This is a genomic window from Pantoea sp. ICBG 985 (assembly GCF_002928365.1).
Lineage (GTDB): Bacteria > Pseudomonadota > Gammaproteobacteria > Enterobacterales > Enterobacteriaceae > Pantoea > Pantoea dispersa.
Window position 1 is genome coordinate 402675 of record NZ_POWM01000004.1, and the last position, 55979, is coordinate 458653.

Sequence of the window (55979 nt, forward strand, 5' to 3'; positions counted from 1 at the left end):
ATTCAGTTAAGCAACCTTCCGAGGTGGCTTTTTTGTTTTCATCTCCACAAGTGTCGCAAAAGTGTCGCGCTAGGTTTTACATGTGCTCGACCGGTCTAATTGAGTTTGTTCGCTCCAATAAGTTTTCAGATAGCTTTAGAGCTAAACTCGTAAGTCCGAACTAGTGCGCCCTGTATTTTTTTAATGCCATTTTCATAATGATGATTTACAGTGGATTGTCATTACTCTGTGATGTTGGTGTATTGAATTTGCAAGACAAACTCAGTGGTTTAACTCTATTTACAACAATAATTCCGCTTTCAAAACTGTAAGTTGTAGTTTTTATTATAATCAAATAAGGAAATAAAAAATGAACAGACAGCAAAGAGATCAGGTCCTACAACAACTAGACAGTTTTGATGAAACTAACTTTAAAGAATTAGTTGCTGACCTTTATAAGGATAGTGGGAATTTAAATGAAATAGCGTTAGGTGACATCCCCCTAAATGATTACATTACTTTAGTTCTAAAAATATATGATCATTTCAAGCAAGAAATGGAGAATTCAAATTACATTACTCTTCCCTTTAATTATTCTTATGGGGGGGAATTAGGTAACGGTAATTTGCAAAGTGACTTAGCGAATTTAGCATCATATATTTCAAATAAAAACTTTACTAGCACATTGCCATTCTTAATGCGCTTAGCTCATTATCAGAGACAAAATGGTTTCTGGGAGTTCAATACAAGAAGATTGTTCAAAAAAAATGAAAGAAGAATTTCCCAAGATAATGATTTGCTCGATGCTAAAAGGTTAATAATTGAAAAAAGAGCAGATGAACTTGATTTACTTGTTGCTAAAGTAGCAGAAATTGAAATTAACGTTTCAAACTTCCTCGAAGAAAGCAGTTCAAGAGTTAAAATGCTTGAATCATCTCTCCAAAATATTATAAGTCAAAATGACAATATAAATAATATGTTTACTAATGCCTCCAGTGTAGTTGAAAAAATAAACTCACAACTTTCATTAGGCGAAAGTAAAAGAAAAGATCTGGATACTCTGCATGATGAATCTAAGAAAGAACTTTCAGAAATAAAAGTCAACCTGTCAAAATTTAAAGAAGAAATCCTTGAAAACCAAAATACATTCAATAAATTAGAGCAATCTTTTGACGAAAAACTCACCTTTGTTGAAGAGAAGCACTCCTACTTCGATGAAAGAAATAGTTATTTAGATGACTTAATCGGCAGGGAAGTAGGCGCATCTCTTTTTGAAACATTCAAACAACGAAAGATTGAGCTATCACCGTCTGTAACTTTTTGGAAGTGGGCAGTCCCGGCTTTGGCTACTTTATGTTTAGTTTGGGTTTTTCTTCTATTCCATTGGAGTGCTTCCCAGGAAATGGATTATAAATTATTAATTATTAATTCTCTTAAAGCACTCCCCGCAATTGGCCTTTTGCTTTTTGGAATCGCACAGTATGGCAAAGAGCGAAACTTCCAGGAGGAGTATGCCTTTAAATCTGCCGTTGCTTTAACACTAAATTCTTATGCAGACCAACTTTTGGTTTCTGAAAATAAAGATGCTCTTATCCTTGCTTCTGTATCATCAATTTATAAATCTCCAATTCATCAGTCTAAAATTAAGATCGAAGATGGTAAAAGTGCTATCGATTCATTATCAGATCTGATATCCAAGATTAAGGAGATAAAGCCGAAGGAAAAGGATTGAAATAGATAAGGGAGTGGTTTCAACCACTCCTTTATTTGAAGGGCAAAGCTATTATTTAAATATATTGAACTCAAATTTAAATACATTTTCACGAAATTCTTTCGCTTCCCAACGTAAGTAGGCTACTTGCCACGCGCCACCTCCATTATCAAATGTGTTATCTGCAATAGGAACTCAATGAAGTTTCCCACTCTCAACTCTCTTGAATCTTACATCCCAGTAATCGCCGCGTGGCCACAGTACATATCTGTAATGTGGTCCCCAGCTGTCATTCCAGATCGCGTCATAGGTCAGCTTTTCACCCCGTTCCATGAAGATAAAAAGTGCGCTGTTAAGTGAGTACCTCACATTTTGTAGCCCTCTGCAAATTCTAATACTGTATATAATTACAGCATTTTGGGTTTCATACTTTTCAGTTTCGATTTGTCCCCCTGACTAGCTCGCAAGCCTTGCCCTGACTGGTTTTACATGCCGCCCGTTTTCACCAACTGAGATCCAAGCGAGATCCAGCCGCATGACATAATTCACAAAATATCTTTATTTTTTAAGTGGTTGCCATTTTCGTTAGATCCTCAATCGATCCCCAAAACTGAAAAACACTGAAATTCTTTTCACTGTTTTCAGTTGGCGAACTCCGGCAGAAAGCCAGCAGCGGCGCGGGCTGGCGTGGCGGTTTGTAGAAAACTGAAACTGAAAAATTTTCCTGATGCAAAACTCGCAGGCGGGTGCGGTGTAGCGCCGATTTTGTCTGCGAAGCATTTATTTTGCCGGGGCTGTGGCGCAGCCAGCGCCACGCTGTGCTTACGATCTCTTTGCGGTATGGTCGTGCAATGGATGCGCCTGAGCGTGGCGCTGCGTGCGCCCTGTGCGGTCTGGTGAAGGGCAATAAAAAACCCGCTGCGGTAGCGGGTTCGGGATGGCGGCTTACTGGCCGATAACAGGGGAATATTTGGTATTAAGCGCGGCGGCCTGCTGTCCGCTCTGGGCAATGGCGGCGCTGTTTGTCGGCTGTCCGGTGTCCGGGTGCGTATGGCTGGCCAGTTGATTAGCAAGCTGCTCAACAAGCGCCACGGTATCGAGCATCAGCTGGGCTACGTTGATTTGTGCCGACCCAATCCACACCACCGGCGCGATAATCTCCTGACGCGTTCCAGCTATGCTCTGGCGCAACTGGCCAATCTTTTCTGTCAGCGCCTGACCGACGGTGATCGCCGCGGTGCCGGTGATATCGGTCTCTGCACTACCGCCCACTGTAATCAGCTGATCGCCCTGCGCGGCCATGCTGTAACTGCCGGTCGTGACCTGCTGAACGGCACCGGCCATCAGCGAAGCCGTACCGAGCACCGTCGTCTTATCCGTCGCTTTGATGGTCGTTGTGCGGCTGACCAGCTCGCGGGTTTCGCTGTCGGCTTTGACCTCGCGCGCCATTGAGGTTTCACGGATAGCCTGATCGGTTTTACGCTCCCAGTCGCCGGCCTGCGTAACGCGCTGTGACACTTCCTCGCGCTGCTGTTGCAGCTGCTCGCCGGGCTTCACGTCCGGCAGGCTGGTCCCTTCCGGCATGGTCTGACGCACAAACGGCTTGTCCGGCCGGCCGCCGGTAAAACCGACTTCAACCAGCGTTCCCTCTGGCGGAAACTGAAACATCCCCGAATCGTTACCGGCCATCGGCACCGGCAGCGGCACCGCCGGATAAACCGGCGTGCTGCCGTCTGGCTTACCGTCCGCGTCCAGCAGCTGCACATCTACGGCGTAACGCGGCCTGAACGGGTCGGCAAAGTTACCGCTGCTGACCGCTTCACTGGATGCCACCACCCGCGCCATCTTTGGCAGGTGCAGGCCGCTGGCCATTTCCGGATACTGGCTTTCAATCTGGCGCTGCAGCGATGTTTTCTGTAATGGCTGGCCGGTAGTGCGATTTCGCGGCGTCCAGGTGATTGTCATGGTGTCGCCGGCCAGCTGGACTTTCGTCACGCGCTGGCCGTTCAGCTCGACGCCCGGTCGCATAGACTGAATCACCGGGATCGTCATTGAGTTGCCGCCGGCAGCGCCCAGACTGAACTCCGGCGGGATATCAACCGGCCTGCCCGCAAACAGCGACTTTCCAGCCCCGCCGACATACATGCCGCCATCAGGCAGCTGATACCAGACGTAATCACTGATGCCGAACGCGCGCCCGAGGTTTCCCAACAGCTGGAACCCGGTGCCGCTGTGCGTAAAGTGCGGGATCGGCTTATCGCTATAATCCGCTGCCGGCACGCTGAAGGTAAGCCCGCTGTTTTCTTCCAGCCAGGCGGTAATCTGGCGCAGCGTCGGATGCTGAAAAGAGCACGGCCAGCTGCGGTCAAACACCCCGGACAGCTCCCGCACAAAAAGTCGCTGATATCCGGTTTCAGCGGGCTGCGATCGCTCAACGTAGCCGGTAAACCAGCGCAGCACGCGGTCAGCGTAGCCGGTATCGATGCGGACCATTTTGCCGGTGTAATCGGTCTGGGTCCGGGCGGTGATAAAGCCCCGGCCACAGCTGTTAAGCTCCAGCACAAGGCTGGCATCAGCCAGGTGGATTTCATCGGTTGAGAGGTAAAGGCGCGTTACAGGTTTCATCGCTATTCCAGTGCGTCGTTAACAGGTTTAAGCACGCGGCGCTCAAACCACGTCATTTGTTCGTCGCTTTCGGCAGCTGCTCCGCTGCCGTTCCCGGTCTGTTTCGTGGCCGTGGCTTTGCCGCTGGCGCGCGCCTCGCGCTTCTCCTGCACGCTGACGTGCTCGGTCAGCGTGAACGTAATCAGCCAGGCCATTTTTCCTTCCTGCTGCGGGGCGTCAACGTTGCCGGTAAACGTCGCTTCGCGGAAGCTCACCGCGCGCGCCACCTCGTGCGCAACGCGGTATTTCAGGCGCTGCCCTTTTGCATCGGTCGCCGATGCCAGCTCAAAGATGCGCTTCAGCACGGCGATTTCACTGAACCCGATTTCACCGCTGATGCGCAGCTCCTTCCCCTTGATGCCCTGTTCCGCTTTGGCCGTCGAACTGGTCTGCCCGGACTGGTCCTTGTCCTGAAACGCCATTGAGAGCGTGGCCCGCATGTTCTTTAGCGGGATGCCCTCGCCGTTAAGCGCCAGCGTCGGATTCGATTTCATGGATCATCCCCCTGATTCCTTCAAGATTGTCGCCAACCAGCATCATTGCCGCCGTATACACGGCAGACGGCTGCGGAATGTCTTTCACCAGCTGCGTCAGCGTGGTGACCACATCACCGCTGCCGGTAAAGACCCACGCGCGCGCGCTTTTGCCCTGCAGATCGGCAAGCCCCTCCGCGACCTCAGCCAGCAGCGAATTACGCAGTTCGCCAAACGCGGCCAGCTGCGCTTTCAGCGCCTCCATTCCTGCGCCAGCGCCTGATTCACTCTGCGCCTGCTTCACCGCTGCCGCTGCCAGTGCGACCCGGCTCGTAGGCACGGAAAGCGGCACGGATGGCGGCAGGCTGACGCCGCGCGCGGGGATTTGCATTTTCTCCGTGGCCAGCGCGGCGGCGGACTGCGCCAGCCGCCTTGCCTGCACAAAAGCCGGCGCGGGAAACACATCGGCCAGCTGGTTCAGGGCAGACATAAAAAGGGTATGCGACTCGCTGGCCACCATGAAAACAGCCACCTCAGCCGTGCCGCCAATGCCGGCGAGTTTTCCGGCCAGATATTCCGCCGCGTTGACCGGGCTGAGATACGCGCCGTTATCCGTCTGCTGCCCCAGACCGTACACCCACGGATGCGCGGGGATAACGCTGCAGCTCAGTGACGCCACCGAATCCGTAAATGCCAGTCGCGCTTCACGCCACACCTTCAGGCACCTCCGGCCAGACGATAGCGGCAGGCGCATCGCAGTTGATATTCAGCAGGTCAACGCGGTAATTCCGGCAGGCCAGCAGCAGCGCGTTTTGCTCGTCGCTCGCCCGGCCCAGTTCAGCCGCATCGCTGAGTGAATCAATCACCAGGGTAATTGCCTGCAAACGGGCCTGCCTTTCCTGCTTCGCCGCTGCCACAAGCTGCGCCTGCGTCAGCTCCACGCGGCTGATTTTCCCTTTTGAAAACTTCCAGCTGCCGTCAACGTCCAGCCCGGCAGGCTGAGACGACGCCTTTAATTCGCGGACGCTTAGACCCTCCGGCATGATGGTAGACACGTCCAGCGAGAACTGACGGATCAGGCCGTTTTCATCAATGGCAATTTTCAGCGTGTCGGCGCTGAATTTTTTCTGGCTCTCGTACCAGTCGGTCCCGTTCTCATCCCGGAGAAAAATCACCGGCATCCCTGTCATGCTGAATACGTCAGCAGCCAGCGCGGCGTTTTCAGTGCCCGCGTCGCTCATAGCTTCTGGCGTGTAACGTTTTAAATTATTCAGTACCTGCATCATGCGACCCCTACGTTGTACCAGTTGCCATTCACTAAAATCTGCGGGTAGCGATACCGCACCGCCGTCCAGTTCCCCTTCTGCTGAATAGCCACAACCACCGTGCCATCGGGTGCAACTGCGTAGGCGTTATCATTGTTGCCGTTGTTGGCCTCGCCCAGCCCGGCCAGCCTGAAGCTCTGCACACGGTTTACCTGACCGTCATTCGCCTTGTTCCAGGCGTCGTTAGCGCGGTTTTGCACGCCCGCAATAAAATCACCCAGCCAGCCGCCCCATTTGTTACCCCAGACGTTGCCGTCAGAAACGAGCCTGGCGCCTGCGGTTCCAACATTCAGCTGACCGCGAACAGATGCATTGCCGCCAAACTCAACCGACCCGTCTGTATAGCTGACCCTGATAGGGCGCAGATCGTTAAACGTGCCGTAAGGGTCGTTATCTTTGGTAAACAGCAGATACCAGTTAGCGCCATCAAAACGCGTGAATGCGCCTCGGTTGCTGTAAGCGATACGGAAACCATTCACCGCCTGCGTCTGAACCTCGCCCAGACTGCGAAAGGTCAGGTCGCAGTAAGCCATCGCTGAACTCTTATCCCAGCGGAAAACACGCGTATTTTTTGCGTAGACATCCAGCACCCCATCACCCGCATAAACCAGCCCCGTATCCGCGCCGCCGACGTTGACTGTAGCCATGTTCGGATCGGCAAAGACGCCCGATGGCGCTGCGGAGATGGAAAGCGTGTGCACGATTTTTACCGCGCCGCTGACGGTGCCACCGTCTTTTTTGCTCAGGTACAAATCATCCGTGTCCTTGCGGCTCAGCACCTTCAGATTATCCCGCGCCCGCGCCTGCGCTTCCTCACCGCGTGCGGCGATTTCGGCCAGATCGGCATCGATACGCAGAAAGGATTTCGCCCCCACCTGGTCGGCCAGAGAGCCTTTCGGGCGCAGGTCGGTGATCGCACCGTCCGCATCGATGCTGGCCAGCGCAAACACGTAGTGCTTTACGCCGTTCTGCTCATAGCCGGCATGGTCAGCGGCCACGGTGATTTTGCTGTGTACGCCCCAGACGCTGGCAAGCGTCCCGGTCCAGCACACGTCAAGCCAGACCTTTACGGGCTTAGCGCTGACGCTGATATCCTGATTTGCATCCAGCTGCGCGCGCAGCCCGGCCACGTATCCCGCGCCACGGGTGACGAAATACTGCGACCCGGTTTTAGCAACCAGCCAGCCATCACCGAAAAACGCCCCTGCGCCGTAGATATCCACGTTTTCAAGCCGCTGGCGCTCGTCCATCGCCGCCATGCGCGCGGTGAAATCAATCTGCCACGTCTCCGCTGGCGTGGTGATGCCGGTTTCCTGCTGTGCGCCGCTGTATTCCATGAGAAATGAGCGGGTCAGCACGTTGCCCTGCTGGCCGTCTTTGGTTTTAAGCTTCTGCTGTGCCGGCGCGTGTACGATCATGGCCAGCACGCCGCTGGCTTTATTAACGAGGCCAATCCAGTTAAACGAGAAGTCGCCCACGTCCGCGCCCAGCACCACTGAATGCACAACGGCATTTTCGTTAACCACGCCCTTACGCGTGATCGCCTGACGGTGAACAATCTGCGCATCCGGCGGGATGCCCTCGCTGCGGTCAACCGGCTTTGACGGATCGAGGCCCGGCACGCTGGCGAAAATGAATTCATCCAGCAGCACCGGCTCACCGGATTCCCCCTGGCGGGCTTTCCACTCTTCAAACGCTTTGGTAATCGCTGTCTGTGACATAATTTTTCCCTTAAATCCCTGCGCTGAACGTCGCGCTGGCCACGTCTTCACCGGCCATCTTTGCCGGGTAAACCACATAATCGCCCTGGTCCCAGCCGGCGCGGATGGTGAACGGCTGCGAGGTGATCACCTCAAACTGATAGCGGCGGCACGTCCTGCCGTACTGCCGGATTATCTGAAGCAAAAGCTCAGCGTTATCCGCAATCTGACTGTCCGACACGCGGACCAGGATCACGTCCCAGTCAATCTCCGGCTGGCGCTCCAGCAGCTCCACGTATCCGATGCCGAGGCGCTCGAAGATACTGATAAACCCGGCAACCGAACCGGCGTCACGCGCGTTGATGAAGGCGTACGCCACGCGCTTACGAAACAGCGTGAGCGGCTCGCCGTTAAACCGCGTGATATCCCGGTCATACGCCATCAGCCTGAGAAGCGGCTCTGAACAGGTCAGCGGGTCAAACTGCCCGACCGGCCACGTCACCCAGCCGTAAACCAGCGCCCAGAACTTACGCGCGGCTTTCAGCAGCTTTTCCGGCTCGCCCCGGCGCATCCACGTCGGCAGGCTCAGCCCTGCCAGCTTTTTACTGAAATCAGTCATGCTCAATGCTCACCGTCAGGCTGTTGAGGCGCGGCACGCTCAGCTCGCTCACGATATCGGCGAGCGAAAACGTAATGGAATCCACCTCCGGAAACGCCCGGTGCAGCTCGCGCCCGAGGCTGGAAAACGAAAACCGCGCGTATGGCCATGTTTTTTTCACATCAAAATCCGTGTTTTCCCGGAAGGCGCAGCGGATAAGGTTTGCCGCGTTTTTCTTCAGCAGCGCCTGACTCTCTGCGGTCATGTTGTCCGGGTCTTTGACGAACAGCACCACGTCCAGATCGTGCCGCGTTTCCGGCATACCGAAGCACTGCAGATCGTCGCCGTGGCCGTGGTGGCCCTGCGAATTGATGTAGTCATTGACCGCCGCGATAAACGGCTCAGACACCACGCCGGAATCCAGCAGCAGGTAAGCGTTAGCCGTACCCGGCCCGCGCGGCGCGTCGTGCAGAAAGAAAATCCGGTCAATGCTCAGCCCGACCACCCCGGCGATCATTGAGCGGTACACCGCGTCGGTGTGGTAGTTGCCCACCAGGTTAAACTGATTGCGGCAGCGCTCGCGCAGCTCGTCGTCACTTTCTTCATTCGCCCCCGGCACGGTCAGCCAGTCTTCCTCACTTTCCACGCGGCTGATGCCGGTCACTGCCACCGGCAGGATGCGGTAATAGCCCGGCGCAAGGTTAAAAGCCGCACCGGCCTCCGCTGCACGCACGGGGATCAGCGCGCTGGCCTCGCCCGCTGCAATCGTGAAATCGGCCACCGTGGCCAGCTCGTAAACCACGCCGTTAATGCGCTCGGTGATAATGCGCGTGCCGGCCTGAACCGTGACCTCTGCGCCGGCGTTCTCCTTCCAGAAGCGGATCACGCCCTCTGCCCGGCTTGCCGGTTTGGCCGTAACGTTGACCGCCCACGCCAGCAGGCGCAGCATCTTCCCGCTGGCCGTGGCGACAAACATATTGGCCAGCACCGTGTTTACCATCACGTCAGCCAGCCACAGCACCGGCGCGGTGATGATGGCGGTGACGAGCCGCCAGAACGGCGACATGCGCGAGGTGTTCGTGATTAACCCCTCCTGCGCCGCGATGGCGGTAAACTTCGCCTTAAGCTCTGCCTCCGTTACCGGCATTCCGCTCGCCTTCACGACCTCCGTGAAATCAACCTGCGGCTTTTCCGTCATATATCCACTCCGTAGGCAATCGCGCCAAAATCATACGTTCCCGCCGTGACCCACAGCCGGGACAGGCTTTCTTCTGTCAGCTCAATCGTGCCCGGAATAATCCGGTCGTCGTCTTCTATCAGTAATTCCAGCCGGGTCAGAATATCCGCGCGCAGCGTGGGGCTGCGTTCGGCAATTAATTCCGTCAGCAGACCGGACTCTAAAATTGCGTGCGCAATATCCTGCTGAATACTTTTCCGGTTATTGCAGGTTACTGGCTCGTTACCGGTATTTAATACAAAGTTGCCGTTTTCAATCAGCAGGTCGATATAAAGTAATTCACTCATCCAGCCAGCTCCTGCCATTCCATTAGCTGCTGTGGCGTCATGCCGCCACCCGTATTAATTTCCACCTTATCGATGCGGCGGCTGTTATCCGTCACGCTACGGTTGCTGTTGCTGATGGTTTTATTAATGCCGCCCGCTTCAATGCCTTTTAGCTGGCCGCCGGTTGTCAGATTACTTTCCACGCGCGGCGGTGGCGGTGCAGGTTCGCCAAATTCCGCAATATCCACGCCGGGAATTTTATTCAGCTTTGCAATAATCCAGTTGAGCGAACTCAGCGCGGTCCTTTTGATGTTGTCCCACAGGTTCGCGAACAGGTTCATAATCCCGCTGGCCATGTTGCCCAGCGTGTCCGTAACCGAAAACCCGGCCAGCAGCGCGACAAAGCTGCTCCAGCCGTCGCTGATAAACGCCCAGGCATTCCCAAATACGCCGGCAACCCCCGCCACCGCCGCCGATACCGCCTCGAAAGCGCCGGTGTTCATTACGGCGGCTTTGATGGCGTCCCAGTGCTTAACCAGCAGATAACAGCCGGCGGCCAGCAGCGCCACCGCACCAATAATCAGCAGGATCGGCCAGCTCATAAAATTAATGGCAAGCCCGGTCGTCATTGCCGCAATGCGCACTGCCAGAAGCACGCCGCGCAGGGTACGCATCACAAGGGCGTAGGCTTTCACCGCTGCGCCAGCCAGCCACACCGCACCGGTGTACAGGCGCGTCACCATCAGAAGCCCGGTCAGGATGCTGCGCAGCCCGGCCATCACAAACGTGGCCACGCCAATCACGATATTCATCACCGCGCCCGCGCCGGCAAAACTCAGCACGGCCAGCGCCACGTATCCAATCAGGCGCGCGATATTGGGAAACATCTGCATCCACCGTGCGAAAGTCTGCCCCATATCCGCCAGGCGGTTCAGCAGCGGATAAATCACCGGGATAAGCGTAAGCCCGATAACGCGCCGGATGGCCTCAAGGATCTGGATAAACCGGTCCCACGGCTTCACCATCTTCGCGGCCATTTCCTGCGTGCGCTTCAGCCCGTCATTGCCGCCCAGCTCGGTGATGTTGCGCTGCAGCGCGGTGACGTTCCCCCACAGCTGTTTGACCACCGCCGAACTGTCACCGAACGCGTCATCAAGCGCCTTCTGCGCCGTGACGTTGCCGGCAATGCTGTCGCCGTATTTCGCCTGCAGCTTTGTAAGGATTTCCGGCATTGACAGCATCTGGCCAGCCGCGTTTTTAAAGCTCAGCCCGAGTTTTTTAGCGCCATCCTGCGCGCCGGTCAGAAAGCCTTCGTACGAACTGGACGCCTCAGTCCCGAGCGTGCGCTGCAGCTCACCCATAACGGCAAGCTGCTCATTGAGACCGATGCCGTAGTTTGTGCCGACGCCGCGCGCGCCCTCCATGAGGTCTTTAACCACGCCCATTTCCACGCCGAAGCGCTGGCGCATAAACGCCATCTTGTCGGCCAGCTGTTCAGCAAACTGCACCTTGCCGACGCGCTCCGCTTCCTCCCGGAAGTTGCCGAACATCTGCCCCATGAATTCAGCCGACTCCGCGGCTGTGCTGCCCATAGCGGCGGCCATCAGGTTAGCCGTGCGGGTGACCTTCGGCAGCTCAACGCTGGTCAGCCCGCCGATGGCCGCATTAATGCTGGCCGTTGACTGCACAAACTCAACGGCGCTTTTGCCGTAGGTCATCGAAAAAATGTTGGCATCTTTCTCAACCTGCTTCAGCGCGCCGGTATCGATGCCGCGCGCGGTCTGTTCCTGAAGTGCGTCATACATTTCAATGGCCGGACCCAGCGCGCCCTTAATGGCCTGCCCGACGCCCCACAGCGCCGCGCCGCCGATGCCGATACGCTGAAACGACGCGCGCGACTTATCGGCAAACTCGGTAACGCCCGTTTGCGCCTGCCGCAGCGGCCGCGTGAGTTTGTCGATCAGCGATAGCGTAAATTCCAGCTGTTTCATTCACTTCCCTTAAATGCCAGCGCAATACCGTTCGCGATGGCGATGCGCTGGTTTTCCCAGTAGCGGTTATCAAGCCACAGCGCGGCGGCGAGGTTATCCGCGCTGTCGTCCTCACCGGGCAACCAGCGCCGGCGCAGAATTAAATATTGTTCGAGTCCGTTCGCGTCGATATTACGGACCCGCTCACTTAGTTTTTTACGATGATTTCCAGCTCTGGCGTATATTCTTCCAGCACCTTACCGGTAATCTGCAAAGCCGCGCCCGGCTGTTTCAGCAGTTCCTGCAGCGCTTCTTTGGTTTCAGGCGTCACGATGCGCGTAAGGAAGTTATGCGCCGGGGAAACTTTATTTCCCATCGTGATTTCGTTGATATATTTGTGATAGGCGGTGACGTTTGGTGCAAAAGAAACATCTTTACCCGCAATCGTCATATCAATGTTTTTATCAGACATATTATTTACTCTCTCTTAATATAATTTCGTCAACAAGCTGGTTATGGCGCGCCGCGCAGACGGAATAAATATCAATCCACTGATTTAATGATTCCGCTGCGGCTCTGCCGTTGGTTCCTGTTAATCGGGGAAGATTAACGGGGCATTTCGTTTTCAGATTTTCCTGAAAGGGTACGCTCTGCATTTTCAGCGGCGGCGTTGTACAGCCGGAAATAATCACCAGACAGGCAATCATTGCTGAATACAGGATTATCCAGTTCAGCGCGTAAACCTGCCGGTATCGCACCTTTTAATTCCTCCAGTTTATCCTCAAGCTGCCGGGCCGACTGACTGGCAACGCCCTGCAGCTGATCGCGCGCCCTGTCGGCGGCAAGCCCGGCGGCGCGTTCCGCGACCAGCTCCACGCTGTCGCGCTTCCACTCCGCGCCGGTCCATCCCGCCAGAAACGCCAGCCCCAGACCGGCCAGCACAAACAGCACGTCTCTGGCCATCAGCGCACCCCGTTGTGCTCAAGGCTGAAGTGATTGCCGTCCGGATTGGACTTAAAGCGCCCGCCCCAGCTGCCGCCCAGCGATTCCCAGTACTCACCCAACGCGCGGTAATCCTCGGTTCGGGTCTTGTACTCGCCGTTGATGAACAGGTTAAAGTCCACCGCCAGCCGCTGCGTGTGCAGGCTGTTGCTGATGCCGCTGCCCTTTCTCGCATTCAGCGCAGCCTGCTCCGGCGTGCGGAAAGCCTCGCCGAAGGTCAGCCGCATCCCGTGGTCATTTGCCCAGATGATCAGCTGCGCAACCAGCACGGTAAACAGCTGCTGTTTTTCTGATAGCGTCACTGCATTTTCTCCTTATCGTCGCCACCCAGCCGTCGACGTAACCACACCTCACAGAACTGGTAACCCAGAATCCCCAGCCCCGAACCCAGCCCGTTGATCGCAAGCGGCGACATATCCGGGAACTGCACCAGCGCCGCGCCTGCGGCCACCGAAATAGCCGACCCGAGAATGACGCGCCCGGCAACCAGTCGCGCGGTGATTTTTTCATTGCTGGTCAGCACCTTGCCCAGCGCGATGATCGCGCCGATGCAAAGCAGCTGCAGCAGCGTTTTTTCATGGTCCTGCATTGCCTTTCCCTTAGCTGATCAGGCTTTCCGTTGCCGCCGCTTCCAGATACGGCACGCCGTTGATGTTCACGAACTTCGGACTGGTCACGAAGTATTTCACCTTGTGCGTGCTCAGCGCGCCGCCCTTCGGATCGATATCGAGGATGTTGCTCAGGACCAGCTTGCAGCCGAACGCCTCCACCTTCGTTTCCTCCGTGCCGACCTTCGCATAAAACAGGAAGTCCAGCGCATCGATACCGCGCCACGACCCCGCCGCGCGCGCTTTGGCCGTCAGCTGCTGAAACGTCTTGCTGCTGAGTTCAATTTCCCCCTCTGCCGTCACGTCGCCTGCGGTGTAGCCGTCCGGCACGCCACGGGTTGAGGCTGCTGCGGTGTTGTCGGTGATATCGAGCGAGATTTTTTCTACGTGAAGCAGTTCGCCATCAATGTTTACATCGAATGACTGACCGCTGATGCGCTGGCTCATGCCGCCCCCTCATTGCTGTCCAGGCTGGTATCGAGCACCAGACCCACGGTGATTTCCTTTGGCGATTCAACCGGACGCATCACGATATAAATCTCCACCTTTGTAGCCGTTTTCCAGCTAACCGATACGTCACCGTCGCGCGGCGTCTTGACCTCACCGGGAAAGCGGATGCCGTTAATCTGGCTGGACTGCGACATTTCACGCAGCGGCTTCGCAAAATTCTGCTCAGTCGCGGCAATGCTGCCGGGCGTGCTGTTCATGGCGCGGTCAGCGATGCGGGCAATGGCCAGCAGGCGAACGCGGCGCGCGATTTTGTCCGCAATGCGCAGGTATTCGATAACCTGATAATCACCGCCCTCCACGTCCAGCGTGCGCCCGTCCGCCCAGTAAAGCCCGTCATAGTCCGGATACCACATCGGCACGCTGTAGCGCAGTTTTTCCAGCGCCTGCAGCGTGGCCAGATCGAGCACCGCGCCCGTACCATCTTCAGGCAGCTCGTCGCGGCCCATGCTCAGCAGCGCGCCGGTTTTCACCCGCGCCGGGCTGTCGGCAATGGTCACGCTGCGGTTACACAGACGCCCGGCCAGCACGCCCGGCTCGTTCCCCCACAGGCGCGGCACCAGCTGCACCGCTGAGGCAGAAATACCGCTTTGCAGCGTGCTCAGGCGCGTCAGGTAGTCCGCCCAGCTTTCCTCACCCGCTGGCCCGCCAACAGACAGCATGAACCAGACCCAGCGCCCGTATTTCGCCAGCAGCGTGTTACGAAGCGTGGCGGCGGCGTTAATCACCGCCTTTTCATCGATATCCACGCACAGCACGACGCCCTCAACCGAGGCCACGCGCTGCGCCTGTAAGACCGCATCGACCCAGCCGGACGCCTCCGTATCCTCTGCCAGCACGTGCACATATGCGGACCAGTTCTGGCCGGCGTTATCCAGCGCGGCTTTTACCTGGCTTTTCAGCACGGTATCTGCCGCGCCCAGCTGCGTGTCAAAATCGGTCTGGGTATTGACCGCCAGCGTTTTACCGGCGTTGGTCGCGCCCGTTCCCACAAAGAGCACAACGCGCTCAATGTCCTTTGTTTCACCCTGCAGCTGATTAAGCTGATTGATCGTGACCGTTGGCCAACTCATATACTTCCCCTGATATCCTGCGCTTTGACGTCCCAGCCGTAGCCAATGGCCTGCAGCTGGCGCGCCAGTGCCTTGTTGAAATCCTCGCTGCTCATCCCGACAAACGGACGGGACGGCAAATCGACTGACCACACCGATTTAGCTGCTTTGCCGCTCAGTTTGCGGATCAGCAGACCGGCCTGCGCATAGCTCATGGTTTCGGTGATTTCCTTAAACGGCGGCTTGCGCCAGCGCTTGCCGCGCTTCACCCGATACCCCAGCTTTCGCAGCCTTTTCGCCTGCGCCAGCGTGGCCATTTTCCCCGGCGGTGCGGGCTTGCCGGCGCTGCGCGCCCGGACGCTGGTTTTCATCCCCTCCTGCTGTGCGTACCCGACCGTTCCCGCCGGCACGGGCTTATCCCCGTTGCGGTAGCCGCCACCCTGCAGATACAGGCGCACCGCCTCAATCTCTGGCATTTCGCGGATGTGCAGCAGGTTCGGCAGATTGCGCAGCATCTTCCCCCGGCGGCGCGTTTTGCGCGCCTGCCACGGCGTGCCGTCCGGTGACTGCTGATTGCGAACGTTGCGCTTTGCCGCCGGGATCACGCCGTATTTCGCCATTCGCCAGATAAGCCGCTGGCGCTTTTTCTGCGGCAGCTCCAGCTTTGCGATTTCGCGGCGCATCTCGCGCAGCTGCGCGGCGTTGATTTCAGCCCCGAAAATCACTCTGTCGCCCCCGGCGTGTCGCTGCCCGGCGCATAGACCAGCGCGCTCAGCGCCGTCCAGATTTCCGCCTCTGCCAGCCGGTAGCGCCCGCCCTGATAGGGGATTTCCCCCTCATCGTCCGGCACTATCACAAGCCGTTCCGCCATTGGCACCGTTACGGTAACGATGGCGGTTTCCTCGTCGATCAGTTCAATGTCCCAGTCCGGATCGGCGTTGGTAATGCCGACCTGGCTGAACAGCTCGCGGTCCGCGATATCCATCGCAAGCCAGACCTCAAGCAGCGCCATCAGCAGGCGCGGATCGCACTCGCGGTACGGGAACCGCTCCCACATCAGCTCGGCGTCATAGCGGATGACGGCAAGCTGCACCTGCCCCATGCCCATATCCCGCGCGGCGGGTACTGTCTTCAGCCCGGTCATTTCACTGGTGAACGACTGCATGGCACGCGCAGGCATAACCGTCTGAATAAAGCTGGTCAGTGATTCCAGCTGGCTCTGTTTATTCATACCTGCCTCACCGTGGCGCGTTTCAGCCCTTTAATCAGGCGGATCGTGACTGACGCCTCCGCAAGCAGTCCCTTGCGCGTTTCATCGCTCTCCTGTCCCGGATGCGACTCGCGGCGGCCAACTGACGCAAACTCGCCCATCAGGTCCGCTTTCGCCCTGGCATACACCGCTTTTTTATACTGCGCTGCCAGCTGACTGGTGCCGCCCATGCTTACGCCCGGCACGTCAGCGGCGGTCTGATACCCTGCCGCCCGCTGCTTTTGCTGCACACTGGCAAGCGCGCTGTTCACCTCCGCCGCTGCGGTCAGCAGCGCATTGGCCACCGTTTCCGCATCCACGTCCGCCGGAATGCTGCGGCTGCGCTGGAAGTCCGACAGGTTCATATCCGGCCAGAATCCATCGTTGGTCAGCGGGTTGTCCTGGTAGTCAATCGGCTTGCCACTGAACATAAAATTTCCCGTTAAAAAGGTGGGCTGACCGGAATCCGCGGCGCATTACATTGCTGTTCTGCCCTCATCCGCGCCCACCCGGCTTGCGGTAGTCGTTATTCAGGCGTCAGCGCCCGGATGCGCGCCGCAATCGTCCTGCGCATCGTGCTCACGCCTGCTTTGTGATACTTCGCCTCGGCGGCCGCCAGCAGCCGGTCAGCGGCTGACAGCGTTTCAACGCTGTCAATCGCTGCCGCCCGCGCCTGTCCCTGTTCATCGCGCAGCATCAGCAGCCCCGCGAATTTGAACCATTTGGCGGTAATTTCCTCGTGCAGCCGCCAGCGCTGCGTAACGTTCTCAAACGTGCGCGAGAAATACGGCTCTAAGTCCTCACCCGCCTGGCTTGCCTGCTCTGCCCAGTTCATCATCTGATCGGCCACGAAAGCCGGGAATTTTGATTTGATGTTCTCCGGCGTGGCCTGCCCCTGCTCAATGGCAATGTCGGCCCAGTCCAGCGCCTGATCGAACTGACCTACGTCAAACAGCCAGACGACGCAGTACGCGAACACCGGATTGGCGTACACGCGGCCCAGTTCGAGATAGCTCTCAACCGTGGGCAACCACTTCGGCAGCAGCACATCACGCTTCATTTCCACGCGATCAGCCGTGGTAGCGAGGCTGCGTAATACCTCCACGTCTGCGGTGATTTCCTGCATCTGCAGGTGAAGGCTGGCCGTGGTGTTCACTTCCTCAAGCCGCGCCTGCTGCTGCTGCATGGTCACGCGCTGGCTGTGTCGCTGTGCGGGTGAAAGACTCATGTTTAGCCCTCGACCGGTTCGGTCACCTTGCCGATAGTCACGGCATTTTCATCAATGGCCGCGTACAGCTCCGGCACCTCAACTGCGTAACCCTCATTGCGCAGGTACTTGTTTTCGTACTGCTTGCGGTCGTCCACAAACTCCGCCTTGCGCTGGCGCGTGCCGCGCTGCGTGTAGATGTGCAGGTTTGACAGCGGCGTGACCACCATGCGCTTACCCGGCATAAACGGCGGGATAATCGCGGTGCGCCCGGCAATGGTGCTGCCCAGCATCTGCGCAGCGATTTTCTCTGTTGGCTTGTCCGCCTTCTGATACAGACGGTACTGCTCCGCCGCCACCAGATCGGCACCAACCAGCACCACCAGACGCGGGTCGTTGCGGAACTGCGCGGGGATTTTGGCGTTAATCAGATCAGAGGCCATCGCATCCAGCGAGTGATAATCACCGGCATCGTCCAGGGTGACCGGGTCGGTCATAATCTGGAAGCCGTCTTTAAAGTCGTGCATGCGCTGATGCCAGCCAATGTTGACGTCTTCGCCGTTCGGGTTTTGCTCCGGATCGGTGCTTGCGGCAACTTCCTTGCCGTTAAAGCCAATGCGCAACATGTCCAGCGCAAACGCCTGATTAGAGAAGGTCTGCACCAGCTGGAAAAACTCATCTTCGCTCCCGGCGTTGGCCCAGATGGAAAGCAAATCCCACTTGAGCGCCGCACAGGAATCGGTCTCGACCAGCTTGTAATCATTGCCATCCACGCCAACGCGGCGCATAAAGCGGCCGTCCGCCTTACGCCCTGTGTGCAGCGCAGATGCGCCAACGGAAACAACCTGCCCGCTCAGCTGGTCCACGTCCGCGACGGTGATCATGTCGAGGAACTCAACTGACTCCAGCAGCGCAGCGCGAAGGCTGGTTTCCTGCGGATCGGTTAATTTGAATGCACGGGACAGGTCATTAACGCTGTAATGCTGCGCAAGTCCGGCAGCATACGCGTCAATAAACTGCGCCGCTTTCTGGTTTAACTGCATAAATAATCCTCTCGCGATAATTGCGAATTAATATTTTTCCCCGGCAGGCGGAAGATTAAATAAATTTAAACTCGCGGCTTTGTGGCTTGCTGCCGCGATCATGCTTAGGCAGCTGCGTAATTTTATTATCCAGCTTGGCGAAGTTTTTAATCACCGAACCGATGTTTTCACGCAGCGTGGCGAATTCCTGCGTATCTACCACTTCCGCAATGGTATCTACATCTTCCTGCGTGCTTTCCAGTTTGGATTCCAGCGAAGCCACACGGCCTTCCAGATTATTCAGGGCTTCCGCCAGCGCCTGCAATTTATCATCGGCTGCCGGTACATCCGCACCTTCCTCGCCATCTGCAAATTTTTTCGGGTTAATGCCGAACAATTTTTGCCAGTTTTTCATATCTGTTTCCTGTTCCACTTTTCCATTCCGGTCAAACTTATAGCGATAGCTGCCGGGTTTGATTTTTTTGCGCCGGCTAAAGCGCATCCGTGAAGTGCCCACGCTGGCAGGCGAGTCCGTAGCCGCCAGCCCTTCGAGATAGCTGCGCCCAGTGCCGCGAAAGTTTCCGTCCTCGGTCAGTTCAACCGAAAAATAAAGAAGCTGATCGCGCTTATTGGCTTCAATCAGGCTCATGTTCGGGCTGATTTTTGCGTACAGCCTTACCAGCCCGTCATTACCTTCCTGCCACATCAACTCTTTTACGCTGCCACCATTTCCGTAATAGCGCTCATGCTCCGGCCAAATAAGTGCAGCGTATAATTCAGGGTCGTATGTTTCAGCAGCATCGATTAACCATTCCCGCTTTAACTCCCGGCGGTCAACCGTATCCCCCTCGGTGGCAATACACAGCCAGTCAGTGCATAACTGTGACATATTTTTTCCTGCCCTCCGTAACAGCAGGGCCATTATTAATGAATTACACCCCCGCCGCACGCTGACAAATTCCAGTACGTTCGGATATAAACGTTTATCCGCACTGATACGAACAGAAGCGGGGTTTTTATTTAATCCGGGACTGCATAATATCCATCAGACAAATAAAGGAATGATATTTACTGATGGCTAAATACAGCGAAGAATTACGCGGCGTTGCGCGCGCCCTGTATTTAAGGCGAAATACGCCGAAGGAAATCGCCAGTGAACTGAATCTGCCTAACGCGCGGATTATTTATTACTGGGCGGAAAAGGAAAGCTGGGCGGACCTGCTGAGTCACGAAAGCACGGAAGACGCCATCGAGCGCCGCATCCAGCTGCTGACCAGCCGCGACGGCAAAACCGAGCTGGAGCTTAAGGAGCTGGACCAGCTGATCGCGCACTCGGTGAAGCTGCGCGCGCAGCAGAACAAGCACAAAGAGAAGCTGGCCGCCGCACGTCAGGAATCAAACAGTGGCGGCAGCGGCGAAAGCTATGCCATTCACGAACAGGGCGATCAGCCGCGCGGTAAGCGCAAATACAACAAAAATGACGTGTCCGGGCTGACGGAAGATGATCTGAACGCATGGGCAGAGGAACATCTTTTCGGCTATCAGAAGCATCTGCGCCTGAACATCGGGCAGCAGGTGCGCAACATCCTCAAGAGCCGCCAAATCGGGGCGACCTGGTACTTTGCCTTTGAGGCGTTTGAAAACGCCGTGCTGACCGGTGACCCGCAGATTTTCCTGTCCGCGTCACGGGCGCAGGCAGAGGTATTCCGCTCGTACATCGTGAATATCTCTCAGGAGTATTTCGGCATCACGCTGACCGGCAACCCTATCCGGCTCAGCAACGGCGCAGAGCTGCGTTTCCTCTCCACAAACAAAAATACGGCGCAGTCGTACAGCGGACACCTCTACTGTGACGAATATTTCTGGGTGCCTAACTTCGCGAAGCTGAACGAAGTCGCCTCAGCGATGGCCACGCACGATAAATGGCGCACCACCTACTTTTCCACGCCGTCCGCGAAAACGCACCAGGCTTATCCGTTCTGGACCGGCGAGGAATGGAAGAAAGGCAGCAAAAAACGCGCCGCCGTGGTGTTCCCGACGTTCGACGCCATGCGCGACGGCGGGCGCCTCTGCCCCGATGGCCAGTGGCGCTACGTCATCACCATGGAAGATGCGATCGCTAACGGCTTCAATCTGGCCAGCATCGACAAGCTGCGAAACCGCTACAGCAAAGACACGTTTAACATGCTGTACATGTGCGTGTTCGTTGACAGCAAAGATGCGGTTTTCAGCTTCAGCGACCTCGAAAAGTGCGGTGTTGACGTGGCTTTCTGGCAGGACCACGACCCCAAAGCGCGCCGGCCTTTTGGTGATCGCGCCGTATGGGGCGGCTATGACCCTGCCCGTTCTGGCGACCTGTCCACCTTCGTGATTCTGGCACCACCGGTGCTGGCCGGCGAGAAATTCCGCGTGCTGGATATCATCAACTGGCGCGGCATGAACTTCCGGCATCAGGCCAGCGAGATCAGGAAACTTTTTGCCCGGTACAACTTCACGTATCTGGGCGTTGACGTAACCGGCATCGGCCAGGGCGTTTACGACAACATTCACCCGTTCGCCATGCGCGTGCTCAAACCCATCCGCTACGACCTGAACACCAAAAACCGGCTGGTTCTCAAAGCGGCGGACGTGATCGAGAGCGGTCGCATTGAGTGGGATGCGGAGCTGAAAGAGGTGGCCGCCTCGTTTATGTCCATCCGGCGCGCTGTGACTAAAGCGGGCGGCGCGGTCACCTTTGTTGCGGACCGCACGGCGGAAACCGGCCACGCAGAGGCAGCCTGGGCGATTATGCACGGATTAGACAACGAGCCGCTTAACTACGAACACAAACCAACATCCAAATGGAAGTTTCAGAAGGCAGCATGAAAAAACGATATAAGCAACGCGCCGGCGGCGCACAGCAGGCAACAGGCAAGCGCAAAATGTCGGTGCTGCGCTTTGGCAAACCCGAGCCGGTACTCACCACCGGCACCGATTACCGCGATGTGTGGTACGACAACGATTTTGATCACTACAGCCTGCCGATTGACCGGCTCGCACTGGCGCAGCTGGTAAACCTCAACGGCCAGCACGGCGGCATCCTGCACGCGCGTAAAAACATGGTGCTGTCGGATTATCTGGGCGGCGGTCTGACGTATGACAATCTGGAAGCCGGCGCGATGGATTTTCTGACGTTCGGGGATCTGGCCATCGTTAAAATCCGCAACGGCTGGGGCGACGTGGTTGCCCTGGAGCCAATGCCCGGCCTGTACATGCGCCGCCGCAAAGACGGTGAATTTGTGGTGCTACAGAAAGGTGAGCCGCTCGTATACAGCGAGGATGATGTAATTTTCATCCGCATGTACGACCCGCAACAGCAGATTTACGGCCTGCCGGATTATATCGGCGGCATTCACTCCGCATTGCTGAACAGCGAGGCGGTGATTTTCCGCCGCCGCTACTACCACAACGGCGCGCACACCGGCGGTATCCTTTACACCACTGACCCGAACATGACGGACGAGGTTGAAGAAGAGATCGAGCAGCAACTGGCCAACAGCAAGGGGATCGGCAACTTCAGCACGATTCTGGTTAACATCCCCGGCGGCGATAAAGAAGGCGTGCAGTTTATCCAGATGGGCGACATTGGCGCGAAAGATGAGTTTGCGAACGTGAAGAACATTAGCGCGCAGGACGTTCTGAACGCCCACCGGTTCCCGGCAGGTCTTGCGGGTATCATCCCGCAAAACACTGCAGGGCTGGGCGATCCGGAAAAGGTTGAAGCGACCTATAAAAAAAACGAGGTGGCGCCGCTACAACGCCGCCTCATGCTGGCGGTGAATGGTGACCCGGACGTGCCTGAACACCTGCACCTAAAATTTGACCTTAAATCAACCGACAAGGATGCGGCACGATGCGAAAACGTATAAAATCCAGGCATACATTTCATGCCGGAGCCGCAAATATGCGCGTGTTAAAAATTGAGTGCCCAGAGTGCAAATCAAAGGCGGTCATCCGTAAAACCAACCGCAAACATCGCGATATTGCTGATATCTATTGCGCATGTGCTGATGTTGAATGCGGGCACACATTTGTTATGAATTTGACTTTTTCCCACACGATCAGCCCAAGCGCCAAAAAAGGCGATTTACTGATTCAGCAGGTGATCAGCAGTATGTCTGCAGAGCAGAAGCAGTTGACACTCAAACTGCTTCAAGCCTCTTGATTTGAACGCCCCTCATTAGCAGGGGCTAGCCCTCTCGCCTCACTTTTCAGATCGGCCAACAGGTCTTCAGTTAGCTCACCAAGCCACTCACCCAGCAGTTCCCGTCGCTCATCTTCAGCCGGCGAATGAGCCATCATTCTCACAATGAAATCAATCCTTTCAACCTTAACAATCTGACTCAAAGAAGCAGACATTTACACCTCCTTTACGGCTTAATACTGTATGCCCATACAGTATAATAACCATTAAAAAATATGAACCTTTTTTTGAGATTCATCCACTGTAAATTCTTTGCATTACCGGGTGTTAAGCTTATGTCCAGCCCGGCCAGCACTCGTTTTCAATGCCATCAGTAACATCCATAAGCCGCTCCGCTTTGTATCGCACCGCACCATGCCCCCGATATGAGATCGCCGCCCCGCTTAAAAGCAGTGCAATTTCTTCGTCACTGCCCTCAAACCCCCTGGCTTTCAGTTCCATTTCTAACCGCCGGCGCTTCGGCCCCGTACAGTTATTGACAGAACTCCAAGGGGCGGCGTTGCCGCCAGAAAAACCCGCCTCCGCTGACGCTTCGGCCAGTTTGGCGACCTTTTCCCACTTAACGAGACGTGTCGGCACTTCGGACCCGAGTGCGCGCGGGCAATAAACGCCCTGAACCCGCTGAACGTCTTCGCCGTATTCGTTGCCACACTCTGTAATTTCGTATGCCAGGCGCACCACCAGATCGCCACGAGCGACGAGCGGCCCGCCCTGCGCATGTGTGTACGCTGCCCAGTCAACCGCAACACTGGCCGAGGCCAGCACAGCATCCATTTCCGGGTTACTTACCACCTGATCACCCAGTCGGCGCAGTTCGCGCCATACCGTCACAGGCGCGCCGCCGATTTGCTGAAACTGACGAATGCGCCAGCGGGAAGCCCACGCGGAGACGGCCTTAGCCATATCCCGAGCGTTGCCGCCCGTCTCGCCGTCTTCCTCGCCATCGAGCGCGTAACCATCGATATTCTTTGAAATATATTTGGCAATGTAACCAGTGGCTGAGCCTTTAGCAGTATCAATAGGCTCAACGTGGAATCTGGCTTCCAGACTTTTGGGCGTGTTCAGTTCTTCGCTGTCAGTAATACGCGCGTAGTAACACATAATGTCGCGCACTTCGTCGATGTGCTCCGGACGCATGAAAAGCAGCATATGCCAGTGCGGTGTCCCGTCGTGATGCGGCTCAACCACACGAAAGCCAAAAACGTGAATATCTGCACGGGACAGCGCAGCGCGGATTTTTGCCCAGACAGAGCAAAGGTATTTTTGAGTGTCACGGGGGCTGGCCCCGTTCCACTGGGATACGAAACCGCCCTTGCTGTGTACAGCGTGAAAACGTGACGGCGCGGTGATCGTGTAGAAGTCACCGGCATAACCTTCGTGGTTCGCGATATCCTCAAAACCGCGCATTCTCGCCATCAGCTCACAGCGGCGGATCGCCGGGTTAGCGTTGCTGCGATTGACCATATCAGCCAGCGCCACCCGGTCACCGTCCTCATTGATGAGATCGAACTTTTTGAAAAACTCACGGTTACGCTTCTTCTGCTCAAGCCATTCACCGAGCGTGCTGCGCGAAACGTAGGGGCTGGCTGCTTTCTGCACCTGCCCAACGGCGATGGACATATGCTCACGCTGCAGATCACGACGACGCTGAAGGCGCACGCGCCACCACTCAGGCGACATCATGCGCAAAAGACCGCTCTCAGCGTGGCGGCGCTTTATCTTTCCGGTCTTTTTAGCTGACTGCCAGTAAGGCGGGATTGTGCCGCATTTAAGTGCTTCTTTAGCCAGGAATGCGTAGCCATCTGCTGTGCGCTGGGCTAACTCCTCACCGCTTACCTTGTCGTTAGTAGCAGTCATTTCAGCCCACGAGTGAAACGCTTCGCCTAAATGGCTGGCCACGTTATAAGCCAGATCGCGGATGCGGTCCCGGTCATATCCCGGCAACTCGTCCAGATTATCTTTGAACGGTGACGGCATACCGGCTGTGTAATCACGCTGCCATGCCGCATTAACTAGCTTCAGACGTGGCAATACGCTCTTGCCGATGGTGTCGCGCAAGAACGTATTGGCACGGCGGCGGCCGTTTTTTTCTGACTTAAGAAGCGCCTCATAGCGCTGGCCAAAATACCCGGCCAGATAATCAGGGATATCGTGCAGATACTGGCTGCGCCAGTCATGATCGGTTGCGTCGCAGTGCCAGAGTTTCAACTCGGTATGAGTAATTCCCTGTGGTGCACCGGGCGAAAAGAACTCACGCCGCATTTTATTGACGGCGTGGTATTGACCATTATGATTTAGAACTTCATGAACGCTCACATCCACCTCAAGGAAGCTATGGAAGACAAATATCTGAAAGATTGCGAACGTCCCGATTATGATGTTCGCATCACTGAATGGTTGGCCGCTCAGAAAAACGATTCATGCATAGCGTCATATAAAATCGCTCTGTTTCATGACGGATACCTATACCGCTCTATTAGCTGCAACGGCCTCTCGGAGTATGTGGCTGCATCGGAGTTTCTGAAGTCGCTGACACTGGTAAACTGTTTAGATAGCACAGCCACTTTTCGCGGTTTTGACGCAGTGTTCGCAACTCTTCAGGACTATAAAAAAGCCTTTCCAGCTCGTCAGCCGCCTCTTTAACACTCGTTTTTTGAGCACACTTCAGCACATACATTGCAAGGGTAAACGCTTCCTGTGATGGCTTTTCCGAAGACAGCATATGGACGTTATTACTCACTATGGTTACCTCATGGCTGGGATGTTGGAAAACTGACTGCAATAATTTCTGACGCGGTACTGCCGCCGCCAGTGGCGGCACCCACTGAACGCGCAACAGTGATTTTATGCAGGTCGAAACGGCCATAGCCGTAATGGGAATGAGTCAGATCGCTGTCACTGTTTGAAGCGATGACCGGATACCCCTTTTCAGCCAGGCTAACCAGCATTGCCGCCAAACGCTGCTGACAGGCCGCATCAAAGTCTGCTGAGTGATATTTTGTGAAGCTGGCTTTACCTCGCTCAGGGTTATACGGCGGATCGCAGTAAACCACGTCGCCCGGCACTACCAGCTCAAGCGTTTCAGCGAAGTCAGCGCAGACGAAAGACGAGCGCTTACCCTTCTCAGCAAAAGCGCGCACCTCAGTCTCTGGAAAATAAGGGGATTTATATTTGCCGTATGGCACATTGAATTCGCCGCGCAGGTTGTAACGGCACATCCCGTTATATCCGTGGCGGTTCAGGTAGAGGAAACTAGCTGCCAGCTCAACGGATGAGGCAGCGCCATGATTCAGGCGATTACGTACGCAGTAGTAGAATTCCCCGCGCTGCGACTCACTGCCAACGCTGCCGGCAGCAAATAACGCCTCCAGCTTAATCAGCAAAGCATCGGTATGATGCGCCATCATGATGTAGGCATTTACCAGGTGATGATTCGCATCAGCGATCAGATACGAATCGTAATCGGTATTCATCATCACAGCGCAGGAACCGGCAAACGGCTCAACGAGTCGCTTACCGGCTGGCAGATGTTTAAGCAGCTCAGGCATTACGCGGACCTTGCTCCCGGCCCACTTCAGCGGCGGTTTTACTGCCATAACGCACCGCCTTTACCGTCAATAGCCTCGGATTCCTGGCGGATCAGTTCGACGATTTCGGCGGCTGACAGGTCGCTGTTCGCTGCATGAGTAGCCAGGCGATCAAGTCGGCCAGAGATTTTCGTGGCCACATCTTTACCCCCATCGATGCGCGCCTGTGTGCAAAGCTCCTGCACCAGTTCGGCGCTGCCGGCTGATGGCTTTTCAATGTCCTGACGGGTCATTTTCATGGTGTTTTCTCCAGCTCAGAGCGCACGAATCCCCGGCTATCCAGAGGAAAGCCGCAAAAACGTGCGCTTTATGATTAGTGTTTGGTCAGCAGGGTATTCAGAATTGCAGAACGAAAAGGCCGGTTGCGCACTTGTGATTCATTCGGCGCTGTCAGCAGATGCAGCTCAAAAGAGTTACTCCACCATGCCCGGATCATCGCAACGACTGGCGACGCCCCCAGAAAGCCCGAGGCAAAATACAATGTGCGGATTGCGCTGATTGCTTCTGTCTGTTGCGTGCGGCACTCAGCCTCACGGAAGGCGCGGCACCAGAACGCAGTGCTGGCAAGCAGCCACTGTGTTTTATCGTCAAGGTGAACCGTGTCATTAAAAACGAACTGTTTCAGTGCAACGGTAACGCCCTGATCGTCGCATTTGCTGATGAAGAATTTCGCGTACTCAGCAGTAACGCCCCAGTCGCGGAAATCCTCCATCAGCCCTTTTTTCTCGACAGTAATGATATTCATAACTTTTCCTCAATGTGCACGATTGGTTACGTGTTCGCGCAGCCGCTGCCGCGCCTGAATCAGTTCATGCGCAGGTGTACCCGGCACGGTTGGCACCGAACGCGCAGCGCGCAGCGCAGACGGTGAAGGTTTTTTCTCCTGTTGAAACGCCAGCGGACCCAGCACCTTGAACATTTCAACCATGCACTTAAGCCGCTGCAGGCCGCGCTTAATCTGGTGCAGCTCTCTGTTAGAAAACTCGCCCCATGAGTAGCGACAGTGACGGGCTTTGAGTCCAGCCGCGTGAAGGATAATCCCGCGCTGATGCTCGCTCAGCCGTTCCCAGATGCTGTGCGCCTGCGTACTGTGGCCAGACACCATCTGGCGAAGCACGCCCAGCCATTTCTCGTCATTTGCTTTCACGGTTCTCCCCCTGATTTTTACGGGTTAATGCAGGATTCCAGCGGCGGCCGTCTGGCAGCTGAATTGACCCATGGCCAAACGATGGCAGCTGCTGAACGGGTGACTGGCGTTTCAGGAAATTCACGAATACAAACATGTTCCACCTCACGCGACGATGCCGGGCATAGACGCGCTGACCACATCAACAGCAGCAGCCAGCACCGGCATGGTTTGGAAACGACTCTCAACGGAATAGACGAGCAAAGACAGGCTGCGGATCGCATCGCTGGCTTTGTCCAGAATCTGATTGCGGCGCGCAACGGTCATCTTTTCCGTTGAAACCGCTTCTCCGGCGATAGCGCCAACGCTGGCCACCGCGGTTAATGCACAAAACTGCATGTTTTCAGGTTTGGCGTTGTTGACCGGCACTGATGGCTGACAATTAAGCTGACGCAGCAGACCATCTAAAAGCGTCGGGTCTTCGGTGTGATCGATGATGGCCAGCAGTTCTGGCAGCGTAAGCTGATGCGGTTGGTCAGGATTCAGCTTGTTGCGTAAGGTTGCGGGCTGCATCCCAACAGCTTTAGCCAAATCGGTGATGTTATGCGCCAACGAAAACCGGCGGCAGGCACAATCAAGATAGTTGCGTACGGAAACTTTGTAATCGTACATGCTTCGCACCTTACGAATTGATAGCCTGAAATTACGCGTTAAGCGAAACGTTGCATTCGCTTAATGCCATTACGGTTAGGGCAGCCATGTTTACTTCAACTAAGCCCTTTTTCTGCGCGCCTTTTGGCTTGATAGGCAGCTTGCCGTAAGAAATCAGGTTTTCAGCAGTACTTTTAGACATGCCTGTGCGGCGGCAATACTCATCAAGAGGGATGTATGGATCAGGAATCACGATTGTAATGTTGGGACGCATAATGCAAACTCCTTAGGTTATGGATACGCCAATATCCATCAATATAAGCCATTATCTACAAACAGGAGTTAGGTTAGTTAGATAAAATCTACATGTCAACACCATGTAGACAAAATCTACACACCGAAAAATTATGGCAAGATTCAGACTTGATCCAGAAACAGATAGCGCCCCAGTACTTGATAGGGTCTTGGAGGCCTACGGCTACACTCATAGGCTTCAGTTAGCTGAACATTTGGGCATTGCTTCAAGCTCAATGTCGGCACGCTATAAGCGCGGGGGGCTGCCTGCTGACATAATGTTGAAATGCATTGCGGAAACAGGTGTCAACCTAGAATGGTTGGCTACTGGACACGGTAGGAAATTTGATGATGAAGAACTCGACATTCTCAAAATGCCAAGACGCAAAATTGTCGATGGCCAAATTTATGATGCTGGCATCTTCATGTTAGATAAAATTTCTTTTTTGCCCGGCGTGCCGCTACCGACTGAGCCAATTTGCATCCTCGAAGGTAATACCCAATCAATTGTCGATACCACATTCAATGAGGTTTATGACGATCAGTGGTTAGTTGAAATTGAAGGAAAAATCAGTATACGTACCCTCACTCGCATACCGATTCAAAAAGTAAGAGTTAGTGGTGTGGGAATGGCATTTGATTGCGGTTTAAACGATCTAAGCGTATTAGGCCGCGTAGTTCTAACGATTAAATAATATGCCTCCAAAAAAACTCAGCGACGGCCAATGGTTGGCAGATTTTTATAGCGTAAACCGGTCAGATGGAAAAAAAGGCAAGCGTGTCCGTAAAAAATTCCCCACTAAGGGCGAAGCTTTAGCTTATGAGAATTACATATTAAATAAAGTTGAAGAGTCGCCTTGGTTAGGTGAAAAGAAGGAAAAAAGGAAACTTACAGATTTAGTACATCTATGGTTCGATAGACATGGCATTACATTGCGTGATGGTGAAAAACGCAAAAGCGCTATGTTGTGGGCTGCGGAGTGTATGGGCAGCCCTTTGGCTAGCGAGTTTAACGCGCAACTCTTTACAGCTTACCGTGCTAAAAGGCTAGACGGTCAGTTTGCACGCACCAAACGGATTAGCCAAGTCTCTCCACGAACAATGAATCTTGAACACGCCTATTTCTTAGCTGTATTTAATGAACTAAAAAGGCTCGGAGAATGGACAGCCCCTAACCCTCTTGAGAATGTCCGCCAGTTCCGCACTGATGAAAGTGAAATGGCGTATTTAACTAATGATCAAATAGACGCCCTTTTGGCTGAATGCCGCAATAGTAGCGCGAAGGATTTAGAGACTATTGCAAAGCTGTGTTTAGCCACTGGTGCCAGATGGGGTGAGGCCGAAAACCTTAAGCGTAGCCAGCTTTCAGCAGGTAAAATCACTTTTGTTAAAACAAAAGGGAAACGTAACCGCACTATACCGATTGATTCAGAACTACTTAACGAGCTACCTAAAAAAACAGGCAAACTATTTTCACCTTGCTATTATGCATTTCGTTCAGCAATTGAACGGGCTGGTATCGAGTTACCCCCCGGTCAGCTAACTCATGTACTAAGGCACACCTTTGCAAGTCATTTTATGATGAACGGCGGCAACATTTTAGTCTTGCAAAAAATCCTCGGACATACCGACATTAAAATGACCATGCGATATGCGCACTTTGCACCAAATCACCTTGAAGAAGCACTACGACTGAACCCCTTAAAGTGTCGCAAAAGTGTCGCACCAACATAAGATTATTGGCTTATACTGGACTATATTGGCTCTATAAATTATTGATTTTGAACTATGTTATTGATTTTCTGTTGATTGCTATGGTTCTCATAATCGCTTGGTCGCTGGTTCAAACCCAGCAGGGGCCACCAAATTTAGTAATGTAAATCATGCAATTAAGCCACTTCTCTCTTGGTGGCTTTTTTGTTTCAAATTAATGTCCCCTTTTTGTCCCCCCACATTTTTCCTTTAACTTCACAATTGCATTTAAGAACGCCAAACTCAGTGAAACTTAAACACAGCTCTAAAAATCCGCATCCTGTAACCGCATCATTCCCCTGATCGTTGTCGAGCTTTACTGAATTGTTCAATTTTTTGCTTAACTACATCCGAGGAATGTGCATCAAGACGTTCGCCAAATGCCTCATCCGACCTTTTTAGAAGGATGATTTCTTTAGGAATAAATTCACTTCCCCCTTCTGTTTTGTCAGTTAATACTAGATTTTCGCCTTCTAACTTTACGTCAACAACTGCAAATAGATATTTTTTACCCATAATAATTTCATAGACATATCCAACACCCGACTTTCTAAAGGCATGTTTGTACCCTTCCAATAAGAAGTAATCAGTAATTTGTGGCGTTGCTCGAATAAAATTCCTGATAGCTGGAGTTGAAATTATCCCATCGAACTTACCATCATAAACATTCAAATCCATCGTTGTTTGATTATCGTTTTCTAACCATTCATTTGCTGAAATTGAACCTTCATTGTCACTTTCAGTTCGTGATGACCATGAGCCACTCATTGATGGTGTAGATAAATACCACTCCTCAACCAGATTATAGTTTTTCTTAACTAAATCCGAGTCTACTGTCGAAATTGTAAAAATAGCTCCAACAATAGCAGCTACGATGAAATACCATTTTTTAATTAATTCCATTCCCAAATCCATTTAATATTAGAATTACTGCATCATTTTAAATGAACAAGCCAGGTTTTTAAAACTTTGCCTATGGTAACATGTCAGAATATAACAATATCCTTTAGGTGTTACTACTTTTTTATTTGAACAGAACATCTCACGCTCCTTTATTTATAAAAAACATTTTAAATATTAATCAAAATGGAACCATGGTGAATAGTTTCTGAATCATTGCATTTCAAATAAACCTTGTGTAATATTTCTAACTCACACTCGTAATCAACGACGCCCTTAACAAAATCCTCCAGGCTTCCAGCTCCGCTTTTGAAAAAATCGGACTTAATCTTATTGCTTACACTTTCATCAATTGAATAACTATTATCATGTGACGCGTATTTAATTGCTAAAAAAATTCCATAATGAGCTATTGAAGTTTTAGGCTGAGATGATAACTCAATAAATCTCGCACTTTCGTTAAACTTATCTAATGAACGTGTATTGATGTTGGCATTGCGAATAAATGGGCAACGAAAGTTTGTTAGAGAAGTAATTACCTGCTTAACAGTAAAGCCCATTTCTAAATAACAGAAACACATTAGCAGCACTAGCAAACGATCACTTACCTGGGTTTCATGCGTTATATTATTATCATCACTAACTTTAATGTATTTATTACCATGTGCAATGTCATCACGAAAGCGCTTAATTAATTTAAAGTCTTCATCTGTGAAACCAATAACATCTTTCAGATCTTCATTCATTTTGGCCATCAAAAACCTATATTTCCCTTGGAATGTCCTCTCGAAAGACCTTCTCAATCCCATAATTCTTTCTTTGATTAAACCAAATACCTCACTATCAATATCACTTAGATTAACTGTAGATTCAAAGCTATCTAAAGTTTCCTTCATTTTAGTTTTTAGCTGATTGAATGTGTTTTCATCCATATATCCTGTTTTGGATGGCGTTGTGTGACTAGCAAACATTTCAAGAACAATTATTCTAGATAAGATCTGATATTCCCAAACGCCCCTATATTCATAAGAAGTTGGAAGTCTATTCCAAATTTCTCTAAATGAATCTTTTTTAAAATAATTTTTAAAAATGCACCCCCAAGAATCATCTCTAACAATATCAATATAACTCTTGAATGCATGGAACTTATCACTCAGAGGTTCTTGGGAATCTAATGCAGTAGGGAAATATAAACTTTTAAACGTTGCACTACTGGAACTCAGATAAGTATTAACGCTTTGTATTGAAATAAACACTCCAACTAATAAAGAAAAGAAGTTTCTAATCTCATGACAAAGTTCATTGGCCTCATTTAGCCCTAACAAACCATCATTTTTCTTCAGAATAATGCTATATTCTGTAATGACGCTGGTTTTCAAAAAACCTTCACTTTCAAAATCAATCCTTCGACTATTTTCAATACTATAGCTGACGCCCTTGAAAATGAATTCTTCACTGAATGAATCTATGCTAATATCGCAAGAGATAATATCCCCATCGTTCTTAAACGGTTGAACTTGCTCAAACCACGTTGATAGCCCTGTAAAAACGATTTCTAAAGTATCAAAATTAAGTTCACCATTTCCAAGAGAGACATAATTACAAAAAATCGTAAGGTCTCTAACGTCTACAGCGTGCAGTGTAAAACTAGCATTTGAATCCCTGTCTCGGCAAATTACATTATCTTGACCTGAGTTAATGTTTTTTAAATTTAAAGATAATTCTTTTGAAAATTCATCGAAACTTAGACGCGGAATACTCCCTTTACCAAAACTTAAAGTTCCAGTAAAATTTTCATCATTAATTGGGACGATGACTTTATATGTATGAAGTTTGAAGAAATTAACTGATTTATATGCCACTTTAATATCTCCTTAATTATAAACTAATTTTATCCCAGGGCGCATACGCAGCCTGCCACGCTTCATTCTTATTCGAAAATGGTTCATCTGCAATGCGCAACCATTCCAGCCTTCCATTCTCAACTTTTTTGAATCTTACATCCCAGAACTCACCGCGTGGCCAAAGCACGTATCTGTTATGTGGCCCCCACGCTTCATTCCAGATCACATCATCTGTAAGTTTTTCACAACGCGCCATAAACAAAAAAAGTGCGCCGTTGATAGAAATTTTCCTCATTTAGTTGGCCTCATACAAACCCATTTACTGTATATAATAACAGTAAAATTATTTCATGTTTTTCCAGTTTCCCTTAGTGCTCTGAAATTCCCCAACTCCCTGCCACTGTTGGGTTTTATTGGATAATAGCTTTTACCATCCGAGATCCATAAAAGATCCAACGAGCGACATAACTTTGAAAAAATCCTTTAATTTTATAGCCATGCGCTTTTATTGAGGTCCATCTAAGATCCACAAAAATGAAAAAAATGAAATCCCTTTCAAAGTTTTCAGTTGCGGAACTCCGACAGAAAGCCAGAAGCAGCGCGCTCAGCCGTATCGGTTTGTAGAAAAATAAAACTGAAAAATTTTTATGATGCAAAACCCGCAGGCGGGTGCGATTTAGCGCCGTTTTAGTCGGTGAGACGTTTATTTTGTCGGGCTGTGGCTGCACCAGCGCCACGCTGTGCGGGTGATCCATTTGAGGGTAATACGTCGAATGGTTGCGTCTGTGCGGCGCTCTGAAGGCGTTCTGTGCGGTCTGGTGACAGGCACAAAAAAACCCGCTGAGTTAGCGGGCTAAAAGTGATGGTGATTAACCTATGGCGGGCGAGTATTTCGCGGCCAGCGCCGTGGCCTGCGTGGCACACTGTCCGATTGCGGCACTGTTGGTTGGCTGCCCGGTAGACGGGTGCGTGAGGCCGCTAATAGCACGGCCCGGCTTTGGGCATTCGGCATGCTGATCGGCAATACCGACATGCACGCCGGTAACCTGTCATTCATCAGTCGCCATGGCCGTCCTTATCACCTCGCGCCAGCTTACGACATTCTGCCGATGGGCTTTGCGCCCAGAGCGGGCGGCGCCATCGTGAATACGCTGCGGCCTGCGTCCCTGCCGGAAGTGGTCAGCAGCGATATATGGCGGGAAGCGCTGGCTTTGGCGGAGGAATTTTTGTCGCTGACGAATAGTTGCGATGGCTTCTCCGATCGTTTTGCGCCCTGCCTCGCCGCGTTACAACAGCATCTGGATGAGGCCCGAGCACGCATCGCCCGACTCGGCTAAGCGCGTTTCCTGATTGATAATTCCTTCAAAGCTGCATCCTCGAAACTGGCGGTGATTAACCGCCTCGCACCCGATTTTTGCCCCCGCAACTTTGCAAAAGTAAAACGATCGGTTTACTTTTTAAGGTATGCGTAAAAAACAACATATCCTGAACGCTGCCGAGCGGCTGTTCTACAACAACGGTTTTCATGCCACCAGCACCGATTACATTTGCCGTGAGGCGAAGGTCTCCACGCGTACGCTCTATCAGCACTTTCCGTCGCGCGAGCGGTTAACTGCCGCGGTGATGACCGCGCGCCGGCAGCGCTTTGCCGATTTATTGTCACAGCCAGACGATCCGGCAGCCATCAGCCAGCTGTTTTCGGTGCTGGAACAGTGGATGCGGGCGGAAGGATCGCTCGGCTGCTTTTTTGCCAAAGCGTACGGCGAGTATGCGGAACAGGATGCTGAGCTGGCGGCGCAGGCGCTGGATTATCGCTACTGGCAGCGCGGCTACATCCGTACCTGCCTGGCGCACTCGCACAGAAATTCACCGTCAGCACTGGCCGATGCCATCTGGATACTGTTTGAAGGGGCGATTATGGCCGGGTTGATTGACGGTCCGCAGGCCGCGGTCACTGCGCGTCTGGCGGCTGAGCAACTGATGGCGAATACGTCATGAAAGCCTCACTCCGCCTGACGCTGAGCGGCTTTATGCTGATTGCCGTGACCTACGGACTGGCGCGTTTTGCCTGGGGAATGATGATGCCGCAGGTGGCGCAGCAGATCAGCCTCAGCCCGCGCGCATCGGGCATGCTGGCCGCCTGCAGCTATCTGGCTTACTGCCTGGCCACGCCCGGCGCCACGCTGCTGCTGGCGCGCTGGGGCGTGCGCAGCACCGCCATGCTGGCAGCGCTGACGGCCATGCTCGGCTTACTGCTGCTGGCCGCTGCCGGCAGCACATGGCTGATTGCCGGTGGGCTGTTTATCGCCGGTCTCGGTGCCGGACTGGCTTCCCCGGCGCTCGCCAGTGCCGTGAGCCGGCAAATTGACGCGTCGCGGCAAACCGCCGCTAATACGCTAATCAACGCCGGCACCGGCGCGGGCATTATTGTGTCAGTGCCCATTTTTATGCTGATGCCCGGCGGCTGGCGCGCGGCCTGCTGCTGTTTTGCCGCGCTGGCGCTAATCAGCCTGTTGCTGGCACGCTATTGCCTGCCCGCCGGGCGTGCCGATCCACAGAGATCGCCGGTTGGCTGGCGCGATCGGCTGCACAACCGCGCGCTGCAGCGGGTAATCATCATCGCTTTTCTTAGCGGTGTCGCCAGCGCGGCGTGGTGGTGTTTTGGACCGGATGTGTTACGCCAGCACAGCCACCTGAACGAGGGCCAGGCCAGTATGCTGTGGCTGGTTAGCGGCGCGGCCGGCATTCTCGGCGCGCTGACCGGTCCGCTGGCACGCTGCATCGGTATGCGTCAGGTGTACTGGCTGGCGCAGCTGGCGATGGCCGCACCACTGCTGTTGCTGGCGGCGCTCACCCACTTTAGCTACTGGCTGGTACCGGCGGCGGCGCTGTGCGGCGCGGGATACGTCACGCTGTCGGGTATTCTGCTGGTTGCGGGTGCCGCCGCCACGCCACAAAATGCGGCCTCTGGCGTGGCGGCGGCGTTTCTGACGCTGGCGATTGGGCAAATTGTCGGGGCGATACTCTTTGCGCAGCTCTACAGCAGCAGCGCCGCCACAGCCCTGCTGCTGTTCGCTGCCATCCCGGTTGCGCTGCTGGTTCTGGTACCGGCTAACCCGCCGCAGCGGGCTGATACTTAACGTCCGGTGGTGAGCCAGCGGCTGAGGATGCCGGCGCTGGAGTAGCCGCGAATGATCGCCGCGTAGCTGTCAAAGCGATTGCTCACTTCGCTCACCTGGTTGTTATACAGATCGCTCTCGGCGCTCAGGACATCCAGCAGCGAGCGGCGTCCGAGGTGATACCACTGATCGAAAAAGTCTTTGCGGATGCGGTCAGACTCGACAATTAAACTTTTATACAGCGCGGCGCGATCGGCCATGGAGTGCGCATCCTGGCTGGCGGCGCGCACGCGATTCTCCAGATCGCGCCGCTGCTCCTGCACCTGCTGACGACTGGCTTCGGCGCGTTTAATCGCCGCAATCTCCTGCGCGTTGGTTGAACCGCCGCGGAACAGGCCCCAGCTAACGTTGATTCCGGTTTGCCACGCCTGCTGGCGACCGAGCTGATCCTCACGCGTGCTTTTGGTTACCGTCCAGTTGAGCTTTGGCAGGCCGGAAGCTTTGATCGCCTCCGCTTCTTTAAACCCCGCTCGCGTTTCCGCATTGGCGCGCAGGATCAGTGGATGATAATCCAGGCTGGCCAGCTGACGATTGAGATCGCCAAAATTCATCGCCCAGCGATCGCTGGCTGGCAGCGTCACGCGACTATTGCCCATCAGGCGGTTCAGCGTGATTTCGACATCGCGCGCGCGCGACTCGGCATTCTCCAGATAACTCTGCGCCTGCAGCAATCGGCCTTTGGCCTGCGTCAGCTCGCTGCGACGACCGGTATCTGACTGCACAATGCCGCTCAGCATGGTGGTCAGTTCGGTCATGCGCGCCACGTACTGCTGGCTGATGGCAATGATCCGCTGCTGCTTGTTCCACTCAATCAGCGCGTTGCTGACCTGCATCGCCAGCTCTTCACGCTGCGCCTGCGCCGCCTGCTGCGCCGAGGTCACGCGCTCTTCGCGGCTCTCGATGGTGCGGCTGGTCTGACCGAAATCAATCAGGTTGGTCGCCATCGACACGCCGAGCGCCGGCACGTTGCTCTGACTACCGTCGCTTTTTACCCCGCCACCAAACTCTTTGGTCGCCGAGCTGGCGCTGACATCCAGCTGCGGCCAGCGCTGCCCTTTCGCCTCATCCACGCTGGCGGCGGCGGCATCGGTCTGCGCCACGGACGATTTCAGCGCCGGGCTGATGCGCCAGGTGATGCGCGCGGCCGAGAGGAATTTCTGCCGCAGCTCGGATTCAGCCACGGTTTCATCCACCGCGCCGCTCAGGCTGACCGGTGAACGCGCCACGGCGGCATCGGCGGCAGTGGTTCTGGTTTCCGCTACTGGCGGACTGACATAACTGAACTCGCTCTGTGCTTTTACTTCTGCTTCATTCACCGGCACCGGCGCAGGCTGCTGTGGGTTGAAAGTGCGTACCGATTTCAGCAGCGGATTCGTCTGCCTGGGTTCCGGCTGGCGCTGCTCCTCCGTCAGAAAACCGCCGCCCTGTACCGGCTGCACTGGCGGTGGTGCAATCGGCGCTGCTGGCGCTGGGGCCGGTGAAGGTGCCGGCGCTGGTGCCGGCTGAGCGCGTGGCGCGGCGACCGGTGGTGCAACCGGCGCGGCCTGAGGTTGCGTAAACATCGGTTGCGGTGCCGGCGCGGTTGCAAAGCGCTGGGCTGGCGCAACGGGCACGCGCTGTACCGGCACGCTGCGTACCGGTGCCGCAGCGGGGGCGGCCGGGCGATGTCCGCTCATCTCGGCAAACATCATCAGTTCACTGGTCGAATCGGCCATTACGCTGATGGCCGGGGCCATCATGACCGTAATGCAACCGGCAAGCAAAGAGAGGCGCCGCGCCGCTGCGCGACGGTGCATATCATTATTTTTCATGGTTATTAACGCTCGCGGAAGGCTTCTTTCGCCTTAAGTACCGGCTTCAGCAGGTAATCAAGGATGGTTTTCTCGCCGGTGCGGATTTCCACCGTGGCCACCATGCCGGGAATGATCGGCAGATCTTTGTTGACTGCGTGCAGCGTGCTTTTATCGGTGAGGATCAACACGCGGTAATAGGTGTCATCCGGTCGGCCGGAAGCGGCTTTCTGATCGTCTTTCAGCGTATCCGGACTGATGTATTCCACATGGCCATCCAGTCCGCCGTAGATGGCGAAGTCGTAGGCGGTGATTTTCACTTTGGCCGGCAGCCCCGGACGCAGGAAGGCGACATCAGAAGGACGGATTTTGCCCTCCACCAGCAGCTGCTCTTCCAGCGGCACGATTTCCAGGATGTGTTCACCGGGTTGAATGACGCCGCCGATGGTGTTCACGCGCACGTTTTTCACCGTGCCGCGCACCGGTGCGGTAATGGTGGTGCGCTCGACCACGTCCGCGCGGCCAATCAGGTTTTCGCTTACCTGGCTGAGTTCCAGCTCCAGCCGCGCCAGTTCGGTGTTGGCATCAGACTGGTAACGGTTACGCCGCTCGACAATCTGCGCCTGGATGTCGTTCGCCTGGCGCTGCATGCGCAGCAGTTCAACCTCAGACAGCAATCCTTTTGCCGCCAGCGGCTCCGCCAGGCGAATTTCACGCATCGATAGGGCATAGCTGCGCTGCAATGAGTTAATGCTGTCATTCAGCGCGCGCTTGCGTGATTCATAGGCCTTGGTCTCCTGCGCAACCACGGCGGGATCGCTCTGCACCTGCTCGTCAAACGTCAATGGCTGCGCGTAGGCTTCGGCACGCAGACGCGCAATGCTGCCCTTCAGGCCAATCACCTTGCTCAGCGCCTCGCGATAGCTTGATTGCGCACGCGTCGGATCGATTTTCAGCAGGACATCGCCCCGGTTGACCACCGTGCCTTCACGCACGTTCATTTCGGCGAGAATGCCGCCTTCCAGACTCTGAATCACCTGCTCGCGGCTGCGGGAAATCACTTTTCCGTCGCCTTTGGTGATCTCCTCCACCCGCGCATAGTTTGCCCAGGTGAGACCGATGCCAATTACCGCGATGATGATCCACATCACCAGTTTTGATCCCGGCGTGGTTTGCGACAGCAGGGAAGCCTGCACGTCATTCATGAATTCGGCATCCGCAGCGGAGAGATTTTTGCTGCGGCTGCGCCATGGCATTAACTTGATCATACTGCGGCCTCCTCTGCCGCGGCGACGGCGGGCTCTGACGTTGCCGAAGCATCGTTAGCCGGCGCAGGTGCGCGCGCCGCCTGCTCTACCGCCTGACGCGGCGGCTGGCGGGTTTTACCTTTACCTTCCAGCGCGGCCAGCACCTGCTCTTTCGGGCCATCCGCGACAATTTTTCCTTCCTCAACCACGATGATACGGTCGACCAGCGCCAGAATTGACGGACGATGCGTCACGACGATCAGCGTGTGGCCTTCGCTGGCGCGACGCAGATGGGCGAGGAACTGGCTTTCGGTCATGCTGTCCATGGCGCTGGTCGGTTCATCCATCAGCAGCACTTTGGGCCGCGTCAGCAGAGTTCGCGCCAGCGACACTAACTGACGCTGACCGCCCGACAGCCCTTCACCGCCCTCGCCGACCGACAGGTTGATGCCGCTCGGATGGCGCGCCGCCACGTGATCGAGACCGGTCAGATTCAGCACGCGCAGCAGTTCATTCGCGGTGGCATCCGGCCGGCCAATCATCACGTTCTCGCGCAGCGTGCCGTAGAACAGGCGCGCATCCTGGCTGACGAAGCCCACCGCTTTGCGCCAGTCGGCCGGATCGATCTGGTTAACATCGAGTCCGTCAGCAGAGATCTGGCCTTTCACCGGCTGATACAGACGCGCCATCACGCGTAACAGCGTCGATTTACCGCTGCCGATGCGGCCAAGAATCGCCACGCGCTCACCGGCCTTGATGGTCAGTGAGATGTCTTTGAGGATTTCCGGATTGGGCTTCATCGGCGGTGCCGGATAAGAGAAGCTGACATTGCTCAGCGAGATCTCGCCGGTCAGCGGCGGATCGGTCAGGTAGGTTTTGCTGCTGTCGCGATCGACCGGCATCTCCATCAGCTTATTGAGCGAGGTCAGCGCCGCTTTGGCCTGCTGATAACGCACCGCCAGACCAATCACCTGACCCAGCGGGCCGGTGGCGCGGCTGGCCAGCATCACGGTGGCGATCATCGCACCCATGGTGAAGGTGCCGGCGTTGATCAGATAAACCCCGGCCACCACCAGCATCACGGTCTGAAACTGCTGCAGAAAGGTCACCACGCCGGTTGCCAGCGTCGAATAGCGTTTTGACTTCATTGAGTTAGCCGACTGCAGCGCGCTGAAGTTCTCCCAGCGGCGCTGCATATGCGCTTCACCGCCCACGGCTTTCAGCGTTTCCATGCCTTCAACCGACTCGATCAGCACGCCCTGTTTCAGCGACGCATCGCGCAGGTTCTCCTTCATGATGCGCGCCAGCGGCCACTGGATCGCGGCGCTGACGATGATGATCAGCGGGATCATCATCAACGGGATAATGGCCAGCGGACCGCTGATAAAGAAGATCACGCCGACAAACATCAGGATAAACGGCAGATCCGAAATCGCCGCCAGCGTCGCCGAGGCAACAAAATCGCGCACTGATTCGTATTCACGGATCTGGTTGGCGAAAGTGCCTGATGAGGCCGGTTTGTGCTCCATCTGGATCGACAACGCCTGACGGAACAGCATGCTGCCCAGCACCAGGTCGGCCTTTTTGCCCGCCATGTCCAGCAGATGCGCCCGCACAAAGCGGGTAATGGCTTCGAAGATCATGGCGATGGTGACGCCAATCGCCAGCGACCACAGCGTAACAAACGCCTGGTTCGGCACCACGCGATCGTAGACGTTCATGGTGAAGAAGATGCTGGAGAGTGCCAGTACGTTGATCAGCACGGCGGCAATGGCGGCGCTGCGGTAGTAACGGCGGTAGCGCCACAGGGTGCTGAACAGCCAGTGACCTTTGACCTCCGGCAGCATTTCGCTGGCGCGCTCATCCAGTACCGCCGCCGGTTTCGCCATCACCGCAAAGCCGGCGTAAATCTCGTTGAGCTCCGCCAGGCTCATCTCCACCGCTTTATCACTCACCTCCGGCATGATCAGCTGGAAGCGCAGCTCGCGCTGATTCTCCTCATTGGTGTGAATGCGCCGCGACAGCACAATGCAGCCGCCGCCGTTCTGCCGCAGCAGAATCATCGGCATCAGCTGCTCCGGCAGATCCTGCAGGCGGCGTTCAACCATGCCGCCGGTAATGCCAGCGTTCTCCAGAGCGGTCATCGCCTGTGACGGCGACAGCAGCGTCGCTTTTGGCAGGCCGGCGACCAGCGCCTCTTCACTCTTCTCGCGTTTGTAGTGTTTGCAAATCCACGCCACGCTTTTTAACAGCGTGTCATCCACGGTGGTTTCGATACGAGCAACAGAACGCGCATCCTGCTCCACGGCATTCTGCTTCTGGTCCATCATTTCCCGACTCCTGTAAACCTGACAAAAAACGGTGGACGCATCGTCCACCGCAGACTTTTCTTTGAATTGGGAAAATTCTGACAGAAGGCAGCTTTCAGGCCGTCCAAGACTTGTCTCAAACGGTGGAGAATATTTATGAATAAAGCGGAGAAAGCCCGACTGAATGCGGTCTGGCGACCGATCGATTGCAGAATAATCGCGGCGCTGTTGAGCGCTGTCCTGGGCGTGTTATCTTAGCTGCTCGCTTTACTGCAACCGGACAAAGAGCAATGGCAAAACAGCGGGTAGGTATCGTATTTGGCGGCAAGTCGGCCGAACATGAAGTGTCGTTACAGTCGGCCAAAAATATTCTTGAGGCGATCGATAAAAACAAATACGACGTGGTGCTGCTGGGGATCGACAAACAGGGCGAGTGGCATCTCAATGATGCTTCAGGCTTTCTGCTCAACGCCGACAATCCGGCGCTGATTGCCCTGAACCGCTCCGGTGAAAACGTGGCGCTGGTGCCCGGCAGCCGCGCGGAACAGCTGATTACGCGGCAGCAGGCGCAGCCGCTGTCGCAGCTGGATGTCATCTTCCCGATTGTGCACGGCACGCTGGGCGAAGATGGCTCGCTGCAGGGACTGCTGCGCATGGCCAATCTGCCGTTTGTCGGGTCGGATGTGCTGGGTTCCGCGGTCAGCATGGACAAAGATTTCACCAAACGCCTGCTGCGCGATGCCGGCCTGAAAGTGGCGCCGTGGCTGAGCGTCACCCAGACGCAGCGCGCGGCGCTGGATGTACAGGCGGTGATCGCGCGCTTTGGCCTGCCGCTGTTTATCAAGCCGGCCAATCAGGGATCATCCGTTGGGGTGAGCAAAGTGACGCAGCCGGACGAATTCGACGCGGCGCTGGATCTGGCGTTCCGCTTTGACCGCAAAGTGCTGATTGAACAGGGCATCAGCGGCCGTGAAATTGAATGCGCGGTGCTGGGTAACGAGGCGCCAGAAGCCAGCCCGTGCGGTGAAATCGTGGTGCACGACGCTTTCTACTCGTATGACACCAAATATATCAGCGAGAGCGGCGCGCAGGTGGTGGTACCGGCTGACATCAGTGCGGAAGCCAGCGAGGCCATTCGGGCTGTAGCGATTACCGCGTTCCAGGCGCTGGAGTGCTTTGGCATGGCGCGCGTCGATGTGTTCCTCACCGAAACGGGCGACATTATTGTCAACGAAGTGAATACTTTACCCGGCTTCACCAACATCAGCATGTATCCCAAACTGTGGCAGGCGGCCGGCCTGAGCTACAGCGATCTGATCACCCGCCTGATTGAGCTGGCGCAGCAGCGTCATCAGCAATCCAGCCAACTGAAAAGCAGCGTGTAACCTGCGATGGCGTGGCTCAGGCCACGTCATGCGCCATGCTGCGCGGCGCGATTGCCGGTGAGGTCTGATTGCGGCCGTTGCGCTTGGCAACGTAAAGGTGTTTATCCGCCGCTGACACCAGCCGGTTGATTACCCCCGGCCATTCACGTTCGTTAACCGCACCGCCGCGCGCCAGGCCGAGGCTGACCGTCACGGTCACGGTGTTGCCCTGAATCCAGAACTTCTCTTTCACCATTGCCTGACGAATCACTTCGGCCAGCTGAAACAGCTGGCTGTGGGTGTAATCAAATACCACCACCACGAACTCTTCGCCGCCAAAGCGGCACACCAGGCCGCGACTGCCAACCACGTGCTGAATACGGCGCGCAATTTCCTCCAGCACGCCATCGCCGGCATCATGGCCGAAATTGTCATTAATGGCTTTGAAGTAGTCGACATCCAGCATAATCACGCCGGCTTCACGCTGCAGGGAAAACGGCTGCTGGCGCAGGTTTTCATACAGGCCGGAGCGCGACAGTAGCTGGGTGAGGAAATCGTAATTGGCGCGCAATGCCAGGCGATGGTTAAGCTGGCGAATGGCGTCCATGCTCACCGCCACCAGCAGCGGGCTGAGCGCTACGGTGGCCACACCGAGCCGTGCGGAAGTGAGATGGCTGATGGGCAGCAGCGAATCATCGCCCTGAATATTCATCACGCCGTGCGAGACCAGCACGATCTCGGTGATGCCGGTGAACAGAATCACCAGACTGGTGATCGGAATCGGCAGAACAATGGCACACCAGATCAGCGCCGGCACCGGGAAGGTCAGACTGCCCGCGCCACCAATCAGCGCCCCCACCGTGAGCGACAGCGCCACGGCGAGCAGCGGCAGCAGCCTGCCCGGGTGTACCAGCGTCCGCAGCGGCACGCTGCGCAGAGGACGCGTCAGCATCACCGGGAGCAGCATCAGCGAGGTAGAGAACTGCTCGCTGAACCAGTCGGCCCACGCCACCACAAAGCGCGCGTTGAAATCGATATCCTGCGCCCATGCGCCCCAGGTGGCGCAGGCTGCTGCGCCGAGCAGGCACGCCGGAAAGATGCGCATGGCGTTGAATACCTGGCTGTTTGCGGTTGGCGATTGCAGATGCTTAATCAGCATGCTGACTGACACCAGGATAAACAGGATATTGGCAAAATTAATCGTCACCGCTGGCAGTGCCCAGCCGGAAAAAACCGTATCGTTGAAAATCATGGCGGCAAAACACACCAGATAACTGGAGGTGGTGTGTAAAAACGGGTTGCGCACCATCAACCCGGCGATAAGGGCATTCACTGGCCAGAACAGGGAAAACTCTTCGGGAATACGCAGGTGGCTGCCAATAAAGCAGAAGAACAGCGTAATAAGACACAGCGAAAGAGCATTCTTTTTAACATTATTCTCTTCAAACAGCTTAACGCGCATACGTCTGAACCCTGTAACCTGAAATCGCTGCCATCCGTCGCTGGCATCAGCAATCATTTAACCTGAAAAATCCGTGCGATAATTCGCTAATTAAACCGGTGTTCGTCGCCCTGCTCTGCGACTGAGCGGCGCTCACTCTGCCATGAAAGCCAGAGACGAGCTACCAGCCCTGCCAAAAGGGAGTGAAACAGGCAGGCGCTGTGAGCGGCAATTATGCCGTATAAATAAAAAAATCGGATATCCGGGATATCCGATTCTGGCGAAAAAAACTGCATGACTGCGCGCGGGAACGTTATTTCACCGCCACCGGCCACTGGCTCAGCCGGATGCCGCGCTCACCGGCGCTATCCCCGAAATCCTGCAGTACCGCTTTCACGTCCGGATCCATATACTCGGCGTTATCGTGATCGACAATCACCACGCTATTTTCCGGGATCTCCGCCAGCAGCCCCTGCAACTTCGGGTTGTGCATGAAGGTCAGGTTTTGCTGAAAGCGCAGCACGTAATGGTCGTCATAGCGGGTAAGCTGCAGCGCGTTGCGGTGGCTTTGGTAGATGCTGCACAGAATCTGCGTCGCGATACCGATACCAATCCCAGCCAGCATGCCAAACCCAATGATACCGCCGATGGTGGCAAGAAACGGCACGTACTGCTGCGCGCCCATGCGAATCTGTTCGACGAACAGGCGCGGCGTTGCCAGCTTATAGCCGGTATACAGCAGCACCGCCGCCAGGCTGGCGAGCGGAATCGCGTTAAGCAGAGCGCTGAACCACAAGCCACAAATCAGCAGCAGCACGCCGTGCAGCAGAATCGACAGTTTGGTTTGGGCACCAACGCTGACGTTGACCGAACTGCGCACAATCACCGCGGTAATGGGCATCGCGCCGAGCAAGCCGGCGGTCAGGTTACCGATGCCCTGCGCGAACATCTCTTTATTCGGTGACGGCGCCGGGTGCTGCGGACGCAGTTTTTTCAGCGCCTCCTGGCTGAGCAGCGTTTCAAGGCTGGCCACCAGCGCCAGCGTAATCGCTACCACCCACACCGACGGATTCTGCCACGCCAGCCAGTCAGGGGTTTCCAGCTCCGCCACCAGCGCCGACATACTGTCGAACGCCGGCAATACGATACGCGGCAGGCCTTCGCCGAGGCTGGGAAACAGGCGATCGCCCAACACCGTGGCGAGGCAGCCAAACAGCACCGCCACCAGCGGGCCGGGCATCCAGCTCAGCGCTTTAACCGCTTTGATCGCGGGCGTGGTCCACAGCCACAGAATCAGCAGCCCGCTACCGGCCACCAGCATCGCGCTGAGCGAAAACGAAAACTCCCCGCTGACCAGCGACTGCAGACCGGCATCGCTTGCTGCGCCCAGCGCCACCGGAATCTGCTGCATAATCAACAGCAGGCCAATGGCCGCCAGCATCCCTTTGATGACGCTACCTGGCACCAGTGAGATAAAACGACCGGCGCGCAGCAGGCCGAGCATGCACTGCAGCAAGCCAGCCAGAATCAGCGCGGTGAGAAAAGCGGAAAAGCTGCCGAGCGTCTGGATTGAGGCCACAACAATAGTCACCAGCCCCGCCGCCGGGCCGCTCACGGCAAAGCGCGAGGGACTGAGCGCGGTAACCAGCAGACCGCCGATCACCCCGGTGAGCAGACCGGCAAAGGGCGGCAGACCGCTGGCCTGCGCGATGCCCAGACACAGTGGCAGCGCCACCAGAAACACCACCAGACCAGCAGGAATATCCTGACGAAGCGTTTGCAGATTCATGATGAGGGTTCCTCTGACGATTGCTGTATTAACTCTTTCAGATGGCCGGACTGCAGGTCATAAACGCAGCCAAATACATCCAGTTGCTGTCCGGCCTGCCAGGCCTGTTGCACCGGCTCGCAGCGCACCAGCTGGCTAAACTGGGCGATGACATTGGCTTCAACCAGCCGGTTAAGCTTGCTGCTCTCCTCTTCCTGCGCGGGACTGGCGTGATAGGCCACCAGCCCGTGCTGCAATGCGCGCCGCAGCGCGGCAATGCGCCTGGCAAGCGCCGAATCCTCCTGCGCTAACGGGCTGGCAGGCAGACCCAGCGCCGCCTGCACGCCGCCGCAGCCGTAGTGACCGCACAGCACAATGCGCTCGACGCCGAGATAAAAAATCGCGTACTGCAGCACGCTGAGAAAGTTGTCATCATCGGGTAGAACCATATTGGCGATGTTGCGGTGCACGAATAGCTCGCCCGGATGCGAGCCGGTCAGCACTTCTGCCGGTACGCGACTGTCGGAACAGCCAATCCATAAGGAGTGGGGTTTCTGCTGATGCAGATATTGTTCAAAGTAATCTGGATTACGCTCGCGGCGCTGGAGTGCCCAACTGCGATTTTTCGCTAATAAGGGTTTAAGGGTCGTCACAATTATCTTCTCTCTGTATCCGCAAATAGCGCTTCCGGGCAAATAAATGCATGGCGCAGCACGGTTTTAGCGTTCTGTAGCAGGTGAATACGGCGCTTTCTCACAGAAATTGGTTATAGACGCTTATGAATTGATTTGCACCAGGAATATTTCAGCCCGGCAGAAGAAGCGACCTTATGTAAAATAAGTGTCAGCAAATGTCATGACAAAGTAAGTTAATGCAAGTGACGCAATCAGCAGGAATTTCATTAAAAATAAATATAATCAGTCTATTAATAATATTTTTTAAAACGCATTTCGGATGCACTGACAAATATATACACGTAAAACTTTTATGCCTTTACGCTGGTATGGTGGATTACGCTCTGCTCGCTGAGAAAAATCCTAATTACTAAATTTATGAATAGTGTTATCAGCTGGTTTTAACGTTATTTGCGATGATATTTCACTGAAGGCGGCGGAAGGATTAAGTAAGAGATCGGGAAAATGATAAGCAGAATAATAATTACAAAGAAACGTAAATATCACTGGCGCTGACTGCCTGCGATAAGCGCCCGCCAGGGCAGGCGCTATTTCGCTTGACGAATTATTTACCGTTCCACGCTTTCATGCGGGATTCACGCACCTGCAGCTGCTGTTCCGGGGTTAACTTATTGTAGTTTTCAGCCATGCCGCTCTCCCAGTCGCCGTACAGTGGATTGGGCAGCACAATGAACTGGGTGCCGAAACGCTGATGGTTGAGCGTGACAAACTGCTGGCGCTGGGCGTTGCCCTGATGCCAGGTGGCACCGCCGAAGTCATTCAGGTTATCGCCGATATACAGCACCACGTTGTAGCCGGCGTTTTTAATCGCGTCGAAACGCGCCTGTTTATTGGAGTTGCCGGTACTGAGACGCACGGTTTTGTCGCTTACGCCGCTGAAGCCCAGCTTGTTGAGGTTATCGACCGTGGCCGCGTAGTCTTTCTGATCGCGGTTCGAGACGTAGAACATGGTGCCGCCGTGGCTATTCACGTAGTTGGCAAATTCGACGGCACCGGGCACCGCGGTCGCCTGGCGCGCCTGCGTCCACGCTGACCAGGTTTTACCGGAGAACGGCTGGCCGTTTTTTGCCTGCCACGCGCTGTAGGCGCTGTTATCGATCATGGTTTCATCCAGATCAACAATCACCGCTTTGGGTTTGCCGGTGAGCGAAGGGGCGCTATCGAACGCCATGCGTGCCGTGTTGAACGCCTGCCAGCTCAGCGCCTGATACTCGCCAGACTGCTGGAACCAGTTGACTGCCAGTACCGACTGCTGACCGAGTTGCTGCTGAGCCTGCTGTTTTTGCGGTTGGGCACAGCCGGTGAGCGTCAGGGCAATCAGGCCTGCCGCGGCCAGCCAGGAGGTGTTTTTCATCATGTCGTCCTTAAGTGATTATGGTCAGTTTTTGTAAAGCTTTAAAAATGTAGCAGTTAACGTAAGCTGTGGGCAGAGGAAAACCGGGGTCAGGTCACAGGAGACACTTATGGATAATCGCGGGCCGCGCTCGGCGCTGCTGGAGAGTCAACGCTGGCTGGAGTATGCCTTTCAGCCTGCCGGTCAGCCGGCACCGGCCGCTGCGGCGTACGGACAGCAGCGGCACAGCGCAAAAGTGGTGCTGGCCGGACAAAACCGGCCGCCGAAAAGTTGTGAATCCGATGGGGTGATCGGTGACGATCATCGGCCGGTTGCGGTTTACACCGCTGACTGTCTGCCGGTGCTGTTTGCCGATGTGAAAACGCATCAGGTGGCGGCGGTGCATGCCGGCTTGCAGGGTACGCTCGGCGGCGTGCTGAGCAGTGCCCTCGATCAGCTGCTGGCGGGTGGCGCGACGCCGGCATCCCTGCTGGTGGCGATCGGTCCGGCGATCGGCCCGTGCTGCTACGAGCTGGGCGTCGATCGCATCGCACAGATGCAGCAGCGCCCGGACCTGCCGGCGCTAAGCTGGTCACAGCAACAGCCGCATAATCCGCAGGCAATCCGACCTCAGGCACAGGCGCATCATCAGGGAGTATGGTTTGATTTGCCTCAGCTGGCGCAGGACCTGCTGTTACAGCGCGGCATCCCGGCGGCGCAGATTGATCGCGTGGCGGTGTGTACTTATTGCATGGCGGAGGCGGGTTCGAGCTATCGCTATAACACCCATTTTGACAGCGGCTATCAGTCACGTTTCTCGTGGATTCGCCGCCGTGCGTAAGCACGCTTCACCTCCCTGTGAAGCGCGGGCCTTAGTGAATGATGGCGTTGAGCGCCAGCACACCGGCGAGGCCGAGGATGGAGATCAGCGTTTCCATTACCGTCCAGGTTTTCAGGGTTTCAACCACGCTCAGGTTGAAATAGCCTTTGAACAGCCAGAAACCGGGATCGTTCACGTGCGAAGCGATCACGCTGCCTGAACCAACCGCCAGCACCATCAGCGCCGGATCGGTATGGGTGGCGGCAATGATCGGCGTTACGATGCCGGCGGTGGTGATCGCCGCGACGGTGGCCGATCCCAGCGCGATGCGCAGCATTGCCGCCACCGTCCAGCACATCAGCAGCGGTGACAGCGACGATCCTTTCATCAGATCGGCGATATAGTTACCGACACCGCTATCCACCAGCACCTGCTTAAAGGCGCCGCCGCCGGCAATGATAAAGACGATCATGGCGATGGCGGCAATCGAATCGCCACACATATCCATCACCTGCTCCATTTTGCGCCCGTTACGCAGACCGAGGGTGAACACCGCAATTACCACGGCGATAAACAGCGCCACCGCCGGATTGCCGATAAATTCAAAGAACTGGCGCAGCGCATTCTCTTTCGGCATCGTCAGTTCGCAGACTGCCGCAATCGCCATCAGCACTACCGGAATCACCGCGGCAAAGATGCTGATAAAGAAGCCCGGCATCTCCTCTTCGGTGAAGATTTTAGGGTTATACAGCCCTTCCGGCGGCGACTTTTCGAAGCTTTTGAGGAATTTTGAGAAAATCGGGCCGGCAATGATCACCGTCGGGATGGTAATGATTAAGCCGTACAGCAGCGTGGTGCCGAGATTGGCACCAAAGATGGTGGCAATGGCGGTTGGGCCGGGATGCGGCGGCAGGAAGCAGTGTGTCACCGACAGCGCTGCCACCATCGGCACGCCGACGTACAGCAGCGGCAGTCCGGCCGCCGCAACGATGGTGAACACCAGCGGCAGCAGCAGCACAAAACCGACTTCATAGAACATCGCCAGACCGACGATCAGTCCGGTGACCACCAGCGCCCACTGCAGCCGCTGTTTACCGAACGCGGCAATCAGCGTGGTGGCCACCCGCTGGGCAGCGCCGGTATCGGACACCAGCCGCCCGAGCATGGCACCAAAGCCGAGGATCATCGCCAGGCCGCCAAGCGTGGAACCAATACCTTTCTGAATCGAGGCCATCACATTGAGCGGCGTCATGCCTTCGGCGATACCTACCACCGCCGAGACAAACACCAACGCAATGAAGCCGTTGACCTTGAAGACAATCATCAGAACCAGCAGCAGTATCACACCCAGCACAATTATGGTTATTGGCATTTTTTATTATCCTTAGGAAGACAGAGGGGTGTTTAAGGTTTAGGCGCGCGCCGGCAATTACGCCAGCCGCGCCACGGCATTACACGGCGACGCGCATACCGCCATCAACAAACAGCAGATGGCCATTGACGAAATCAGATGCGCCCGACGCCAGGAACACCGCCGCGCCAATCAGCTCTTCCGGCTTGCCCCAGCGCGCAGCCGGCGTACGTTTGGTCAGCCAGCCGGTGAAGGCCGGATCGTCAGCCAGCGTCTGGGTCATCTCGGTGACGAAATAGCCCGGCGCAATGGCGTTAACCTGAATATTGTGGCGCGCCAGCTCCACGCACATGCCGCGCGTCAGCATGGTGACCGCGCCCTTGGAGGCGGCATACGGCGTGATGGTGTCGCGCCCCAGTTCGCTCTGCATCGAGCCGATGTTGATGATTTTTCCGCGCTGACGCTGCACCATTCTTTTCGCCACGGTTTGTGACACCAGAAACACCGCTGTCTGGTTGACGGCAATCACGTCGTTCCAGTCCTGCTCGGGAAACTCGAGAAACGGCCGGCGGCGCTGAATGCCGGCATTGTTCACCAGGATATCAATCGCGCCCCACTGACTTTCAATCTCCTCGACCGCCTGCTGAACCTGCGCCGACTGCGTGACGTCAAAGGCCTTCGCCCGTGCGTGATAACCCAGCTCGCGCAGTTTCGCCGCGCCCTGCTCTGCGCCGCCCTCGGTGGTGGCGTTTATGATCACTTCCGCGCCCGCCTCCGCCAGACCGCGCGCCAGCAGAAAACCGATGCCGCGCGCCGAACCGGTGAGCAACACACGCTTGCCCGCCAGGGAAAATAGCTGACTCATACTGACTCCTTAAAACGTTAACTGGACTTTCGCCGCCCGGGTTTTATCTCCGGCAAACTGCAGCGCCGCGTCGATATCCTGTAAGTCATACTCGCCGCTGAACAGCGGCAGCGGATTGACCACGCCGCGTGCCAGCCAGTCAACCGCCGTGTTGAATTCGTGGGTGAAACGGAACGAACCGACCAGATTGATCTCTTTGGCGATCAGCGTCATCAGCGGGAAATCCGGAATCGTACCGCCCATGCCAACCTGTACCAGCGTGCCTTTGGCGCATACCACGTCGAGACAACGCTGCAGCGAGGACGGATGGCCGGAAGCCTCGAAAGCGACATCGAAGAAGCCTTTATCTGCAAGGTAGGGCGTGAAATCACCGTCAGCCGCGTGGATCACCCCGGTCGCGCCCATCTGCTGCGCCAGGCTAAGCGAGCGTTCGCTGATATCGCTGCAAATAATCTCGGCAGCTCCGCGGGCTTTGGCAGCGGCGGCAATCAGACAGCCAATCGGCCCGACGCCGGAAATGAACACGGTTTTGCCGCTCAGATCGCCCGCCTGCTGCGTGGCGTGGATGCACACAGCCAGCGGTTCAGCAAACACCATTACGCTGTCATCGGCCTCCTGCGGAAACGGCACGCACTGCGCGCTATCGACCACTTTGTATTGCGTGAAGCCACCATCCACGTGCGGCAGATACATGGCGCTGCCGAAAAAGCGCATTGAGGTGCACTGATTTTGCTGCTCGCGCAGGCAGTATTTACAACTGCCGCACGGCTTTGAGGGATTGACCGCCACTTTCTGGTTGGGCTGGAGCTGCGGATCGTCGCTCTCCACCACGTAGCCGATCACTTCATGGCCGAGGATCATCGGCATCTTCACTTCGAAGCTGCCGACTTTACCTTCCTGATAGTAGTGCAGATCGGACCCGCAGATGCCGCCGCGCGTGATGCGCACCAGCGTGCCGGTGCCATCCCACTGCACCTGCTGCTGTGCGACGCTGACCTGTTTTTTGCCGGTAATGACGCAGGATTGCGTTTCAATATTCATTGTAGCCCCTTCAGTGCTGTAGCAATGGGGGCTATCACAGCGGGATACGGCCGGCGAAACTGTGACGGACATCACTCAAAGCGATGTTACAAAACGGCTGTTACCGGGAACGTGATGCAGAGAGGCGGAAAAGCAGACGGCGGCCATTCCTGACCGCCTTAAACAGGGATTAGCTACCCGACATCAGGTCGTGGCTGTATTTAAACAATTCCGAATCCGAGCGCAGGCCGAGCTTTTTCAGCGCCGACTGCTTTTGTCCGCTCACGGTTTTGCGGCTGCGTTTAAACTTCACGGCAATTTGCGACACGCTGAGCCCATCCAGAAAACAGCGCACCACTTCTACTTCGCGCGGACTAAGGGTTTTGACCTTCTCGTACATATTGCCTTTGCTGGAGAGATCGAGATTTTCGTTGATGGCGTCTTCATTCATCACGTAGAGGTTTTCCACCTCGTACGCCACTTCCTGCGACAGGAATAGCCGCCCCTGCGCCACCTGACGAATCGCCTGGACGATCTCCTGCATATTGTGGCTTTTTCCAATAAAGCCCTTAACGCCGGCGCTCAGCACCATTTTGACAATCGCCGGACTCTCCATGGACGATGAGATCAAAATCTTTTGCTGCGGATAGTGATTTCGCAGCTGTTTCACCAGTGCCAGGCCATCCAGTTCCCGCTCGCCCAGCAAAAAGTCCAGCACCAGCACATCCACCGTGGTGCTGCGCAGCTGACTAAACAGTTCATTACTTGAAGACCAGGTCCCGACCAGATGAATATCGGGTTCGTGTTTCAGGCATAACTCGAAAACGGTACGAACCATCGGGTGATCATCAAGGACAGCGACACGCACCTGTTTATTATGTGCATATACCATTCTTTTATTCCTTTATTACAGTCTCAATTTTGTCCAGTACTGATAACCACACCAGTGAAAATGACCTGAAAGTATGCGCTGACCGCTGCCGGGAAAATCGCTTGCAACGGTTTAAACCAAACGTCACCAGGTTAACAAAAATTAGAATCTTGCTTACGCGTTTAACTTATTACCGCTATTTAAAAGGTAGTGTTACCGGATGAATGGCCAGCAGCGGTTAGCGGCCCCGGAAAAACTGCGAAAATTCTGACGTAACTCTGCGAAAGGACCACATAAGAATTGTCTTGAAAGGTCATTTTATGGATAAACCGTTGAAATTTTTGAAATCAAAGCAAAAGCAATATCTAAAAAAAACTGCAAATGTTAATAATGAGTTAAACATTCGAGAATGGTCGCAAAATATCCTTAATGCGGCATTAGATCAGGCAGGCGGGAAAAATCTCTTTATACTCCTTTTCCCTTATCGGCATTAATGACTTTATTTTCTTCAGGAACGCACGGTGTTTAATCCTGTTAATTTCATCCGTCTGGCGGGCGTGGTCCTGTTTATTTTTTTTTGCGGCGCGCTGCAGGCGCAGATCAAACCGTTGCAGCTTTTAGCGCGTTACGATACCGCACAGCCCGCGCTGCAGCTGGCGGAGCCCATCTCTTCAGCCTTTCGAAATAAAGTGATTAAAGTCGCGGTGGCCGGTAAATCACAGCCACCGATATATATGGATACCGATACGCGCCGCTTCGAAGGCCTGAGCGCCGATTACCTGTCGCTGATACAAAGCATGCTGGAGACCAGCATTGAGCTTTATCACTTCCCCAGCCATAGCGCCGCGCAGCAGGCGGTGCTGAAAGGCGAAATGCATATGCTGGCGATTTACGTCGCCCAGCCGTCGTCACAGTCGCAGCCGCTGCTGGCCAGCGCCCCGTGGATGCTGGATTACAGCGTGATGGGACTAAAGACCGACAGCGACCTTTTTCTCAATAACGGCATGCCCGAGCAAGTCGCCTGGTCAGGCACGCCGCTACAGCGCCAGTACCTGGAAGAGACATACGAAAACGCGCAGCTGGTGCGTTTCCCGGGCTACTATGATGCCGTTGCCGCCACCGTTTATGGTCAGACGGCGCGCGTCTGGGGAAATGCGGCGACGCTGACGCACCTCAACCGCTATCTGTTTGCCAACGCGCTTACTATTCTGGCCGATGAGCATACGATTCCGCTCAACGTCGGTTTCGGCATCAGTCCGCTGTATCCTGCGCTGGCCGACGCCATCAACCAGGCGCTGCCGCAGATTCCGCTGTCTATCCGCATGCAGATTGCCAAACGCTGGCAGCTCGATCCCCATCATGTACTGCAACGCAATCCGCTGGCGCTCACCGCCGACGAAGAGCAGTGGCTGCAAAACAACATTCACATCGAGACCACCTTGCCGCTGGCGCAGGCACCGCTCAGCAGCCGGACGCCGGCAGAGCAGTTTCGCGGCATGGCGCCGGACGTGCTGGAGCTGATCACCAGCCAGACCGGCCTGAATTTTGTGGCGCACGCCAGTCATGAACACCCCGGCGGACGTCCTTTGCCAAAGCTGTTTCCACTGGAAATTCTGGAGCCACAGTTCGAAGCACAACCGGCTCTGATTACACGTCCGTGGCTGGTTTCGCATTGGGTGATCATCCGCAATCAGCAGCCGGGAAACATCATGGCACGTGACACCTTTCCGTTTGGTTCGGCGCTGATGCTAAAAAATCCGCTGATGAAAAGCTGGCTGCAGGAGCACTATCCGCACCTGTCGGTGAGCGATACCGATCGTCCGCTGGATGCGCTGCGCCAGCTGCTGGCGCGCAAGGTCGATGCGGTGATCGTGCCGAAAATTTTTGCCGACTACCATCTGCGCAACCATTTTGGCAGCGGGCTGATCGTCGAGGGTACGCTGGGCGCCGACCCCGCGCGCTTTGTGATGCGCGTAGAGCCAGGCAATGAGACGCTGATCAGCATTCTCGATAAAGCGCTGCTGGCCATCCCGCCGGAAACCCTGTTTAAGCTGATGGCGCAGTGGCGTCAGGCGGAACCGCCGTTTCTCAGCAGCTCGTGGCAGAATTACAAGCAAACGATTCTGCTGATCGTTTCGGTATCGCTGGGATTGATTCTGTTGATCCTGCTGTGGAACCACCATCTGCGCAAAGTGATTCAGCAGCGTATGCAGGCAGAGAATGCGCTGAAAAATCAGCTCAATTTTACCCACACGCTGTTTAATGACTCGCCGGTGGCAATGTACATCCGCGATAAGCAAACGCGGCTGGTGGACTGTAACAATGCCTATCTGCGCTTTTTGCACATCAAACGCGACGAGGTAATCGGTAAACGACTGTCGGACGTGTTCAACACCAATAACGCCAGCATTCATACCATTGAAGATGGTTACCAGCAGACGCTGCAGGATGGTGAAGCGGTAATGCGCGACGTCCAGCTGATGTTTGGCCAGCAGGCCTTCCATCTGTACCACTGGACGCTGCCGTTTCGCGATCGGCTGGGGGAAGTTGCCGGGGTGATCGGCGGCTGGGTCGATGTCACCGAACGTAACGCGCTGTTGCAGGAGCTGCAGCTGGCCAAGGACACCGCAGACAAAGCCAACCGCTCCAAAAGTGAGTTTCTCGCCAGCATGAGCCATGAGATCCGCACGCCGCTGCACGCCATCATTGGTTTGCTGGAGCTGGAAACCCGCTCGCAGCCGTGTGAGACGCTGTCAGAGAATATTCGCGTCGCCTACAGCTCGGCGCGCGCGCTGCTGTCGCTGATCGGCGATATCCTCGATCTGTCGAAGATCGAATCTGGCCAGTATCAACCCACGCCGGAAACTGTTTACCTGCCGGATGTGATCGATCAGGCGGTGACGCTGTTTCGCAACAAGGCCGAAAGCAAAGGGATCGATCTGCGCGTAGAGATGGACAT

Annotated in this window: 61 protein-coding genes (1 of these 61 only partly in view); 14 read left to right on the forward strand and 47 right to left on the reverse strand. The window is 55.2% G+C overall.

Annotated features, from left to right (window positions below; translation table 11 throughout):
- Positions 1–349 precede the first annotated feature (349 nt).
- Complete coding sequence (locus C1Y42_RS14415) at positions 350–1711, forward strand: hypothetical protein (protein WP_104093805.1); 1362 nt, start codon at positions 350–352, stop codon at positions 1709–1711.
- A 924-nt stretch (positions 1712–2635) separates the two neighbouring features.
- On the opposite strand, the gene C1Y42_RS14425 is transcribed toward C1Y42_RS14415, so the two are convergent.
- From C1Y42_RS14425 to C1Y42_RS14530, 23 genes are all read right to left on the reverse strand, one after another.
- On the reverse strand, positions 2636–4315 hold the full coding sequence (locus tag C1Y42_RS14425; protein ID WP_104093806.1) for a hypothetical protein: 1680 nt from the start codon (positions 4313–4315) through the stop codon (positions 2636–2638).
- Between the two features lie 2 nt (positions 4316–4317).
- Positions 4318–4848, reverse strand: coding sequence for a hypothetical protein (locus tag C1Y42_RS14430; protein ID WP_104093807.1), 531 nt, complete (start codon positions 4846–4848; stop codon positions 4318–4320).
- Entirely contained in the window at positions 4820–5542 is a 723-nt protein-coding gene (locus tag C1Y42_RS14435) for a hypothetical protein (RefSeq protein WP_104093808.1), read from the reverse strand. The genes C1Y42_RS14430 and C1Y42_RS14435 overlap by 29 nt, the downstream gene beginning before the upstream one ends.
- Positions 5532–6113: a tail fiber assembly protein gene (locus C1Y42_RS14440; protein ID WP_104093809.1), complete on the reverse strand. Its 582-nt coding sequence runs from the start codon at positions 6111–6113 to the stop codon at positions 5532–5534. The genes C1Y42_RS14435 and C1Y42_RS14440 overlap by 11 nt, the downstream gene beginning before the upstream one ends.
- A complete protein-coding gene (locus tag C1Y42_RS14445; protein WP_104093810.1) occupies positions 6110–7873 on the reverse strand; it encodes a phage tail protein in 1764 nt (587 codons plus the stop codon). Before C1Y42_RS14445 ends, C1Y42_RS14440 begins: the two co-directional genes overlap by 4 nt.
- 10 nt (positions 7874–7883) lie before the next feature.
- Entirely contained in the window at positions 7884–8471 is a 588-nt protein-coding gene (locus C1Y42_RS14450; protein WP_146068799.1) for a hypothetical protein, read from the reverse strand.
- On the reverse strand, positions 8464–9648 hold the full coding sequence (locus C1Y42_RS14455; RefSeq protein WP_104093812.1) for a baseplate J/gp47 family protein: 1185 nt from the start codon (positions 9646–9648) through the stop codon (positions 8464–8466). Before C1Y42_RS14455 ends, C1Y42_RS14450 begins: the two co-directional genes overlap by 8 nt.
- The gene (locus tag C1Y42_RS14460; RefSeq protein ID WP_104093813.1) at positions 9645–9974 is read right to left on the reverse strand and encodes a DUF2590 family protein; all 330 of its coding nucleotides are present in this window, start codon (positions 9972–9974) and stop codon (positions 9645–9647) included. Before C1Y42_RS14460 ends, C1Y42_RS14455 begins: the two co-directional genes overlap by 4 nt.
- Positions 9971–11944: a phage tail tape measure protein gene (locus C1Y42_RS14465; protein ID WP_104093814.1), complete on the reverse strand. Its 1974-nt coding sequence runs from the start codon at positions 11942–11944 to the stop codon at positions 9971–9973. Before C1Y42_RS14465 ends, C1Y42_RS14460 begins: the two co-directional genes overlap by 4 nt.
- Complete coding sequence (locus C1Y42_RS24000) at positions 11941–12066, reverse strand: hypothetical protein (protein ID WP_255418427.1); 126 nt, start codon at positions 12064–12066, stop codon at positions 11941–11943. The genes C1Y42_RS14465 and C1Y42_RS24000 overlap by 4 nt, the downstream gene beginning before the upstream one ends.
- A gap of 65 nt (positions 12067–12131) precedes the next feature.
- Complete coding sequence (locus C1Y42_RS14470) at positions 12132–12395, reverse strand: putative phage tail assembly chaperone (protein ID WP_104093815.1); 264 nt, start codon at positions 12393–12395, stop codon at positions 12132–12134.
- Position 12396: 1 nt separating this feature from the next.
- The gene (locus C1Y42_RS23900) at positions 12397–12579 is read right to left on the reverse strand and encodes a hypothetical protein (RefSeq protein ID WP_104093816.1); all 183 of its coding nucleotides are present in this window, start codon (positions 12577–12579) and stop codon (positions 12397–12399) included.
- On the reverse strand, positions 12530–12886 hold the full coding sequence (locus tag C1Y42_RS14480; protein ID WP_104093817.1) for a hypothetical protein: 357 nt from the start codon (positions 12884–12886) through the stop codon (positions 12530–12532). Before C1Y42_RS14480 ends, C1Y42_RS23900 begins: the two co-directional genes overlap by 50 nt.
- Positions 12886–13227, reverse strand: a complete 342-nt coding sequence (locus C1Y42_RS14485; protein ID WP_104093818.1) for a M15 family metallopeptidase — start codon at positions 13225–13227, stop codon at positions 12886–12888. The genes C1Y42_RS14480 and C1Y42_RS14485 overlap by 1 nt, the downstream gene beginning before the upstream one ends.
- Positions 13224–13514, reverse strand: a complete 291-nt coding sequence (locus C1Y42_RS14490; protein WP_104093819.1) for a phage holin family protein — start codon at positions 13512–13514, stop codon at positions 13224–13226. The genes C1Y42_RS14485 and C1Y42_RS14490 overlap by 4 nt, the downstream gene beginning before the upstream one ends.
- A 10-nt stretch (positions 13515–13524) precedes the next feature.
- Positions 13525–13980, reverse strand: coding sequence for a phage protein (locus C1Y42_RS14495; protein WP_104093820.1), 456 nt, complete (start codon positions 13978–13980; stop codon positions 13525–13527).
- Positions 13977–15113: a DUF2586 domain-containing protein gene (locus C1Y42_RS14500; RefSeq protein WP_104093821.1), complete on the reverse strand. Its 1137-nt coding sequence runs from the start codon at positions 15111–15113 to the stop codon at positions 13977–13979. The genes C1Y42_RS14495 and C1Y42_RS14500 overlap by 4 nt, the downstream gene beginning before the upstream one ends.
- Positions 15110–15817 carry a hypothetical protein gene (locus C1Y42_RS14505; RefSeq protein ID WP_104093822.1) on the reverse strand — a complete coding sequence of 236 codons (708 nt, stop codon included), beginning with the start codon at positions 15815–15817 and terminating at the stop codon, positions 15110–15112. Before C1Y42_RS14505 ends, C1Y42_RS14500 begins: the two co-directional genes overlap by 4 nt.
- Entirely contained in the window at positions 15814–16323 is a 510-nt protein-coding gene (locus tag C1Y42_RS14510) for a phage tail protein (RefSeq protein WP_104093823.1), read from the reverse strand. The genes C1Y42_RS14505 and C1Y42_RS14510 overlap by 4 nt, the downstream gene beginning before the upstream one ends.
- Entirely contained in the window at positions 16320–16772 is a 453-nt protein-coding gene (locus tag C1Y42_RS14515) for a head completion/stabilization protein (RefSeq protein WP_104093824.1), read from the reverse strand. Before C1Y42_RS14515 ends, C1Y42_RS14510 begins: the two co-directional genes overlap by 4 nt.
- Positions 16773–16867: 95 nt before the next feature.
- Positions 16868–17569 carry a phage terminase small subunit gene (gene gpM, locus C1Y42_RS14520; protein ID WP_104093825.1) on the reverse strand — a complete coding sequence of 234 codons (702 nt, stop codon included), beginning with the start codon at positions 17567–17569 and terminating at the stop codon, positions 16868–16870.
- 2 nt (positions 17570–17571) lie between these two features.
- Entirely contained in the window at positions 17572–18591 is a 1020-nt protein-coding gene (locus tag C1Y42_RS14525; RefSeq protein ID WP_104093826.1) for a phage major capsid protein, P2 family, read from the reverse strand.
- Between the two features lie 55 nt (positions 18592–18646).
- A complete protein-coding gene (locus C1Y42_RS14530) occupies positions 18647–19459 on the reverse strand; it encodes a GPO family capsid scaffolding protein (protein WP_104093827.1) in 813 nt (270 codons plus the stop codon).
- Positions 19460–19644: 185 nt separating this feature from the next.
- Here C1Y42_RS14530 and C1Y42_RS14535 point away from each other — a divergent pair, with 185 nt between their 5' ends.
- Genes C1Y42_RS14535 through C1Y42_RS14545 form a run of 3 tightly spaced genes read left to right on the forward strand, consistent with a single transcriptional unit; the run spans position 19645 to position 22774 of the window.
- Positions 19645–21435, forward strand: a complete 1791-nt coding sequence (locus C1Y42_RS14535; protein WP_104093828.1) for a terminase large subunit domain-containing protein — start codon at positions 19645–19647, stop codon at positions 21433–21435.
- Positions 21432–22478, forward strand: coding sequence for a phage portal protein (locus tag C1Y42_RS14540; RefSeq protein ID WP_104093829.1), 1047 nt, complete (start codon positions 21432–21434; stop codon positions 22476–22478). Before C1Y42_RS14535 ends, C1Y42_RS14540 begins: the two co-directional genes overlap by 4 nt.
- A 35-nt stretch (positions 22479–22513) precedes the next feature.
- Positions 22514–22774 carry an ogr/Delta-like zinc finger family protein gene (locus tag C1Y42_RS14545; RefSeq protein WP_104093830.1) on the forward strand — a complete coding sequence of 87 codons (261 nt, stop codon included), beginning with the start codon at positions 22514–22516 and terminating at the stop codon, positions 22772–22774.
- On the opposite strand, the gene C1Y42_RS14550 is transcribed toward C1Y42_RS14545, so the two are convergent.
- Together C1Y42_RS14550 and C1Y42_RS14555 are read right to left on the reverse strand one after the other, a co-directional pair.
- Entirely contained in the window at positions 22762–22968 is a 207-nt protein-coding gene (locus C1Y42_RS14550; protein ID WP_104093831.1) for a hypothetical protein, read from the reverse strand. The genes C1Y42_RS14545 and C1Y42_RS14550 overlap by 13 nt on opposite strands.
- 118 nt (positions 22969–23086) lie before the next feature.
- The gene (locus C1Y42_RS14555) at positions 23087–25075 is read right to left on the reverse strand and encodes a replication endonuclease (protein ID WP_104093832.1); all 1989 of its coding nucleotides are present in this window, start codon (positions 25073–25075) and stop codon (positions 23087–23089) included.
- 72 nt (positions 25076–25147) lie between these two features.
- Between C1Y42_RS14555 and C1Y42_RS14560 the strand changes: the two genes are divergently transcribed.
- Positions 25148–25456 carry a hypothetical protein gene (locus C1Y42_RS14560; RefSeq protein WP_104093833.1) on the forward strand — a complete coding sequence of 103 codons (309 nt, stop codon included), beginning with the start codon at positions 25148–25150 and terminating at the stop codon, positions 25454–25456.
- A gap of 107 nt (positions 25457–25563) precedes the next feature.
- Here C1Y42_RS14560 and C1Y42_RS14565 read toward each other — a convergent pair whose 3' ends face one another.
- The 7 genes from C1Y42_RS14565 to C1Y42_RS14590 form a co-directional block, all read right to left on the reverse strand.
- Positions 25564–26409: a DNA adenine methylase gene (locus tag C1Y42_RS14565; protein WP_104093834.1), complete on the reverse strand. Its 846-nt coding sequence runs from the start codon at positions 26407–26409 to the stop codon at positions 25564–25566.
- On the reverse strand, positions 26400–26633 hold the full coding sequence (locus C1Y42_RS14570; protein ID WP_370445708.1) for a DUF2732 family protein: 234 nt from the start codon (positions 26631–26633) through the stop codon (positions 26400–26402). Before C1Y42_RS14570 ends, C1Y42_RS14565 begins: the two co-directional genes overlap by 10 nt.
- 80 nt (positions 26634–26713) lie before the next feature.
- Complete coding sequence (locus tag C1Y42_RS14575) at positions 26714–27145, reverse strand: hypothetical protein (RefSeq protein ID WP_199188992.1); 432 nt, start codon at positions 27143–27145, stop codon at positions 26714–26716.
- 9 nt (positions 27146–27154) lie between these two features.
- Positions 27155–27547, reverse strand: a complete 393-nt coding sequence (locus tag C1Y42_RS14580) for a hypothetical protein (protein WP_104093836.1) — start codon at positions 27545–27547, stop codon at positions 27155–27157.
- Positions 27534–27683 carry a phage filamentation protein Fil family protein gene (locus tag C1Y42_RS23575; protein ID WP_158251403.1) on the reverse strand — a complete coding sequence of 50 codons (150 nt, stop codon included), beginning with the start codon at positions 27681–27683 and terminating at the stop codon, positions 27534–27536. Before C1Y42_RS23575 ends, C1Y42_RS14580 begins: the two co-directional genes overlap by 14 nt.
- An 8-nt stretch (positions 27684–27691) precedes the next feature.
- Positions 27692–28198, reverse strand: coding sequence for a phage regulatory CII family protein (locus C1Y42_RS14585; RefSeq protein ID WP_104093837.1), 507 nt, complete (start codon positions 28196–28198; stop codon positions 27692–27694).
- Between the two features lie 31 nt (positions 28199–28229).
- Positions 28230–28451: an AlpA family transcriptional regulator gene (locus C1Y42_RS14590; RefSeq protein ID WP_063436777.1), complete on the reverse strand. Its 222-nt coding sequence runs from the start codon at positions 28449–28451 to the stop codon at positions 28230–28232.
- Positions 28452–28584: 133 nt separating this feature from the next.
- Here C1Y42_RS14590 and C1Y42_RS14595 point away from each other — a divergent pair, with 133 nt between their 5' ends.
- Positions 28585–29166 (forward strand): phage repressor protein CI, encoded by a 582-nt coding sequence (locus C1Y42_RS14595; RefSeq protein WP_104093838.1) that lies wholly within the window; start codon positions 28585–28587, stop codon positions 29164–29166.
- 1 nt (position 29167) lies between these two features.
- Positions 29168–30205 (forward strand): tyrosine-type recombinase/integrase, encoded by a 1038-nt coding sequence (locus tag C1Y42_RS14600; protein ID WP_104093839.1) that lies wholly within the window; start codon positions 29168–29170, stop codon positions 30203–30205.
- Positions 30206–30514: 309 nt separating this feature from the next.
- Here the strand turns inward: C1Y42_RS14600 and C1Y42_RS14605 are convergent, their stop codons facing one another.
- The 4 genes from C1Y42_RS14605 to C1Y42_RS23580 form a co-directional block, all read right to left on the reverse strand.
- Positions 30515–31126 (reverse strand): hypothetical protein, encoded by a 612-nt coding sequence (locus tag C1Y42_RS14605; RefSeq protein WP_104093840.1) that lies wholly within the window; start codon positions 31124–31126, stop codon positions 30515–30517.
- Positions 31127–31293: 167 nt separating this feature from the next.
- Positions 31294–32985 carry a hypothetical protein gene (locus C1Y42_RS14610; protein ID WP_104093841.1) on the reverse strand — a complete coding sequence of 564 codons (1692 nt, stop codon included), beginning with the start codon at positions 32983–32985 and terminating at the stop codon, positions 31294–31296.
- A 16-nt stretch (positions 32986–33001) separates the two neighbouring features.
- The gene (locus C1Y42_RS14615) at positions 33002–33262 is read right to left on the reverse strand and encodes a hypothetical protein (RefSeq protein WP_104093842.1); all 261 of its coding nucleotides are present in this window, start codon (positions 33260–33262) and stop codon (positions 33002–33004) included.
- Between the two features lie 115 nt (positions 33263–33377).
- Positions 33378–33722: a hypothetical protein gene (locus tag C1Y42_RS23580; protein ID WP_158251404.1), complete on the reverse strand. Its 345-nt coding sequence runs from the start codon at positions 33720–33722 to the stop codon at positions 33378–33380.
- 255 nt (positions 33723–33977) lie between these two features.
- Here C1Y42_RS23580 and C1Y42_RS14620 point away from each other — a divergent pair, with 255 nt between their 5' ends.
- From C1Y42_RS14620 to C1Y42_RS14630, 3 genes are all read left to right on the forward strand, one after another.
- Entirely contained in the window at positions 33978–34304 is a 327-nt protein-coding gene (locus C1Y42_RS14620; protein ID WP_104093843.1) for a HipA domain-containing protein, read from the forward strand.
- 127 nt (positions 34305–34431) lie between these two features.
- On the forward strand, positions 34432–34965 hold the full coding sequence (locus C1Y42_RS14625) for a TetR/AcrR family transcriptional regulator (RefSeq protein ID WP_104093844.1): 534 nt from the start codon (positions 34432–34434) through the stop codon (positions 34963–34965).
- Positions 34962–36107, forward strand: a complete 1146-nt coding sequence (locus tag C1Y42_RS14630) for an MFS transporter (RefSeq protein WP_104093845.1) — start codon at positions 34962–34964, stop codon at positions 36105–36107. The genes C1Y42_RS14625 and C1Y42_RS14630 overlap by 4 nt, the downstream gene beginning before the upstream one ends.
- Here C1Y42_RS14630 and C1Y42_RS14635 read toward each other — a convergent pair.
- Genes C1Y42_RS14635 through C1Y42_RS14645 form a run of 3 tightly spaced genes read right to left on the reverse strand, consistent with a single transcriptional unit; the run spans position 36104 to position 41513 of the window.
- Positions 36104–37957, reverse strand: a complete 1854-nt coding sequence (locus tag C1Y42_RS14635; protein ID WP_104093846.1) for a TolC family protein — start codon at positions 37955–37957, stop codon at positions 36104–36106. The two genes, C1Y42_RS14630 and C1Y42_RS14635, sit on opposite strands and share 4 nt — an antisense overlap.
- A 5-nt stretch (positions 37958–37962) precedes the next feature.
- Positions 37963–39204, reverse strand: a complete 1242-nt coding sequence (locus C1Y42_RS14640; RefSeq protein WP_104093847.1) for an HlyD family type I secretion periplasmic adaptor subunit — start codon at positions 39202–39204, stop codon at positions 37963–37965.
- Positions 39201–41513: a type I secretion system permease/ATPase gene (locus C1Y42_RS14645; protein ID WP_021509682.1), complete on the reverse strand. Its 2313-nt coding sequence runs from the start codon at positions 41511–41513 to the stop codon at positions 39201–39203. The genes C1Y42_RS14640 and C1Y42_RS14645 overlap by 4 nt, the downstream gene beginning before the upstream one ends.
- Positions 41514–41782: 269 nt before the next feature.
- Between C1Y42_RS14645 and ddlA the strand changes: the two genes are divergently transcribed.
- On the forward strand, positions 41783–42877 hold the full coding sequence (ddlA, locus tag C1Y42_RS14650; protein WP_021509683.1) for a D-alanine--D-alanine ligase: 1095 nt from the start codon (positions 41783–41785) through the stop codon (positions 42875–42877).
- 16 nt (positions 42878–42893) lie between these two features.
- Here ddlA and C1Y42_RS14655 read toward each other — a convergent pair whose 3' ends face one another.
- The 4 genes from C1Y42_RS14655 to C1Y42_RS14670 form a co-directional block, all read right to left on the reverse strand.
- Positions 42894–44318 carry a GGDEF domain-containing protein gene (locus C1Y42_RS14655; protein WP_104093848.1) on the reverse strand — a complete coding sequence of 475 codons (1425 nt, stop codon included), beginning with the start codon at positions 44316–44318 and terminating at the stop codon, positions 42894–42896.
- A 292-nt stretch (positions 44319–44610) separates the two neighbouring features.
- On the reverse strand, positions 44611–46086 hold the full coding sequence (locus C1Y42_RS14660) for a SulP family inorganic anion transporter (protein ID WP_164861056.1): 1476 nt from the start codon (positions 46084–46086) through the stop codon (positions 44611–44613).
- Positions 46083–46724 carry a carbonic anhydrase gene (locus C1Y42_RS14665; RefSeq protein WP_031280142.1) on the reverse strand — a complete coding sequence of 214 codons (642 nt, stop codon included), beginning with the start codon at positions 46722–46724 and terminating at the stop codon, positions 46083–46085. Before C1Y42_RS14665 ends, C1Y42_RS14660 begins: the two co-directional genes overlap by 4 nt.
- A gap of 580 nt (positions 46725–47304) precedes the next feature.
- Entirely contained in the window at positions 47305–48114 is an 810-nt protein-coding gene (locus C1Y42_RS14670; protein ID WP_104093849.1) for a 5'-nucleotidase, lipoprotein e(P4) family, read from the reverse strand.
- A gap of 109 nt (positions 48115–48223) precedes the next feature.
- Here C1Y42_RS14670 and C1Y42_RS14675 point away from each other — a divergent pair, with 109 nt between their 5' ends.
- Entirely contained in the window at positions 48224–48934 is a 711-nt protein-coding gene (locus C1Y42_RS14675; protein WP_104093850.1) for a polyphenol oxidase family protein, read from the forward strand.
- A gap of 31 nt (positions 48935–48965) precedes the next feature.
- On the opposite strand, the gene C1Y42_RS14680 is transcribed toward C1Y42_RS14675, so the two are convergent.
- The 4 genes from C1Y42_RS14680 to C1Y42_RS14695 all read right to left on the reverse strand — a co-directional run bounded on the left by C1Y42_RS14680 (position 48966) and on the right by C1Y42_RS14695 (position 53041).
- A complete protein-coding gene (locus C1Y42_RS14680) occupies positions 48966–50285 on the reverse strand; it encodes a gluconate:H+ symporter (RefSeq protein ID WP_058771315.1) in 1320 nt (439 codons plus the stop codon).
- A gap of 79 nt (positions 50286–50364) precedes the next feature.
- Positions 50365–51129 carry a gluconate 5-dehydrogenase gene (idnO, locus tag C1Y42_RS14685; protein ID WP_058759836.1) on the reverse strand — a complete coding sequence of 255 codons (765 nt, stop codon included), beginning with the start codon at positions 51127–51129 and terminating at the stop codon, positions 50365–50367.
- Positions 51130–51138: 9 nt separating this feature from the next.
- Entirely contained in the window at positions 51139–52170 is a 1032-nt protein-coding gene (idnD, locus tag C1Y42_RS14690) for an L-idonate 5-dehydrogenase (protein ID WP_058759837.1), read from the reverse strand.
- Positions 52171–52339: 169 nt separating this feature from the next.
- Entirely contained in the window at positions 52340–53041 is a 702-nt protein-coding gene (locus C1Y42_RS14695; protein ID WP_058759838.1) for a response regulator transcription factor, read from the reverse strand.
- Between the two features lie 299 nt (positions 53042–53340).
- On the opposite strand from C1Y42_RS14695, the gene C1Y42_RS23585 reads away from it, so the two are divergent.
- Together C1Y42_RS23585 and C1Y42_RS14700 are read left to right on the forward strand one after the other, a co-directional pair.
- Positions 53341–53514: a hypothetical protein gene (locus C1Y42_RS23585; RefSeq protein ID WP_158251405.1), complete on the forward strand. Its 174-nt coding sequence runs from the start codon at positions 53341–53343 to the stop codon at positions 53512–53514.
- Between the two features lie 27 nt (positions 53515–53541).
- Positions 53542–55979, forward strand: partial view of an ATP-binding protein gene (locus C1Y42_RS14700; protein WP_104093851.1) — the 5' portion only. Its footprint extends 1237 nt past the window's final position; 2438 of the gene's 3675 nt are visible here — the first part of the coding sequence; the start codon lies at positions 53542–53544; the stop codon falls past the right edge of the window.

Bases quoted from the DNA above. Each gene is read 5' to 3' on its own strand.
- C1Y42_RS14540 (WP_104093829.1), top strand. From the start codon at position 21,432: ATGAAAAAACGATATAAGCAACGCGCCGGCGGCGCACAGCAGGCAACA.
- C1Y42_RS14645 (WP_021509682.1), bottom strand. From the start codon at position 41,513: ATGATGGACCAGAAGCAGAATGCCGTGGAGCAGGATGCGCGTTCTGTT.
- C1Y42_RS14535 (WP_104093828.1), top strand. From the start codon at position 19,645: ATGGCTAAATACAGCGAAGAATTACGCGGCGTTGCGCGCGCCCTGTAT.
- C1Y42_RS14460 (WP_104093813.1), bottom strand. From the start codon at position 9,974: ATGAGTGAATTACTTTATATCGACCTGCTGATTGAAAACGGCAACTTT.
- C1Y42_RS23580 (WP_158251404.1), bottom strand. From the start codon at position 33,722: ATGGATCACCCGCACAGCGTGGCGCTGGTGCAGCCACAGCCCGACAAA.
- C1Y42_RS14625 (WP_104093844.1), top strand. From the start codon at position 34,432: ATGCGTAAAAAACAACATATCCTGAACGCTGCCGAGCGGCTGTTCTAC.
- C1Y42_RS14515 (WP_104093824.1), bottom strand. From the start codon at position 16,772: ATGTTCAGTGGCAAGCCGATTGACTACCAGGACAACCCGCTGACCAAC.
- C1Y42_RS14565 (WP_104093834.1), bottom strand. From the start codon at position 26,409: ATGGCAGTAAAACCGCCGCTGAAGTGGGCCGGGAGCAAGGTCCGCGTA.
- C1Y42_RS14590 (WP_063436777.1), bottom strand. From the start codon at position 28,451: ATGCGTCCCAACATTACAATCGTGATTCCTGATCCATACATCCCTCTT.
- C1Y42_RS14605 (WP_104093840.1), bottom strand. From the start codon at position 31,126: ATGGAATTAATTAAAAAATGGTATTTCATCGTAGCTGCTATTGTTGGA.
- C1Y42_RS14425 (WP_104093806.1), bottom strand. From the start codon at position 4,315: ATGAAACCTGTAACGCGCCTTTACCTCTCAACCGATGAAATCCACCTG.
- C1Y42_RS23900 (WP_104093816.1), bottom strand. From the start codon at position 12,579: ATGCAGAGCGTACCCTTTCAGGAAAATCTGAAAACGAAATGCCCCGTT.
- C1Y42_RS14450 (WP_146068799.1), bottom strand. From the start codon at position 8,471: ATGACTGATTTCAGTAAAAAGCTGGCAGGGCTGAGCCTGCCGACGTGG.
- C1Y42_RS14455 (WP_104093812.1), bottom strand. From the start codon at position 9,648: ATGACGGAAAAGCCGCAGGTTGATTTCACGGAGGTCGTGAAGGCGAGC.
- C1Y42_RS14585 (WP_104093837.1), bottom strand. From the start codon at position 28,198: ATGTACGATTACAAAGTTTCCGTACGCAACTATCTTGATTGTGCCTGC.
- C1Y42_RS14600 (WP_104093839.1), top strand. From the start codon at position 29,168: ATGCCTCCAAAAAAACTCAGCGACGGCCAATGGTTGGCAGATTTTTAT.
- C1Y42_RS14630 (WP_104093845.1), top strand. From the start codon at position 34,962: ATGAAAGCCTCACTCCGCCTGACGCTGAGCGGCTTTATGCTGATTGCC.
- C1Y42_RS14430 (WP_104093807.1), bottom strand. From the start codon at position 4,848: ATGAAATCGAATCCGACGCTGGCGCTTAACGGCGAGGGCATCCCGCTA.
- C1Y42_RS14555 (WP_104093832.1), bottom strand. From the start codon at position 25,075: ATGCGGCGTGAGTTCTTTTCGCCCGGTGCACCACAGGGAATTACTCAT.
- C1Y42_RS14500 (WP_104093821.1), bottom strand. From the start codon at position 15,113: ATGAGTTGGCCAACGGTCACGATCAATCAGCTTAATCAGCTGCAGGGT.
- C1Y42_RS14680 (WP_058771315.1), bottom strand. From the start codon at position 50,285: ATGCCAATAACCATAATTGTGCTGGGTGTGATACTGCTGCTGGTTCTG.
- C1Y42_RS14510 (WP_104093823.1), bottom strand. From the start codon at position 16,323: ATGAATAAACAGAGCCAGCTGGAATCACTGACCAGCTTTATTCAGACG.
- idnO (WP_058759836.1), bottom strand. From the start codon at position 51,129: ATGAGTCAGCTATTTTCCCTGGCGGGCAAGCGTGTGTTGCTCACCGGT.
- C1Y42_RS23585 (WP_158251405.1), top strand. From the start codon at position 53,341: ATGGATAAACCGTTGAAATTTTTGAAATCAAAGCAAAAGCAATATCTA.
- idnD (WP_058759837.1), bottom strand. From the start codon at position 52,170: ATGAATATTGAAACGCAATCCTGCGTCATTACCGGCAAAAAACAGGTC.
- C1Y42_RS14480 (WP_104093817.1), bottom strand. From the start codon at position 12,886: ATGGCCAGAGACGTGCTGTTTGTGCTGGCCGGTCTGGGGCTGGCGTTT.
- C1Y42_RS14545 (WP_104093830.1), top strand. From the start codon at position 22,514: ATGCGCGTGTTAAAAATTGAGTGCCCAGAGTGCAAATCAAAGGCGGTC.
- C1Y42_RS14675 (WP_104093850.1), top strand. From the start codon at position 48,224: ATGGATAATCGCGGGCCGCGCTCGGCGCTGCTGGAGAGTCAACGCTGG.
- gpM (WP_104093825.1), bottom strand. From the start codon at position 17,569: ATGAGTCTTTCACCCGCACAGCGACACAGCCAGCGCGTGACCATGCAG.
- C1Y42_RS14695 (WP_058759838.1), bottom strand. From the start codon at position 53,041: ATGGTATATGCACATAATAAACAGGTGCGTGTCGCTGTCCTTGATGAT.
- C1Y42_RS14490 (WP_104093819.1), bottom strand. From the start codon at position 13,514: ATGCAGGACCATGAAAAAACGCTGCTGCAGCTGCTTTGCATCGGCGCG.
- C1Y42_RS14470 (WP_104093815.1), bottom strand. From the start codon at position 12,395: ATGTCTGATAAAAACATTGATATGACGATTGCGGGTAAAGATGTTTCT.
- C1Y42_RS23575 (WP_158251403.1), bottom strand. From the start codon at position 27,683: ATGTTTGTATTCGTGAATTTCCTGAAACGCCAGTCACCCGTTCAGCAG.
- C1Y42_RS14415 (WP_104093805.1), top strand. From the start codon at position 350: ATGAACAGACAGCAAAGAGATCAGGTCCTACAACAACTAGACAGTTTT.
- C1Y42_RS14635 (WP_104093846.1), bottom strand. From the start codon at position 37,957: ATGAAAAATAATGATATGCACCGTCGCGCAGCGGCGCGGCGCCTCTCT.
- C1Y42_RS14570 (WP_370445708.1), bottom strand. From the start codon at position 26,633: ATGACCCGTCAGGACATTGAAAAGCCATCAGCCGGCAGCGCCGAACTG.
- C1Y42_RS14640 (WP_104093847.1), bottom strand. From the start codon at position 39,204: ATGATCAAGTTAATGCCATGGCGCAGCCGCAGCAAAAATCTCTCCGCT.
- C1Y42_RS14595 (WP_104093838.1), top strand. From the start codon at position 28,585: ATGGCAAGATTCAGACTTGATCCAGAAACAGATAGCGCCCCAGTACTT.
- C1Y42_RS14440 (WP_104093809.1), bottom strand. From the start codon at position 6,113: ATGATGCAGGTACTGAATAATTTAAAACGTTACACGCCAGAAGCTATG.
- C1Y42_RS14620 (WP_104093843.1), top strand. From the start codon at position 33,978: ATGCTGATCGGCAATACCGACATGCACGCCGGTAACCTGTCATTCATC.
- C1Y42_RS14530 (WP_104093827.1), bottom strand. From the start codon at position 19,459: ATGTCACAGTTATGCACTGACTGGCTGTGTATTGCCACCGAGGGGGAT.
- C1Y42_RS14615 (WP_104093842.1), bottom strand. From the start codon at position 33,262: ATGAGGAAAATTTCTATCAACGGCGCACTTTTTTTGTTTATGGCGCGT.
- C1Y42_RS14670 (WP_104093849.1), bottom strand. From the start codon at position 48,114: ATGAAAAACACCTCCTGGCTGGCCGCGGCAGGCCTGATTGCCCTGACG.
- C1Y42_RS14550 (WP_104093831.1), bottom strand. From the start codon at position 22,968: ATGTCTGCTTCTTTGAGTCAGATTGTTAAGGTTGAAAGGATTGATTTC.
- C1Y42_RS14575 (WP_199188992.1), bottom strand. From the start codon at position 27,145: ATGAATATCATTACTGTCGAGAAAAAAGGGCTGATGGAGGATTTCCGC.
- C1Y42_RS14495 (WP_104093820.1), bottom strand. From the start codon at position 13,980: ATGAGCCAGCGCATCAGCGGTCAGTCATTCGATGTAAACATTGATGGC.
- C1Y42_RS14465 (WP_104093814.1), bottom strand. From the start codon at position 11,944: ATGAAACAGCTGGAATTTACGCTATCGCTGATCGACAAACTCACGCGG.
- C1Y42_RS14445 (WP_104093810.1), bottom strand. From the start codon at position 7,873: ATGTCACAGACAGCGATTACCAAAGCGTTTGAAGAGTGGAAAGCCCGC.
- C1Y42_RS14660 (WP_164861056.1), bottom strand. From the start codon at position 46,086: ATGAATCTGCAAACGCTTCGTCAGGATATTCCTGCTGGTCTGGTGGTG.
- C1Y42_RS14560 (WP_104093833.1), top strand. From the start codon at position 25,148: ATGGAAGACAAATATCTGAAAGATTGCGAACGTCCCGATTATGATGTT.
- C1Y42_RS14655 (WP_104093848.1), bottom strand. From the start codon at position 44,318: ATGCGCGTTAAGCTGTTTGAAGAGAATAATGTTAAAAAGAATGCTCTT.
- ddlA (WP_021509683.1), top strand. From the start codon at position 41,783: ATGGCAAAACAGCGGGTAGGTATCGTATTTGGCGGCAAGTCGGCCGAA.
- C1Y42_RS14525 (WP_104093826.1), bottom strand. From the start codon at position 18,591: ATGCAGTTAAACCAGAAAGCGGCGCAGTTTATTGACGCGTATGCTGCC.